The 57,671-nt window shown below is 35.5% G+C and carries 53 protein-coding genes and 1 pseudogene (2 of these 54 only partly in view); 17 read left to right on the top strand and 37 right to left on the bottom strand.

Going from position 1 to position 57,671, the window contains the following annotated elements:
- Positions 1–237: the 5' portion of a manganese efflux pump MntP gene (locus tag BUB48_RS01160; RefSeq protein WP_073023632.1), read on the bottom strand. 348 nt of this gene lie to the left of the window's left edge; the window shows 237 of its 585 coding nt (coding positions 1–237); it begins with the start codon at positions 235–237; its stop codon lies off the left edge, out of view.
- A 387-nt stretch (positions 238–624) separates the two neighbouring features.
- On the opposite strand from BUB48_RS01160, the gene BUB48_RS01155 reads away from it, so the two are divergent.
- Positions 625–1,497 carry a nitroreductase family protein gene (locus tag BUB48_RS01155; RefSeq protein ID WP_073023630.1) on the top strand — a complete coding sequence of 291 codons (873 nt, stop codon included), beginning with the start codon at positions 625–627 and terminating at the stop codon, positions 1,495–1,497.
- Positions 1,498–1,632: 135 nt separating this feature from the next.
- Here the strand turns inward: BUB48_RS01155 and BUB48_RS01150 are convergent, their stop codons facing one another.
- The 3 genes from BUB48_RS01150 to BUB48_RS01140 form a co-directional block, all read right to left on the bottom strand.
- Positions 1,633–2,142 carry a GNAT family N-acetyltransferase gene (locus BUB48_RS01150; protein ID WP_073023628.1) on the bottom strand — a complete coding sequence of 170 codons (510 nt, stop codon included), beginning with the start codon at positions 2,140–2,142 and terminating at the stop codon, positions 1,633–1,635.
- A 137-nt stretch (positions 2,143–2,279) separates the two neighbouring features.
- A complete protein-coding gene (argH, locus tag BUB48_RS01145) occupies positions 2,280–3,656 on the bottom strand; it encodes an argininosuccinate lyase (protein ID WP_073023626.1) in 1,377 nt (458 codons plus the stop codon).
- Entirely contained in the window at positions 3,653–4,894 is a 1,242-nt protein-coding gene (locus BUB48_RS01140; RefSeq protein ID WP_073024032.1) for an argininosuccinate synthase, read from the bottom strand. The genes argH and BUB48_RS01140 overlap by 4 nt, the downstream gene beginning before the upstream one ends.
- A gap of 326 nt (positions 4,895–5,220) precedes the next feature.
- Here BUB48_RS01140 and BUB48_RS01135 point away from each other — a divergent pair, with 326 nt between their 5' ends.
- Positions 5,221–5,637, top strand: a complete 417-nt coding sequence (locus tag BUB48_RS01135; protein WP_073023624.1) for a transcriptional regulator PerR — start codon at positions 5,221–5,223, stop codon at positions 5,635–5,637.
- Positions 5,638–5,710: 73 nt separating this feature from the next.
- Here the strand turns inward: BUB48_RS01135 and BUB48_RS01130 are convergent, their stop codons facing one another.
- The 8 genes from BUB48_RS01130 to BUB48_RS01095 form a co-directional block, all read right to left on the bottom strand.
- Positions 5,711–6,163 carry an FMN-binding protein gene (locus BUB48_RS01130; protein WP_073023622.1) on the bottom strand — a complete coding sequence of 151 codons (453 nt, stop codon included), beginning with the start codon at positions 6,161–6,163 and terminating at the stop codon, positions 5,711–5,713.
- A gap of 114 nt (positions 6,164–6,277) precedes the next feature.
- A complete protein-coding gene (locus BUB48_RS01125) occupies positions 6,278–7,243 on the bottom strand; it encodes an acyl-CoA dehydratase activase (RefSeq protein WP_073023620.1) in 966 nt (321 codons plus the stop codon).
- Between the two features lie 12 nt (positions 7,244–7,255).
- The gene (locus BUB48_RS01120) at positions 7,256–8,350 is read right to left on the bottom strand and encodes a 2-hydroxyacyl-CoA dehydratase (RefSeq protein WP_073023618.1); all 1,095 of its coding nucleotides are present in this window, start codon (positions 8,348–8,350) and stop codon (positions 7,256–7,258) included.
- Positions 8,351–9,340, bottom strand: a complete 990-nt coding sequence (locus BUB48_RS01115; RefSeq protein ID WP_073023617.1) for an acyl-CoA dehydratase activase-related protein — start codon at positions 9,338–9,340, stop codon at positions 8,351–8,353.
- A 209-nt stretch (positions 9,341–9,549) separates the two neighbouring features.
- Positions 9,550–10,104 carry a biotin transporter BioY gene (locus tag BUB48_RS01110; protein WP_073023616.1) on the bottom strand — a complete coding sequence of 185 codons (555 nt, stop codon included), beginning with the start codon at positions 10,102–10,104 and terminating at the stop codon, positions 9,550–9,552.
- Between the two features lie 78 nt (positions 10,105–10,182).
- Entirely contained in the window at positions 10,183–11,610 is a 1,428-nt protein-coding gene (gene pdxR / locus BUB48_RS01105; protein ID WP_073023615.1) for a MocR-like pyridoxine biosynthesis transcription factor PdxR, read from the bottom strand.
- A gap of 139 nt (positions 11,611–11,749) precedes the next feature.
- The gene (locus tag BUB48_RS01100; protein WP_073023614.1) at positions 11,750–12,649 is read right to left on the bottom strand and encodes a DMT family transporter; all 900 of its coding nucleotides are present in this window, start codon (positions 12,647–12,649) and stop codon (positions 11,750–11,752) included.
- A 64-nt stretch (positions 12,650–12,713) separates the two neighbouring features.
- Positions 12,714–13,961, bottom strand: a complete 1,248-nt coding sequence (locus BUB48_RS01095) for a glycosyltransferase family 2 protein (protein ID WP_073023613.1) — start codon at positions 13,959–13,961, stop codon at positions 12,714–12,716.
- Between the two features lie 1,190 nt (positions 13,962–15,151).
- Between BUB48_RS01095 and BUB48_RS01085 the strand changes: the two genes are divergently transcribed.
- The 10 genes from BUB48_RS01085 to BUB48_RS01040 all read left to right on the top strand — a co-directional run bounded on the left by BUB48_RS01085 (position 15,152) and on the right by BUB48_RS01040 (position 21,808).
- Positions 15,152–15,523 carry a hypothetical protein gene (locus tag BUB48_RS01085; RefSeq protein ID WP_073023611.1) on the top strand — a complete coding sequence of 124 codons (372 nt, stop codon included), beginning with the start codon at positions 15,152–15,154 and terminating at the stop codon, positions 15,521–15,523.
- 95 nt (positions 15,524–15,618) lie between these two features.
- Positions 15,619–16,284, top strand: a complete 666-nt coding sequence (locus BUB48_RS01080) for a hypothetical protein (RefSeq protein WP_073023610.1) — start codon at positions 15,619–15,621, stop codon at positions 16,282–16,284.
- A gap of 230 nt (positions 16,285–16,514) precedes the next feature.
- On the top strand, positions 16,515–16,907 hold the full coding sequence (locus BUB48_RS01075; RefSeq protein ID WP_073023608.1) for an SH3 domain-containing protein: 393 nt from the start codon (positions 16,515–16,517) through the stop codon (positions 16,905–16,907).
- Between the two features lie 31 nt (positions 16,908–16,938).
- Positions 16,939–17,946 carry a penicillin-binding transpeptidase domain-containing protein gene (locus BUB48_RS01070; RefSeq protein WP_073023606.1) on the top strand — a complete coding sequence of 336 codons (1,008 nt, stop codon included), beginning with the start codon at positions 16,939–16,941 and terminating at the stop codon, positions 17,944–17,946.
- Positions 17,947–18,054: 108 nt separating this feature from the next.
- Positions 18,055–18,576 (top strand): hypothetical protein, encoded by a 522-nt coding sequence (locus BUB48_RS01065; protein ID WP_073023604.1) that lies wholly within the window; start codon positions 18,055–18,057, stop codon positions 18,574–18,576.
- Positions 18,577–18,635: 59 nt separating this feature from the next.
- Positions 18,636–19,211: a hypothetical protein gene (locus BUB48_RS01060; protein ID WP_073023602.1), complete on the top strand. Its 576-nt coding sequence runs from the start codon at positions 18,636–18,638 to the stop codon at positions 19,209–19,211.
- 310 nt (positions 19,212–19,521) lie between these two features.
- Entirely contained in the window at positions 19,522–20,079 is a 558-nt protein-coding gene (locus tag BUB48_RS01055) for an RNA polymerase sigma factor (RefSeq protein ID WP_073023600.1), read from the top strand.
- Positions 20,072–20,752, top strand: a complete 681-nt coding sequence (locus BUB48_RS01050) for a DUF4367 domain-containing protein (protein WP_073023598.1) — start codon at positions 20,072–20,074, stop codon at positions 20,750–20,752. The genes BUB48_RS01055 and BUB48_RS01050 overlap by 8 nt, the downstream gene beginning before the upstream one ends.
- An 87-nt stretch (positions 20,753–20,839) precedes the next feature.
- Positions 20,840–21,283: a hypothetical protein gene (locus BUB48_RS01045; protein ID WP_073023596.1), complete on the top strand. Its 444-nt coding sequence runs from the start codon at positions 20,840–20,842 to the stop codon at positions 21,281–21,283.
- Positions 21,284–21,421: 138 nt separating this feature from the next.
- Complete coding sequence (locus BUB48_RS01040) at positions 21,422–21,808, top strand: hypothetical protein (protein ID WP_073023594.1); 387 nt, start codon at positions 21,422–21,424, stop codon at positions 21,806–21,808.
- A 798-nt stretch (positions 21,809–22,606) separates the two neighbouring features.
- On the opposite strand, the pseudogene BUB48_RS17455 reads toward BUB48_RS01040, so the two are convergent.
- Positions 22,607–23,019: pseudogene (locus BUB48_RS17455) on the bottom strand (transposase); the annotation flags it as partial.
- 682 nt (positions 23,020–23,701) lie between these two features.
- Here BUB48_RS17455 and BUB48_RS01030 point away from each other — a divergent pair.
- From BUB48_RS01030 to BUB48_RS01020, 3 genes are all read left to right on the top strand, one after another.
- Entirely contained in the window at positions 23,702–24,343 is a 642-nt protein-coding gene (locus BUB48_RS01030) for a hypothetical protein (RefSeq protein ID WP_084524290.1), read from the top strand.
- A gap of 21 nt (positions 24,344–24,364) precedes the next feature.
- Entirely contained in the window at positions 24,365–24,562 is a 198-nt protein-coding gene (locus BUB48_RS01025) for a hypothetical protein (RefSeq protein ID WP_073023590.1), read from the top strand.
- Positions 24,563–25,047: 485 nt separating this feature from the next.
- Positions 25,048–25,365, top strand: coding sequence for a hypothetical protein (locus tag BUB48_RS01020; RefSeq protein WP_073023588.1), 318 nt, complete (start codon positions 25,048–25,050; stop codon positions 25,363–25,365).
- A 205-nt stretch (positions 25,366–25,570) separates the two neighbouring features.
- Here BUB48_RS01020 and BUB48_RS01015 read toward each other — a convergent pair whose 3' ends face one another.
- The 7 genes from BUB48_RS01015 to tig form a co-directional block, all read right to left on the bottom strand.
- The gene (locus tag BUB48_RS01015) at positions 25,571–26,287 is read right to left on the bottom strand and encodes a CPBP family intramembrane glutamic endopeptidase (protein ID WP_073023586.1); all 717 of its coding nucleotides are present in this window, start codon (positions 26,285–26,287) and stop codon (positions 25,571–25,573) included.
- Positions 26,288–26,318: 31 nt separating this feature from the next.
- Positions 26,319–26,909, bottom strand: a complete 591-nt coding sequence (gene yihA, locus BUB48_RS01010) for a ribosome biogenesis GTP-binding protein YihA/YsxC (RefSeq protein ID WP_242944134.1) — start codon at positions 26,907–26,909, stop codon at positions 26,319–26,321.
- The gene (gene lon / locus BUB48_RS01005) at positions 26,899–29,232 is read right to left on the bottom strand and encodes an endopeptidase La (protein WP_073023582.1); all 2,334 of its coding nucleotides are present in this window, start codon (positions 29,230–29,232) and stop codon (positions 26,899–26,901) included. The genes yihA and lon overlap by 11 nt, the downstream gene beginning before the upstream one ends.
- 210 nt (positions 29,233–29,442) lie before the next feature.
- Complete coding sequence (gene lonB, locus BUB48_RS01000) at positions 29,443–31,155, bottom strand: ATP-dependent protease LonB (RefSeq protein ID WP_073023580.1); 1,713 nt, start codon at positions 31,153–31,155, stop codon at positions 29,443–29,445.
- Between the two features lie 147 nt (positions 31,156–31,302).
- On the bottom strand, positions 31,303–32,601 hold the full coding sequence (gene clpX / locus BUB48_RS00995) for an ATP-dependent protease ATP-binding subunit ClpX (protein ID WP_073023578.1): 1,299 nt from the start codon (positions 32,599–32,601) through the stop codon (positions 31,303–31,305).
- A 13-nt stretch (positions 32,602–32,614) separates the two neighbouring features.
- Positions 32,615–33,199, bottom strand: coding sequence for an ATP-dependent Clp endopeptidase proteolytic subunit ClpP (gene clpP / locus BUB48_RS00990; protein WP_073023576.1), 585 nt, complete (start codon positions 33,197–33,199; stop codon positions 32,615–32,617).
- A gap of 29 nt (positions 33,200–33,228) precedes the next feature.
- Positions 33,229–34,515 (bottom strand): trigger factor, encoded by a 1,287-nt coding sequence (gene tig / locus BUB48_RS00985; RefSeq protein WP_073023574.1) that lies wholly within the window; start codon positions 34,513–34,515, stop codon positions 33,229–33,231.
- 364 nt (positions 34,516–34,879) lie between these two features.
- Here tig and BUB48_RS00980 point away from each other — a divergent pair, with 364 nt between their 5' ends.
- Entirely contained in the window at positions 34,880–35,941 is a 1,062-nt protein-coding gene (locus BUB48_RS00980; protein ID WP_073023572.1) for a rhomboid family protein, read from the top strand.
- Positions 35,942–35,962: 21 nt separating this feature from the next.
- Here the strand turns inward: BUB48_RS00980 and BUB48_RS00975 are convergent, their stop codons facing one another.
- The 7 genes from BUB48_RS00975 to BUB48_RS00945 all read right to left on the bottom strand — a co-directional run bounded on the left by BUB48_RS00975 (position 35,963) and on the right by BUB48_RS00945 (position 44,499).
- Entirely contained in the window at positions 35,963–36,889 is a 927-nt protein-coding gene (locus tag BUB48_RS00975) for a S66 peptidase family protein (protein ID WP_084524289.1), read from the bottom strand.
- Positions 36,890–36,895: 6 nt separating this feature from the next.
- Entirely contained in the window at positions 36,896–37,435 is a 540-nt protein-coding gene (locus BUB48_RS00970; protein WP_073023568.1) for a MarR family winged helix-turn-helix transcriptional regulator, read from the bottom strand.
- Between the two features lie 181 nt (positions 37,436–37,616).
- Positions 37,617–38,108, bottom strand: a complete 492-nt coding sequence (locus BUB48_RS00965; RefSeq protein WP_073023566.1) for a YhcN/YlaJ family sporulation lipoprotein — start codon at positions 38,106–38,108, stop codon at positions 37,617–37,619.
- Positions 38,109–38,195: 87 nt separating this feature from the next.
- Positions 38,196–39,452 carry a tyrosine--tRNA ligase gene (gene tyrS / locus BUB48_RS00960; protein ID WP_073023565.1) on the bottom strand — a complete coding sequence of 419 codons (1,257 nt, stop codon included), beginning with the start codon at positions 39,450–39,452 and terminating at the stop codon, positions 38,196–38,198.
- A 39-nt stretch (positions 39,453–39,491) separates the two neighbouring features.
- Positions 39,492–39,716: a putative signal transducing protein gene (locus BUB48_RS00955; protein WP_084524288.1), complete on the bottom strand. Its 225-nt coding sequence runs from the start codon at positions 39,714–39,716 to the stop codon at positions 39,492–39,494.
- Positions 39,717–39,743: 27 nt separating this feature from the next.
- The gene (locus BUB48_RS00950) at positions 39,744–41,396 is read right to left on the bottom strand and encodes a nucleoside kinase (RefSeq protein ID WP_073024028.1); all 1,653 of its coding nucleotides are present in this window, start codon (positions 41,394–41,396) and stop codon (positions 39,744–39,746) included.
- A 646-nt stretch (positions 41,397–42,042) separates the two neighbouring features.
- On the bottom strand, positions 42,043–44,499 hold the full coding sequence (locus BUB48_RS00945; protein ID WP_073023562.1) for an N-acetylmuramoyl-L-alanine amidase family protein: 2,457 nt from the start codon (positions 44,497–44,499) through the stop codon (positions 42,043–42,045).
- 671 nt (positions 44,500–45,170) lie between these two features.
- Here BUB48_RS00945 and BUB48_RS00940 point away from each other — a divergent pair.
- Positions 45,171–46,487, top strand: a complete 1,317-nt coding sequence (locus BUB48_RS00940) for a hypothetical protein (RefSeq protein ID WP_073023560.1) — start codon at positions 45,171–45,173, stop codon at positions 46,485–46,487.
- Between the two features lie 103 nt (positions 46,488–46,590).
- Here the strand turns inward: BUB48_RS00940 and BUB48_RS00935 are convergent, their stop codons facing one another.
- From BUB48_RS00935 to gatA, 10 genes are all read right to left on the bottom strand, one after another.
- A complete protein-coding gene (locus BUB48_RS00935) occupies positions 46,591–47,184 on the bottom strand; it encodes a hypothetical protein (RefSeq protein WP_073023558.1) in 594 nt (197 codons plus the stop codon).
- Between the two features lie 344 nt (positions 47,185–47,528).
- On the bottom strand, positions 47,529–49,160 hold the full coding sequence (locus BUB48_RS00930) for a hypothetical protein (protein ID WP_073023556.1): 1,632 nt from the start codon (positions 49,158–49,160) through the stop codon (positions 47,529–47,531).
- A 112-nt stretch (positions 49,161–49,272) separates the two neighbouring features.
- Positions 49,273–50,229: an ABC transporter ATP-binding protein gene (locus BUB48_RS00925; RefSeq protein WP_073023554.1), complete on the bottom strand. Its 957-nt coding sequence runs from the start codon at positions 50,227–50,229 to the stop codon at positions 49,273–49,275.
- Positions 50,229–51,251, bottom strand: a complete 1,023-nt coding sequence (locus BUB48_RS00920) for an ABC transporter ATP-binding protein (protein ID WP_073023552.1) — start codon at positions 51,249–51,251, stop codon at positions 50,229–50,231. The genes BUB48_RS00925 and BUB48_RS00920 overlap by 1 nt, the downstream gene beginning before the upstream one ends.
- 13 nt (positions 51,252–51,264) lie before the next feature.
- Positions 51,265–52,179, bottom strand: coding sequence for an ABC transporter permease (locus tag BUB48_RS00915; protein WP_073023550.1), 915 nt, complete (start codon positions 52,177–52,179; stop codon positions 51,265–51,267).
- Positions 52,180–52,193: 14 nt separating this feature from the next.
- Positions 52,194–53,111 (bottom strand): ABC transporter permease, encoded by a 918-nt coding sequence (locus tag BUB48_RS00910; RefSeq protein ID WP_073023548.1) that lies wholly within the window; start codon positions 53,109–53,111, stop codon positions 52,194–52,196.
- 147 nt (positions 53,112–53,258) lie between these two features.
- Positions 53,259–53,399 carry a hypothetical protein gene (locus BUB48_RS18280; protein ID WP_207648300.1) on the bottom strand — a complete coding sequence of 47 codons (141 nt, stop codon included), beginning with the start codon at positions 53,397–53,399 and terminating at the stop codon, positions 53,259–53,261.
- Positions 53,400–53,525: 126 nt separating this feature from the next.
- Positions 53,526–54,932, bottom strand: a complete 1,407-nt coding sequence (locus BUB48_RS00905; RefSeq protein ID WP_207648299.1) for a peptide ABC transporter substrate-binding protein — start codon at positions 54,930–54,932, stop codon at positions 53,526–53,528.
- A 422-nt stretch (positions 54,933–55,354) separates the two neighbouring features.
- Entirely contained in the window at positions 55,355–56,785 is a 1,431-nt protein-coding gene (gene gatB, locus BUB48_RS00900; protein WP_073023546.1) for an Asp-tRNA(Asn)/Glu-tRNA(Gln) amidotransferase subunit GatB, read from the bottom strand.
- Positions 56,786–56,798: 13 nt separating this feature from the next.
- On the bottom strand, positions 56,799–57,671 hold the 3' portion of the coding sequence (gatA, locus tag BUB48_RS00895) for an Asp-tRNA(Asn)/Glu-tRNA(Gln) amidotransferase subunit GatA (protein WP_073024026.1). The gene runs 585 nt beyond the window's last position; only the last 873 of its 1,458 coding nucleotides appear in the window; the start codon falls outside the window, past its right edge; it ends in the stop codon at positions 56,799–56,801.

Genomic DNA, 57,671 nt, shown 5'->3' with positions numbered 1-57,671 from the left:
AAACCCTAGAAGTATAAATGCTATCCAGTGATCATATTTTTCAATATATTCCTTGAATCCTATTCCTAGAGCCCAACCTATCAAAGGCATTATAGCCTGAAATACACCCATGAACAAAGCTACCTTTGCCCCGTTTTGTGGCTTAAGATTCTTAATGGATATACCACTGCTCAGAGATACAGCAAAAGCATCCATCGACAGTCCGATTGCAATCATTACAATTGTTATAATTCCCATTATTATCCCCTTCCATATTTCTATCAGCATAAGAGACAACATATACGATAAGAGTTTATATTTATCGTACAGGAAAGTATATTTATTTCCAACATAACAAAAACTTATGTGCAGCAACAACTGCACATAAGTCTCATTGTTTAAGGTATGCCAGATGTTTCCATCAGTATGTTGACATTACCCCGCAATCTTTGCGGCAACTACTCCCTTATGCGACATATTATTTTATTTATTGTCCTTTGATATATTTTAAACAAAATACTGCACATAGTCAACAGGCTTTGCTATATATTCATTTTAGAGCTATTTGTTCAATGATTGTTGATATTTAACCCACGTTGGATTAATATATAATGTAATAGTTTTAATTTCCAAGGAGGCTTTTTTATGAATTTCAAAGATTTTTTGGTTAATCTTCAATCAATAAGAGATTACGAAGATTCAAATGTTGAGAACTTTATCCTGGGTGATATTAGAGCATATCTGAACGAAATAAATACTGCCGTAGGCAGAGAAAAGGGATTTTCACTGTTTCTATTTGAAAATGGTCAAGAAGTATTCAATAAACTGGAAGGCGTAGGCGGATATAGCGGAGTAATGATCAAAAGTCCACATTACATAGGATTGAAACTGTACAACGATAATCAAGAAACTGAATTTTTAGGCGCATATTTCATGCAGTCAGTAGTAAAAAAGCTATTTGAAATGGAATTGGGAAGTTGCTGGGTAAACATAAGAAATGTATCTCATGCCATAAAATCAGAATTATTGAATGATGAAAAAGGAAACATAAATTATATACTTGCTTTTGGCAAAGCAGATGAAAAAGCATTAAAGCAAAAATCCCCATCCTTATATGTCCAAAACACTTCTACAAGCCCCTATGGTTACAAAATAATCGAAGATAAGGGCGTCGATAATGCAAGGCTTGCAGTTAGTGAAATAGTATATATAAATGAATGGGGAAATGAAGTATCCTTCGATGAACTTGAAAGCAGAGGTATTGGAGATATATTCTTTTTTGTAAGAAATGCTCCCTCCTATAAGAATATGCAGCCTTGCCGCTTTATCTTGAGGGACGGTGAGGCATATTTGGCTATAGTCAACCCAGAAAACATAGAAAATTATGTAGATGCAGGCATTATGATGTATACAACAGAAGGTTTGGCCAAAGATTTAGGCATCCCTGCGAAATGGTGCTTCATTGGAGATAAGGATGAAAGCAAAGAGTATAAAATTGTAGCCAGAATAGAACTATAAGAAAGGCTTTTAACGGAAAGTACAAATTAAGGAAATTTATATTTCCCTAAACATTATAAAAAAAGCGGGATTATACCCGCTTTTTCTTTCTGAGATACTCCAAAAATAATAGCCCCAACGGTGTATCTCTCCATCCTAATATCCTGTGTAATCCTTTTTATAGATAATCATTCTGAAAGTGTCAGAGTTCTCTTCTTCAGGAATATAATACTTGTCTTCTCTCATTCCACAGGCCCAGCAGCAGTATTCTGCCCTCACATTTCCTTGTTTTATAACCATCTTAACGGAATCTAGATTCAAATCCTCAAAACAGTGTTTCACTGCAACCCTAAGGGCATCCTTTCCATAACCCTTCCCAATATATATCTTTTGTCCTATAAGCATATCGATATTTGCAGTATTGTCATCAGCTATCTCAATTGTCAATTTTCCTATGGTTACATGGTCTTCCGTGTTGATAGTATAAGCTTTAATGTTTTTATCATGACTGCATATAATTTTTTTTAATGACTTCACTTCTTCGGATAAGCATTTATGATAATATTGAGTTATGAGAGGGTCACATGCCCACGTATGCATCATTTTCAAATCTTCTTCCACCATCTGCGTCAGGGTTGATTTCTGACCTTTTATAGTAGTAATCACAACAATAAGCCTCCATATCATAATAATTATTGGAATAAATACAGCATAGAACAGTCATGAAAGTATCCTCAATGTTAATATACTCTAAATGATACTCAATTTCAACCAACTCAATTGCTGTATGTTCCATTAAATTATTACAATAGGCCTAAATATCTTTTCCCCTTTTCAATATCCTCCAAAACCCTTTCCGGAGATGGTCCTCCTATAGTGCTTCTTCTTATTACACAGTTCTCCATTTTTATATACTGGTAAACATCTGCTTCAAAGCTGGAGTTAAATGTCTTGAATTCTTTCAGACTTAAATCCTCCAGTGTTTTTTTATTCTTAATACAATAGTTTACCATATTGCCCACAACCTCATGGGCATCTCTGAAAGCAACACCTTTTCCTACCAGATAATCTGCTGCATCAGTGGCATTTAGAAAACCTTCCTTTAACTTTTCAGCTATCCTTTCCTTGTTGTAAACTATTGTATCAAACATGGGAATAAACACATTTATACAGCCTTTAACAGTATCCGCAGCATCAAAGGCTGCTTCCTTATCCTCCTGCATATCTTTATTATATGCCATGGGTAGAGCTTTCAAAATGGTCAGAATAGTCATCAAATCACCATATACTCTCCCTGTCTTTCCTCTTATGAGTTCTGCCACATCAGGGTTTTTCTTCTGAGGCATAATACTGCTGCCTGTCGCCATGGAATCATCCATTTCAATATATCCAAACTCATGACTGTTCCAAAGCACAAGCTCTTCACAAAATCTGCTCAGATGCATCATGATTATAGAGCAACAACTTATGAACTCTATAGCAAAATCTCTATCAGATACTGCATCCATTGAATTTTCACTTATGCTTTCAAAGTTCAGCTCCCTTGCTACCATCTCCCTGTCCAAGTCATATGTTGTACCTGCCAAGGCCCCGCTTCCCAAGGGCATTATATCTGTCCGCTTATAACAATCGCAGAATCTTTCCATGTCACGACAGAACATATGAAAGTATGCCATAATATGATGACCTAAAGTTATTGGCTGGGCTTTCTGCATATGAGTATAACCTGCAATAATTATATCCAGATTTTCTTCAGCCTTTTTCAGCAACAACCCGCACAGCTTTCTAATCAAGTGAATAATTTCATCCATTTCATCTTTGAGATACATCCTGAAGTCCAACGCCACCTGATCATTTCTGCTTCTTCCTGTATGAAGCTTCTTGCCTGCATCCCCAATCTTCTGTATAAGAAGGCTTTCGATATTCATGTGAATATCCTCAGCCTCCTCTTTAAACTCAATCTTCCCTGATTCTATATCCTCCAGTATTTCCAATAAACCATCAATGATCAACCTGGCATCTTCCCGAGGGATTATGCCTTTGTCTCCAAGCATTCTTGCGTGGGCAACGCTCCCCCTTATATCCTGTTTGTACATTCTCCAGTCAAACCTGATGGAGTTTTGAAAAGCATCTACCAATTGGCTTGTGTTTTTCTCAAATCTTCCACCCCATAACTTCATATTACCTTCTTGCTCTGTATTTGGAGCATTTCCTCCATATTTTTCTTCTTCATCAATGCTTTTACTGTTATGGGCAAACCAAAAAGATTTATGAATCCCTCTGCATCCTTCTGATTGTAAACATCATCCTCCCCAAAAGTTGCAAAATCTCTGTTGTATAAGGAATAAGGTGATTTTGAACCCACATTGGTGCAGGAACCTTTATATAACTTCAGCTTAACTACTCCTGTAACACATTCCTGAGTAAAATCTACAAAGGCATCCAATGCTTCTCTTAGTGGAGTAAACCATAATCCATCATAAACCAGTTGAGCATACTTCTGTGCCACTATTTCTTTAAACTGCATTGTGTTTCTATCCAATGTCAAGTATTCCAATTCTTTGTGGGCCGTATAAAGCAAAGTCCCTCCGGGAGTCTCATAAACTCCTCTGGATTTCATTCCAACAAGCCTGTTTTCAACTATGTCAGAAATTCCGATACCATTTTCTCCACCGATCTTATTTAGCTTTTCCAATAAGGATACAGGATCATAGTATATACCGTTTAATGACACAGGAACTCCTTTCTCAAAGCCGATTTCTATATATACAGGCCTGTCAGGGGCCTTTTCAGGTGGTATAGTCATCATATACATATCTGTAGAATGCTCATTCCATGTATCTTCCAGATCTCCTCCCTCATGGCTCAAATGCCAGATGTTCTTATCCATACTGTAAGGCTTATCTTTTGTAACCGGTACAGGTATTCCTCTTTTCTCAGCATATTCTATTGCATCTTCTCTGGATTTTATATCCCAAATTCTCCAGGGAGCTATTATTTTCATTTCAGGTCTCATGGATTTAATTGAAAGCTCAAAACGAACCTGATCATTACCTTTACCGGTACATCCATGAGCTATATAATTCGCCTCTTCCTTTTCAGCTACATCAACAAGTTTTTTTGCTATAAGAGGTCTTGCAAAAGATGTACCTAAGAGATATTTCCCTTCATAAACCGCTCCTGCCTTTAACGTAGGAAAAATATATTTTTCTATAAACTCTTTTTTCGCATCTTCAAAATAAACCTTTGATGCACCGCTTTTTATAGCCTTTTCTTTCACAACTTTAGGATCATCCCCTTGACCTACATCCACACAACAGGCTATAACATCCAAATCATAATTCTCCTTTAACCATGGTATGATAACAGAAGTATCCAGTCCTCCAGAATAAGCCAGCACCACTTTTTCTTTCAACAATTTCATAATATCTACACCTCACCTAAAATATTAATAATAATTATAATAATCTAAGTATAATTATGCAATATTAAATTATAAATTTGAAGAAAATTTTATATATATACATTTTATCTAATGTCTAATCCAATCAATCCTCATTTTTATGTGATTATATTCATGTTTACTCAATTTGGCTTATTAATAAATATAGCATATATATTAATTCTAATATTCCATTCGATACTAATTTTCGTATACTTATAAATTAACAATACTTATCTCTTGACAAATTCTATTATTTATAATATTCTGTTGAATATACAATATTTTTCCGGAGGCATATTATGGTTGTGATTACAAAAATATTGAAAGAGCATGGTTTTAAAGTTACACCTCAAAGATTGGCTGTATATAATGTACTAAAAAACACCAAGGAGCATCCTGGTGCAGAAGCAATATACAATCAGCTCCTTCCGATGTACCCTACCATGAGTTTGGCTACAGTATACAAGTCTCTGGAAGTTTTTAAATCCATTGGGCTCATTCAGGAGCTGGATCTTGGAGAAGGAAGTTCCAGATACGATGCCAACACTAAGCAGCATCCTCATATTCACTGCTTAAAATGCGGAAGGGTAGACGATGTTGATGACGTCATGATAGATGACTTACTAGACAAGGTTAAGTCAAAAACCGGTTATAACCTGGTAAAGCAGCAGCTTTATTTTTATGGTTATTGCCCAAAATGCCAACAAGCACATTAGAACCAAAAACCAGTCGGATTTTCTCGAATCCAACTGGTTTTTTGAATCCATTTTTATTTATACAAAGCAATTTCTATTGAAGTAATGATTGATCTACGGCAATCCTAATTGCCTTTAAAAACTTATTGATTACATAAGATGATCTCTCCATGTCTTCCGAACTCATGATTTCCTGAGTTCTTATTATCTTATCAATAATTTCTGCAGTTTGCTTTTCCAATTCTTTGTTCTCTGCTAAATATTCTTGTGGAAACTCCAAAATCCTTATTTCGGTTATTTTATTCTTTTTAATGGTGACTTCTACTTGAATATTTCCCTTATCCGTCTTTTCGTTGCCTATGTACTTTCCATCCTTATATTGAAGATATATGAAGCTATTGGATGAAGCCGTAGGTTCTTCCCTATTTTTAAATAAGTATGTTATTCCAACAATAGCTAGTATAAGTACAACAAGAATCAATGCATAAATCATAAGTCTTTTTCTTGTCAATAATATGATTTTATGTTTAATAAAAACCCCTCCCATCTAACTCTATCTCTTATATAAAGTTATTATGGAAGGGCATATTATATGCATTATTTTAAATTAAAATATAAACCTCGGTATTGTTTAAAATGTTCCTTAACGGAAACACATATTTTATGCTATGGAATTAGTCCATTTGCCACAGCGATCTCCCCACATGGCCATTGCTTTTCCATTCATCTCAACCTTTATTACTTCGCAGGAGTTATCACAGCCACCACATATAAAACTGGTTGGAGTGAAATCCAGATCTGTACATTCAAAACCTCTAAAGTTTGTGGTTCTGCCGGTCCTTTCAATATACTCCTTAGCCAGAATTGCAGCTCCTATGGCTCCCATAACGCCATGATTCTTTGGAACAATAACTTCATGGTTTAATTCTCTTTCAAAGGCTGCTACTATACCTTTATTGGCAGCAACTCCCCCCTGAAAAACATAAGGTGGTTCCAGTTTCTTTCCTCTGCCAAGATTATTTATGTAGTTTCTTACTAAAGCCTCGCATAAGCCGTTGATTATCTCAGCCTTTGAAAAACCATACTGCTGCTTGGCTATCATATCCGACTCTGCAAATACTGTACAGCGCCCTGCAATACGCACATTTTTCTTGGCTGTAAGGGCCAGATCTCCAAATTCCTCAATGGGGATGCCTAATCTTTCTGCCTGATGCTCCAAGAAAGAACCTGTTCCCGCAGCACATACTGTATTCATGGCAAAATCCGTTACCATTCCGTCCTTCAGAAAAATAATCTTGGAGTCCTGTCCTCCTATTTCGAATATGGTTCTTGTTCCCGGTACAAGAGTAATGGTAGCTGTAGCATGGGCTGTTATCTCATTCTTTATGACATCTGCTCCTACCATAATGCCTGTCAGTTGTCTTCCGCTTCCTGTAGTTCCTACCCCAAGAACTTCAATATCACCTTTGAATTCTTCTTTCAAATTTCTTAACCCTTTTCTTGCAGCTTCTATAGGCTGTCCATTTGTTCTCAGATATTGGGTCGAAAGTATATTTCCCTCTACATCTAAAGCAACTATATCGGTACTGACTGAACCTACATCAATACCTATAAATACCTTATCCATATGCTTCCTCCATTATGCAGTTTTTGTCCTTTTATTATTTCTTATAAGGTCTATGAAGGCTTCCAACCTGGTTAACGTATTAGCAGTTCCTGTTTGTTCATCAATGGACAATGTTAATACAGGTATATTATGTTCCTTGCCTATGGTTGGTATTATGCTTTGGCTAACCAGCTCAGGCAAGCAGGCAAAAGGCATCAAATGTATCACTCCGTCGAAACCTCTTTCAGCGTAATCAACTATATGTCCTACAGTCTGTTTAGCATGTCCTCCTATAATTTCCTCTATATATTTTTCACCCTTTTTCAAAATGTACAACTCATGTTCTTTGCGGGCAGCCCCAGGCATAATATTATAATCTATCCATTCAGAAAGATATTGGGACCGCTCCACTTCTGCACCTAAGTTTCCTAGTGTTTCTTCAATCCTTAGGTTAATGGACTGTTCCATTACCACATAAATTTCGCCTACAATGCCTATTCTTATCTTTTCTTCTTCAGGAACCTCTACCAGCTTTATCTCATCAAGGAGCTTATGGCTTTTCATTTCTGTCATTTCAACATCCTTTATGGTCTTCACGTCATGGTCAAACCATTCTTTGATGGTTTTCCATGCTTTTGTGCACTCACCTTTATGGACTTCATAAGCCCTCATCTTTTCAATTCGCTTTTCAATCCTGTCAAGGGCTTTGGCCATAGCATACACTACATTTATAGCCTTCCATACAGTTATCCAGGATTTACCGTTTTTTACCTTCAACACCCTTTTAATTGTTCCCATTTTATCTCTTTTATAAGCATCAAATACTATAATATCTACATCATATCCTAAATTTTTTAATATTTTTTTATGGGTTTCTCCATAAAAACCTGCTCTGCATGGACCATGGCCACCAGACGTAACTATGGTTTCAGCTCCCATTTCCACAGCTTCTATGTAGCTCCCCAAAACAACTTTAAGAGGAAAACAAGCAAATTCCGGGCTATACTTGACACCAAGGTCAATGGTTCTTTGAGTTGGTTCAGGAGGCTCAATGACTTCATGACCTAAAAGCTCAAGAAGCTTCTTATATATTACTGTGGTTCCCATATAGGGAAAAGCTACTTTCATTTACTCTGCCTCCTTTAAGGACTTTACCTTTTTTCTTTGAATCATATCAACAAAGGCTTCTATACGAGTCAAAAGATGGTTCTCTCCTGTATGCTCGTCTACTCTTATGGTCATAAAAGGCTTACCGTATTCAATAGAATCTATCTCCATCAGTTTGCCAATCAATGAATCAGGGCCACAGCCAAAGGCTGTAACATGGATTACACCATCAATATTCTTATCCTTAAGAAATTTATATCCAGCAGCGAGGAGTTTATTTGAAAAGGTCCAAAAGAGCCTTTTCTTCATAAAATCCAACTCCCTGTCCAACATTTCCTCATCCATCATCTCAAAGGTTAGCACTCTAACCCCCATATCCTTCAACTTGTCTACTATCCCCATGCTTACAAATTCGTCATAGACATCATAGACATAGCCCATCAAACCTATTGTAATTGTGCAATCTTCCTGCTTTTCCGGTTCTTTGCCCGTCATTACATAATCCATTGCTTCTGCAATCGTATGACCTTCTTTAGATTTATTCCTGAATTTCTTCCAGACTTCCCTTCCTTCTTTCAATGCTTCCTTAATCTGTTTATGTGATACTCCCAAAGCTTCTCCTAGTTCAAGGTATAATGCATCATCAGATATATCATCGGACAAGGATGAAATCTTCGGATACAGAACTTTTCCCTGAGCGCCTGGAAGGCTATGTCTTACCATATCAGGAAGGCCCATGAATTTCGGGCAAAAAAATTCACCTTTCCTAATGCTCATCATCCTGGGTATAAACACATAATCCACACCTGAATCCAAAAGTTCCAGAACATGACCATTTAATATCTTTATAGGTACACATATTTCGGGCACCGAAGCCTTTATTCCCTTATCTATAAGCTCTTTAGTGGTGTTTCCCGAAGTGACTACCTCACATCCCAATTCTTCAAAAAATGTTTTCCATAGAGGATAGTAATAATAAAACAAAAGTGCTCTTGGGATACCTACTTTCAAAGTGCTAAACCCCCTTAAATACATTGCCAATGCATATCAGCTATCAACATTTAATTCTATACTTCAGCTAAAAAAACTACAAATATTAATTAGGGGGTATTTCAGGCAAAAAATAACAGTGTTTTCTCATTAAACTAAAAGGTGTTTTAAAAGCTTTAGATATTGAGCTGTAGCTTAATTAATCTAATAATATTCAATTTCAAAATGCACTAATTACTGATTATCGCCCTTATTTGTCCTCCAACCCTGACACCCAATAATGAACAAACTACGGCTGAAAGCAAATCTGTGGGCACAAAAATCAATGCGCCTGTCCAAATTGCCTTTGATATTGTAATTGATTTGCCAATATAAAAATTGAGCATTAGATACATATAGGATACACCTATGGTGTAAACCACCAGCAAGCCCAAGACCATTGCACCAAAAATTCCTGCAAATCTTATATCCTTCATCCCTTCTACCGCTTTACCTATAATATATGCCGCAGCGATAAAACCTAAAAGATATCCAAAAGTAGGAGATACTACGTAACCTATGCCTCCTCCTTTAGCAAAAACAGGAAGACCAATCAACCCAAGTATAATATAGACGGCCATGCTTATAGCACCTAGCTTTGCTCCTAGCAGCATTCCTGATAAAGCAACAAACATCCATTGCAATGTAAAAGGCACTATTGGTGATGGTATGGTAATCTTAGAACCAATTGTGATCAATGCCACAAAAAGAGACACCATGGTTATTTCTTTTGTTGTAAGTTTCATGTTAATCATCCTTTCTATTGTTAACCTTAAATATTTGTTTGGTTTACAATATAAGGATAAGATTTAATTTTTATGTTGTCAATACTTATTTTTGAGTTTCTCCACCTCCATACCGATGATGGATAATCCTTTCCATATTTCATCAATATTAGTAGCAGCAAAGCTCATCCTCATATAGCACTGGCCTTTCTCATCATTGAAATAAAAGGTTCCCGGTGAAAATATAACCTTTTTATCCCTGCAATTTTCATAAAGTTCCTGAGAACTTATTCCATCAGGCAGGTTGACCCATAGATTTAAACCTCCTCCTGGCTCAAAAAAGCTGGCTCCTCTTATGGTCTTCTTTATTGCTCTGACCATCTCCAAATACCTTACACTAAATTCTTTTCTCAAAAACTTTATATGCTTTTCCAATATGCCCTTCTGTATATACTTGCACAATATTCTCTGCATGAGTCCAGAAGTTGAAATATCTGAAGCTATCTTGGCATCGGCGGCTTTCCTCCTTATATCTTCCGGTATTACCATGTAAGCTAAACGAAAACCTGGCATGAATATTTTTGAAAAGCTTTTGAGATAAATCACCCGATCATTATTATCATAGGCTTTTATGGGAAGTAATTTTTGATCTGTATAGTTCAAATCTCCTGAATAATCATCCTCCAAAATTCTAAAATCATATTTTTTAGCCAGAAGAAGCATGTATCTTTTCTTTCTATCAGAATATATGCTTCCAGTGGGATTATGGAAATTAGGCATAGCATAAAATAAAACCGGCTTATATATTCTTACCAGTTTCTCCAATTCCTTTATACCCGGTCCGTCTTTCTGAAGAGGTACTTCCACCAGCTTGGCTCCCCTGGATTTAAAAGCAGCTATGGCTCCGCTATAGGTAGGCTGTTCAACAAATACACAATCGCCGCTTTTTACCAGAGCCTTTGCCATGATGTCTATTCCCTGCTGAGCTCCTGATACCACATATATATCTTCAGATTTGCAATTTATTCCGTAATTTGCTGCATAATCAACCAATGCATCTCTTAACGGTCTATAGCCTACGCTTTTCTGATACATGAAAGCCCTTGCACCATCTTCCTCTAAAACTTCGTTCATCACCTGTCGAAAATCCTTCACCGAAAACAGCTTAGGATCAGGAGCCGATATGGAGAAATCAATATATTCATCATCGTACTCATTCTCCATGTCCAATTCACCGGGTTCGAAATACATAGGCTGTTCCCTATTTAAAAGAAAATCTTCTCCCTTGGATATAACAAATGTCCCGCTTCCTTGTCTTTTATATACATATCTGTCCTTTTCCAGCATATTATATGCTGTAACCACTGTTACAGAGTTTACTCCCAATGCCTTGGATAAGGCCCTTATGGAAGGCAATTTGCTTTCTCCTTTTAATGCTCCGCTGGCTATTAAATCCCTAATTTGCTCATATATCTGAAAATATACAGGTTCCTGCACATTTTTATCTATTTTCAAATCTAAAATCATGCTTCCACCCTCTCAGTAGGATACTATATTAATCTCATCCCGACTTTAATTCCATTATAACTGTATCGATACAATTTTATCATAAATGAAAAATCTTTTATATAATTTCTGTATGCTGAATTGCAACAAAAAAACAGCATTATTCTTCAATGCTGTTTTCAAAGTCCTTTATTTCTTTTGGTTTTATTGGTCTCTGCAACACCATAATACCCATGATAACCATAATACCGCCAATAATCTGTGGCATAGTCATTCTTTCTCCAAGAATAAATGTACTGGCCAACACAGTGACTATGGGCTCTATACTGCTCACAATTGCCGCATTAGAAGTCCCTATTCTCTTTATGCCTTCAAACAAGAACAGTATGGCTACAACTGTAGAAAAAAACGCCATAATAAATCCATAAATGAAAACTATGTAATTTATTCTTACAAAGGAACTGGTTATAAATCCAAAAATAATCGTAACAATAGCACAGGATGATACAACATATGTTGTTGCAACAATCGGATCTACACCGGTTACTATCCTTCCGCTTGCTATAATATATCCTGCATATAAAAACGCAGCCAAAACAGCCAAAAGTACTCCTTTTATATGAATATTGCCAATGCTAAAACCTACTATTAGTACAAGTCCTAGCAGCGACAATGACAAAGCAATGGCTTTGTTGGTGTTTATCTCTTCTTTGAAGATAAAGAAGGATAAAACGCATACAATTATGGGATTTGAATAAAAGAGCAAAGCTACAAAAGGAGCAGAAATATAATCCAATGCAGAAAAATAGCCAGCTGTAGCCGATATATACCCAAAAACTCCTAACGCAAACAATTGAATTATTTTTAATTTTCCAAGCTTATATTGCTTATGCCTTAAAAGAACAATAATCCATAAAATTGCTGCTGCAGATAAAAACCTCACAGATATCAACGTAACCCCATTGCCTCCATTTCTATAGGCCAGTGAGGCGAATACAGGTAAAAAACCAAAGCAGGCAGCAGATATGCCTGTTAATATAACCCCTGTCTTTTTATCCATTTTAAACCCCTGAAAAAAATATTTACCTATGCCATAGTTTTTATCTATATAATAATATTTTTAATCACTCAATTTCATGAATTGATAAAGTCCTAGTATGGAGAGTATGACTCCATTCCTTATTATTCTTCATTATTATTCCCTGTATGGATATTGGAATCCAAGTGAGACAGTACAAGGCATATGTGGGATAGTACAAGAACAGCTTATAATTGAACTTGCCATCTAAATGCAATCCTATGGGTATCAGCAAAAATTGCAACACTCCAAATGCTTTGAAGAAATTAGGGAAAAATCTGCTGGTAATTATAAGCATCTCATTATCAAATACAAAAGTGTTTAGTGCAGGTATTAGCAACGTCATTCCAACCATTATTATCATATAAGGTTGAAGAGTATAAATAGCACAATCAAATAAGGCAAAATTCTTTTCTTTTATTGACTTCACAAGAAGCTTGATAAAATACCTGGAACATACATCTGCAAAGCCCTGCATCCATCTTCTCCTTTGTCTCCAGGATTGGGCCATGGTGAGAGGTTTTTCGTCATAAACCACAGCATTATGAGCCCATCCAACTCGTATACCGTTAAGCATAAGCTTCATTGTAAATTCTAGATCTTCTACCAGACAGGTAGCTTCCCAGCCTATTCTTTTCAATATATCTACATCTACACAGAATCCCGTACCTCCTATTTGGCAGCTTAGACCTAAATATTCCCTTGCACACTGAAACAACCTGTTAGATGACCAGAATGCAATGGAATAGCTGGTGGTAATCCAGGAATCTTCAGGATTTTTACTGTCTATGTAACCCTGAAGAACCTTATGCCCATCACATAGCTTGTTATTCATTTCTTTTAGAAAATCCCTTGATACCAGATTATCAGCATCGAACACCACCACAGCATCGTAATCCGCATCTTTTCTATATAATACTTCTCTGAAAGCCCATTGAAGAGCGTAACCTTTTCCTTTTTTTTCTTCATTATACCTTACCAATACATTGGCTCCGCCTTCTTCAGCTATTTTGGCGGTGTTATCACTACAATTATCAGCTATGACAAATACATCATAGTACTCCTTGGGATAATTTAAATGCCCTAGGTTTTCTACTATATTTCCTATTACATTTTCCTCATTGTGAGCAGGTATAAATATGGCAAACTTCTTTAAAGGCAAGTAATTTTTTGAAGGTTTCTTGCTGAACTTCTCCGCAATACCATATATAGAAGTTGAAAAGTAATAGAATCCATATAATAGAGCTAAAATCTGCACTATGACTAACATAAAATGCAGTATGTCTTTAATCATTTGTAAGCAAGCCTCCTATTTTGTCTTTTTAACCAGCTAATATCATAGCACTTTGCTAAGAAGTATTAAACTTCGGAATAAAATGCTATTATATAGTTCCGGTTTATTTGACGTATTTATGGCTGTTTTTTCTTCTTTTTTGTAGCCGCTCTGGTCCTCTCTCAGTAATTATCACTTTATCTTCCTTTTCACTCTCAATATATTATTCCACTTTTTTGGATATTTAATATCTGGATACAATCAACTTATAAGAAAAATATGGCAAACTGCATTAAAACTAATATATTTTATTGAAAAAATGTCCCGAAATACCCTTTCCATTTCGTTATATATTATGAACAGGAATCAAAACACTACATTTTTTATTATTAACAGTGATTATATTGCTATTGTTCATTATAGTAATTAGACGTACTTATTATCTATAAGTTCTTGATTTGGAGGTAAAGTTATGAAAAAAAGCTTAATTTTACAATGATAGGCATTTTGATTTTTACTTTCATTTTAATAGCTAACCCAGTCAGCAACCATGAAATAATGCCTCTGAGTATATCCCAGATATTAGAATTAGCACAAATTATGAAAGATTACATTAGCTCGGATAATAAAGAAGTTGTTGCCAAAGCTAACGATATAAAATATACAAGGATGAAGTTGAAATTTATAGGAAACTTTATAACATAGACGGAGCAATTAAAGATTCAGATAATTATATTGAAGTCATCAAAAGAAGAGCTAAAATAAAAATATTATATGAAATTGGCAAAGATGAGGGATTAGGTATTTCCGTTGAGAAAGCTAAAGCTCTGTATTTAAAAGAAAAAGAAATATTTGATAAAAACTGGATAAAGAAGGAAAAACTTTCATTAAAGAATATATTAAAGCATTAGGCTTAACAGAAGACCAATACTGGGCAGATTTTCGCCCTGATCAGATTCAACTGTACTACACTATTGAAATTTAAAAATAACTTTATCAAAGAAGGTGTAGATAGAAGTGTTTTTTCGTCTTATACCATGGACTATAAAAATGCCAGAAAGCTGCAACAAAAATTTTTATAAAAATATTAAAACAAGTGTCCCAAAACGCCCCCTTCATTTCGTTATATAGGTGAAAGTCAAATGGGGTGATTCCATTGATTTAGAATTATTTGAATATATATGAGTAATAAACTTGAGGAGGTATTACCTATGAGAAAAAGTTTAATATTACTTATGCTTACAATGACGATTTCATTTTTATCGAGCGCTGCTATCTTTGCTGATGAAACAGAATCAACTTCCGCTATACAAGAAATTGTGCCTAATATAGCAATTTCATCAGATATAATTTCCCCCGATTATATGTTTGACACTGTTATAGATAGAATAGTCACTAAATATAAAGTTTGGAAGATATCAGGTGAGCGTGACATTATATCAAGCAAAACATATTACAAAGAGCTTAGATTTCAAAATAACTATGAACTTGATTATATTGAAACCTACGCTATGGATGAAGCAGAAACAGAGTTTTATAGAATAGAGAACTGGTATGAAGTTTATCATTATATAACTTGGTAACTGAAACAGTTAATGTTCATAAAATAAAATAATGACGGGATAACACAATGTTATAGCGTAAATATTGTGTTATTCTATTATTTCTGGAGGAACATATGAAAAAAATACATTCTTACATTTTTATCTCTTTTTCATTTATTATTATAATTTCGTCTATTATCTTTTCCGTATATAGTATAATGACTCATATTGCTAATTACACCTTTAAAAATGAATATTATATTAGTACCTTAATTTACCAGAACTATAAAAACATTAAGCATATATCAATTGGCAAACAGAAAGCGTACAAAAACTCCATTTACACTGTCTATAGCTTTAAAGATAGAAGGCTACAAAATCCCATCTTGAATCAATATAATACTGGAATCTGTAGCATTATATCTAATAAAAAGGTTCAAAGCATAGGAAATAATGCTTTCACAACATATGAAAGTAAAGATGATGAAGAGTATGTTATTAGAGCAAAGAATGCTTTCACTCAGATTGGCTTTTATGATAGCAACACAGATCGTTGTGTTATAGGCGGACGTGTTTTTGATAAAAGGATTAAAAAGATTGAAATTCAATTCATAAATGGAGAAGTAAAGCAACCTCCAATAAATGAAGAAGGCTATTTTATATTAATATATGATCAAGATAAATTTTTAAAAGAAAAAGGTAGCTTCTATATATATACAGATGTTATCAGCAGTATCACTTCATATGACATAAATGATAAACCATTAAGAGCCATCAAATATAAACACAATATAAAGTAGTTCTTACCCTGATAGAAAAAAATTGTTAAGAAAAAAGGCTGCTCATATTAGAAAAGGTACTCACAACAAACAGCTATAGAGCAAAATTATATAGCTCAACAAAACAAGTGTCCCATAACACCCACTCCATTTCGTTATATAGGTAAAAGGCAAATGGAGGTGATTCCATTGGTATAGCGAAAATTACACATAAGAAAATTATATAAAATATATAAAGGGAGGTTTTTCAAATGAAAAAAGTAATTAGCATTTTACTATCAGTTATAATTGTTATGTCATCGTTTGGGATTGCATTTGCAGAGGAGATAGCTCCAACAGCTATAGTTCTTAATGAAAATGGCATAGAAGCTGCTTCTATAGTAGAACCTGGAGAATTGCAATTTCTGGGATTAGGCTATATCACAGGCAATGGAGTTCGTTTGAGAAGTGGTCCTGGTACTAATTATCCATCTTTAGGTTCCTTGTATAAGTATGATGATGTTGCAGTTTATAATGATACGACAAGAAATACACCTTTCCTTTATGTTTACGTAGAATCCGGACAAAATGAGGGAAAGGAAGGTTGGGTTCATGAAAACTATATATCTATAACAAATCCAGCTAGAATTTTAGACGATAAATAATTAATAACAGTTAAGAGAGGGTAGGTCATATATGCTTATTAAAAGAAACAAAATATTTATATGGTGTAGTATAAGCATTGCCATTATTTCCGCAGTTATCGGCTTTACATATGCTACATCCATCACTAATGCAGATACAGAATCTAGTATAATAAATTACGATTTAGAAAGTAAAAGTAAATATCAAGCTATTGTTGATAATGAAGTTGAACTTATACCAAAAGACTCTATTGAGTCCATACTCTTTATGGATATAAATACTGGTGAAATCTTAGCTGGTTATGGTGACGTTTATAAGGAGTTTGAGCCGGGTTCAATATTTAAAATATTAACATTTGCAATGTCTCTAAAAGAAAACTCCGTTAAACCTAAAGATATGTATGATTGTAAAGGGCGTCTAAATGTTGACGGGAAAATATTTTATTGCTGGAACTTTAAAGGACATGGAAAACAGACCTTATTACAGGGAATCGAATCTAAATGTAATATTGCAGCAATAGAAGCAGCATTAAAAATTGGAAAAGAAAAATTCTACGAAAACTTGGAGCTATTTGGGCTAAGAAACCATGATTCTGGTATAGAATTAAATAATCTAAATCTTGCTGCTGCCTCTATAGGTAAAGGATTTACTATTACACCATTACAGACAGCTTCTTCTATATCTGCTTTATTGAATGAAGGAACATTGTACAAACCCTTTGTTGATGAAAGCTTAAAGAATATAGTAAAGATTAAAATTAATAATAATAAACAACTTGCCTTAAAGCAAGTTGCATCAAAAGATGTAACCAATGCCATTGTGTCTGCTCTGAAGGATATATCTATTGACGGTAAAATAAGCGGAATTGGTGGGGTTAGTGATATGACATCAGATAAAAAATATATTACCTCATATGTTGCAACTAACATAGAAGATGATCCTAAAATAGTTGGTGTCATTGTTATGAATGTAGAATTTAAAGATAAAGACTTAGCAGAAGAAACCATGAGAAATATTATGCTAAAATGCCTTGAAGATAATCCTAATGACTCCAATTAAGCATTCACTGTAATTAGCCCTTTATGATAACCAGACAAACACGGTATTAAAGCTATAATTACCATGTTTGTCTGGTATATATTTATGATATGAATGGAGAATGGATCTGTGAATTATGATGTTAAAAATTACGACTTTAAGGATATGCTTACAGTAGCAGCCATGACAGCAATAATATTATTATTGATATTGTTTTTCAGTCCCAAGTATTCAGGATGGCAAACCACTGTTCATGATATAATAGCCTGTATTAATGAAAATAAGTCAGAGATAGATTACAAGCAATATCTATCAGTAGAAATAAGAGAAAGCCAAGTAATTTTTAATAAAACTCACATGAACCAGAAAGTAATTGATAATGACTTCTGTAATTTATTATACAATGTCTATTTAAAAAACATTACAACAGAAGATGTTCAAGTAGGTTTCAAATTCTACATACCTAATGAAATGACATCCTCTATTATCTGGGGTGATACAACTGCAGGGGATTTAGATTCCTCTAAGGAAGTATTGAAACCGGGACAAGGATATAATGTAACTTTAGGTACACTGATGAAGCATCCCAATAAGCTGAGCATTGAAGAAAATGAAATTTTTGAAAAGCTGAAAGATACCCTTTACATGTAATTAATAATAAATGGCAACTGCTTTCTTTGTTACAATAACTTAATGAAAGGGGAATAAGATTGAAAAAAGAGTTTGCTTCTCTTACGAAGGTAATAATATTGATTTTACTAATGACATCTCTATCTTTGCTCATATTGGCTTGTTCTGAAGTTAAAACATCAATGACTGAAAATGATAAAATCATTCAAACAGTAATTCAAAATGAAAAAAACTTGGTATTAGTGCAGCTCAAGAATTTAGAGGTTGATAAGTATAAAGAAGAAGTCAAGGAAATACTCCACCCAAACTTCAGCCAATCATATATAGAAAAAATAGATAATATAAAAAACAACAATGGATTATTTGCATTATCAATAGAAAAACCCATCAAATATCAGATATCCAAAGTCTATACAGGCTTAGAGGATAGCAGCAAAAGCGTTTTTCTTAAGCTACCCATTGATAATAGCTACAACAGCTTATATAAGATGTACATTTTCAAAAAGGAAGAAAATGAGTGGAAATTGTTTCAACTAAGAGAATACTACGTTATTACAGATGGGCCCAAAAAGGAAAACTATAAAAATATAATAAACACATTTACTAATTATGAAAACTCACCCATCGAATATGAAGATATAATGATAATGGAATAAAGTTAAGAGGGCATAGAAAATAATATAATATATCCTCCTTATCTATAAGGCTTAAACATAATGGGCAAAATAAGAAGTATCCTTACAGCCTCTTGGACAGGTTCGGTTGGTTAACCATACCTGTCCCTTCTATTTATTATATAGCCTTTTCAATATATGTCATTCTCACTTCAACATTCTTGTCATAAAATTATATTATTTTACATTTTGAACATTTAATATCTGAATACAAACAATTTAGAAGAAAAATGTGGTAGAATTGTATTAAAGTTTACATATTTAATAAATATTGAGGCTGAAGGGGTTTCTTATGCTTTATATATATCTGTCTATCATTGAAAGCTCTGAGGATAAATCTAAGTTTGAGCAGATTTATATGAATTACAGGCAAACAATGTATTATGTAGCAAACAGCATATTAAAGGATGAGCATTTGGCAGAGGATGCTGTTCATCAGGCATTTTTAAGAATTATAGAAAATTTAGATAAAATAAATGATATCAAGTGTCCCAAAACCAAAGGCTTCGTCGTTATAATAGTTGAAAGGATGGCGATAGATATATACAGGAAAAGAAAAAGGCAATATGCCATCCCATTTGATGAAGTCATATCAGGTATAGGTGAGATGGCTGCAGAAGGAGACAAAAGCCTTGAAGAGATTGGCAATAGTTCAATTGCTGAGGCTATTGCAATGCTCCCTATAAACTATTCTACTGTGATAAAGCTCAAATATAGCCACGGATATACGGACAAAGAAATTGCAAAGATACTGTCCATATCAGAGGAAAATGTGCGAAAACGCATAACCAGAGGTAAGAAAAAGCTTGCTAATATTCTGGAAGAAATGAGGATAGATATGCATGAATAATATTGAAATAACAGATGTCATGCTTTATGAATTGGTACCAAAAGCAGAGAAACTTCAGCTTGAACAGATACCCCCTGAGGAAGAAATCGGACATACCTTCTCTAAAAGCTTTGACCGCAGGATGAAGAACCTTATAGCAATGGAGAAGAGCAATTTTCTTGTAAGGGGACTTATCTATAAAACAAGGCGCATTGCAATCATAATACTCCTCATATGCCTTGTAACCTTAACAACCATAGCCAGCGTGGAAGCATTGAGAACGAAGTTCTTCAACGTCATCATAGAAATATATCAAAAACTGACCTCCTTCTCATTCCAGCATGATAAACAGCCGGAGGATATAACTATGGTACCGGCAGAGCCGGAATATATACCCGAAGGCTTTAAGAAAACAAGCGTTGAGGATTACTTCACTGATATTCATATTATTTATAGCAATAAGGAAGGACAAGAAATAATATTTAAACAGATATATATTACAAACGATAAAATAATCATAGATACAGAGGGAACCACCATGGAAAAGATGTGGATAAAAGGCTATGAAGCCTATTATGTATCAAACAAAGGAAGAAATGGCATCATGTGGTTTAAAGACGAATATCTTTTTAATCTTTCATCTGACGCCATAGAAAAAGATGAACTAATAAAAATGGCGGAAAGTGTAAAATAATAAATCAAAAAATTTTTTTAACAAGTGTCCCAAAACCCCTCCTTCATTTCGTTATATAAGTAGAAGACAAATGAAGGAGGTATTTATATGTACTTAAAAAAATTAATAACAGTAATCCTGTGTACAGCTTTGCTCTTATGTTCTTCCGGCATTGCCTATGCAGATGCAGGTCGCAATGATCACCCTCATCAGGGCAATATCATCATAACGCCTCAAATGGTTTATATTTATGAGTCTCAAAGCAAATTAAATATTACTTCAACAGGACAGGCTCAGGTTAAATGCTATGTAGAGGGATACAGCGGCATAGTCACAAAAGTATCTATTGAAGCAGAATTGCAGCAATATAAAAATGGAGATTGGGTAGTCATAAACAGCTGGTATCAGTCAAGCAGCAGCTATAGGCTTACACTCTCCAAATCAACGACAGTCCCAAAGGGATATTCATATCGAGTAGTTGCAGATGTCACTGCCTATAGCGGCAGCGACTCAGAAACCCAAACCGTAATAAGCAGCGAAGTAGATTATTAATGCTGCCGAAGGCTGCTTTTATGGAGAGGGGTGAGTCCATTGGTTTAGATATAAAAATTAAATAAATCAAGATATAACAAAGATTGATATAATTAATATTAATACAAAGAACAATGTTTAATAAGGAGGTAAATTATCATGAAATCAGTGAAAAAAATAGTTTATCTTTTATTAATATTCACTTTTGTATTTGTTTCTACTATAGATGCTTATGCATTAATTGACCACAATAATACTAGCATCTTAAATGATTTTGATAAGCTTCTTGAAGAACTTCACGAAACAGAAAAGTATTTTGATGCTCAAAGATCAAAAGATATATCAGCTAGTAATGCTTATGCCAACTCTAGCCATCCGTGTCATGGAACTTCTGACCATAGGAACTGCGATGTAGCAACATATACAAAAAGTTGCGGCTGTAAAGTTATAACTAATTATTGCTGCTGTGGTAAGAAAATGAATACTGATTATTATTTATGTAGCAAACATCAATTCCCCTATAATGATGAAAAAAAACAATATTAGCCTATTTGAAACATTGAGTGAATATAAATTTTTAACTAATACAAATAATGATTTGATGTACATCCCCCACACATGTCATGATGGTACAAGCCATAGAAGATGCTATAAATCCCCTGATGATGTAAAAGATTGTGGCTGTGAAAATGGATTCTATTTTTGTTGCTGTGGAAGAGTAATGGGTGCCTATATAACATATTGTGATAAACATGGATATTAATAATAACATTATTTTAAAAACTCTTAAATATCTTATATGACAAAAATCATTTCTCTCTATGCCTTGTAGACTTTTTTGGCTCACTGACTATACTATATGACTTGTTTTCATGCCCTTAAGTAATTTTGCTTATTACAAAATCAACTTAAAATTATAAAAACACTAATTCGAAATAATTAAACACATGGGACAGGGCATTGCTTGAATTTGCCTTGTCCCTTTCCCTCTCAACATGCTTATATGGTTTTTAATTTGTCCAATATTTACTGTGTTTTTAATGATGAATATGATACATGGTTAATTTAATCCTAATGCATTTATAATATAATACTTACATGTTGTTATGATTATTTATTGTCACTGTAGTAAATAGTAGTCTTTCAAGTCGATAGTGTCTTGTCAAGTTGTGTAAATTGATTTCTACTTTATTATTTTCTTCCATTATTTATGTAATAAAGCAACCGATGTCAATGTAAACTCTTTTTTTGGTATTAGCTTTGCCATAGATTCTAAACTGAAATAACGCCATCTTACTTTCCATTCGTCATCATGTTCTATAAGCATTGCTCCTACAAGTCGAATAACTGTTTGGCGATTTGGGAATATGCATACAACTCAAGAGCTTCTACCAACTCGTCCACTTTTCTGGTACTTACTCCATGAATGTAAGCCTCTTAGACAACATTTTACAAAGCTTTTCTGACATTTTTCTTGGCTCCAAAAGACTCGAAAAATAACTTTCATGCCTTAAATTGGGAATGCTTAACTGTAATGCACCAACACGAGTATCCCATTCTCTTTGGCCATATCCATTTCGATAATTATTACGATTTCCGTTTCGTTCATATTTTTCAGTACCAATTATAGAGGTAACTTCTGCATCCATTAAGGCATTAATAAGTAATGTTAATGCTTCTTTCAAAAAATCCTTATCTCTTTCAACAACATACTTGCTAAGTTGTTCTAAAGGTGCCATTCTATTATTAGTAACCATGGTATGACCTCCTTACTTTATTGATTTGGTTTTCTTAATAAAGTAGAAATCATATCATGGTTACTTTTGTCAAGTATATTCCATGAAATTTACACCACTACTTAAGACTATAACAAAATTCACATATCGAATATGAAGATATAATAATAATGGAATGAAGTTAAAAAGGCATGGAAAGTGAAATAATGAATACTCCTTATGGATAATGGCTTAAACATAATGGGCAAAATGAGAAATATCCTTAAAGCCTTTGGAACAGGTCTGGTTGGTTAACGGTATCTGTCTCTTCTATTTATTATACAGCATTTTCAATATCTGTCATTCCCACCTCATCATTCTTATCATAAAATTATATTATTTTACATTTTGAACATTTAATATTTGAATACAAGCAATTTAGGAGAAAAATGTGGTAAAATTGTATTAAGTTTATATATTTAATAAATAGCGTAAAATAAGTGTCCCAAAATACTTTCTTCATTTCGTTATATAAGTAGAATACAAATGAATTAAACATTGCTGCCTATAGTGGCAGCGACTGGGAAACCCAAACCGTAATTAGCAGCGAAGTATATTATTAAGCTGAAGAAGACTACTTTTATGGAAGGGGGTGAGTCCGTTGGTTTTCTGATATGATAAAAGCTATGAAACTTATGAAAATAATATATAGGAGGATGAAAAAATGAAAAAATTTATTTTTATAATTACTCTTATAATTGCCTTTACTTTTATGTTCAGTATAGCTCCAACTTATGCTTCTAACAAAGTTTTAAATCCTCAGACAATAAATATTAATAATCTTTCCACTGATACAGTAATAAGTGATGTAATGACATATGATGAAATTGTAAAACAACTGGCAATTGATAAAAATATTTCTATTGCTGAAGCTCAAAAAATCATAGGAAGTCCTATAACAACTATTATGTCAAAAGACGGATATCCAATAAAGATAATGGCCGATACTTATAGAACCATTACAAATCAATTTACAGTAACTTCAGAATATAAACCTTCAATGAGATTTTATTGCAGAACAAGCGAAGGAGGTTCCTTTCACGGAATTATAGAAATACTGAACGTTGATATGAGCAGAAGTTATCAAGGCCGTAGCTATGCTTTTGGCGGAAGTGTTTATACAAATCTTGAAAATGCAAATACAATCTATTATTCAATTGATGGCGATTTCTATGAGCACGGAACTACAACTGTTAGCGGCGGCGTTAAGATTGGCATAGGTGACTCGGCAACCATAAACTTTGAGCTTAGTAATGCAAGCAACTGGTATGCTATAGCAGATGTTGCCAAACGATTTACATGGTAATAGAAAATGGGGCTTTAAAATATGAAAAAACTGATTATAGATATTATTAGTGCTGTTGCAATCTCTTTAATACCTTATATGATCATAGGTCCTTTCTCTTTACGCCGAGCAGACATTCTTATGTTCGCTGATTATATTATACGATTTGTTGCATACTCTTTAGCAATATTGATTATTGCAAAATCACTAAAAGAATATAAAAATACTGATGCCAAATAATTAAACACATGGGACAGGGTATTGCTTAAATTTGCCTTGTCCCTTTCCTCTAAATATGCTTATATGACCTTTAGTATATTTTTATATATAACACGGGTTAATTGACAATAAATCAATATTGAATCTGCAAAGTTAATATAAATAATAAGCATATAGTTTCATAGATATGTTTGACTAGGTATATATAGCAAAAAAAAGAATGGAAGATATATCTGTGAATTATGAAATAAAAATTCTAATTTTACGGATTTACTTATAGTAGCAACTATCAAAATCTAAAAAAAGGGGAATAAAATTGAAAAAAGAATTTGCTTTACATATTACGAAAATACATCTATTGAATATGAGGAAAAAGCAATTATAAAATAATGGTATCATTAACCAAATTGAAGCAGGAATGGGAGTATAAATATTGAATATATGGGAGTAATAACCGAACTAAGAGATTATGTCGGCTTTATAATGATTTATAATAGGTGATCCATATGAACAAATATATTATGTATTTATTGCTTCTGCTAATTATGGGAATACAGATTATATATATGACAAAGGCTAACTTAGCATCAATAATTCAATTGCTTATGATTGCTATAGCCATTTCCATAACAGATTCACTATATAGACCAAATAAAAAACTCCGGAATATAACCCTTATAATAATTAACACAGCCATACTTTCCATTTCTCACAGAATTGTATGGAAAGAAATAAGCATATCCCTCATAATCGTATATGCAGTCTTCTCTGTTATATTTTGTCTTATTGCCCGTTCTGAAAAAAGAAAGGAAGTGAACCAATAGTGGAGGAAAAGGTATTCCATAATAATGCCCAGGATATAGATTGGACAGGTATCTTTTGCTTTAAGCTACCTGTCCTTTTATCTATCCTTTCTTCTATTTCACCCTCATCGACTATTGCCTAGTAAATTTAACAATCGTTGGATCTACTTCGTCAAAAGTGAAATTGAATATTTGAATCTACAAAGATGGGGATATCTTGGCCTCGTTATAATCCTGCAAATATAAGCAATATTATGGTGCTGAGATTGAATGCCATATGTGCCGTCACTGCAGCGAAATATCCTTTCTTCTCATACATTCGTATGCAAAACAATGCCAATCCAAAAAAAGTGGGTATTCCGCTCAAATTATAATGCGCTATGGTAAATATAGCCGCTGATAAAGCTGCTGCAAATCCTCTAGGCATTCTGGGCAGAAAAACCTTATCATATAAAAAATATCTAAAGACATACTCTTCTACAAAAGGTGCAAATATTACAATAACAAAAAACAAAATAAACCTTATCAAAAAACCGGATTCATAAAAATCAGTAACTACTTCCTGAGGTTGAACCTCACCATTTATAAAGTGACTCAGGATGCTGATATATATGGCATTTACTACTGTAAGGAGCGTCTTTACAATCAATGTCATAACTGTTACATTCAGTATGCTGCTTGCATCAAACTTCCAAACATTAATATCTCTCATATAGCTCTCATCTTCATCTCTGATGAGATGATAGAAATACAGAAGCAGTGATACTGCAATAAACGGTATGAAGTTCTCTGTAAAAATGGCTCCAAACCAGTATAGAGCAGTAAGGCTTATGATTGCAAAGGGATTCTTATCCTTGAGAAAAACTCTGTATAGCTGAAGATAAATGGGTGTGTTTACTATCAAAAATACAAAAATATATACTAAATAACGGGTTACATCCAAGAGTCCCCCTCCTTAATAATTGAAAAATACACTATGATTGTTGTATGGACCTCACTATTTCTTCCCAGAGTTCCTCTTTTCCACTATGGGTTTCTGAAGAATAGGGTATTATTATATCTCTTTCATCAGTTCCTAGAGTCTCTTTAATTATCTTTATATTTTTAAATACAGCATTATTACTTATTTTATCTCTCTTTGTCGCTACGATTACTGCTCTTCCTCTGTAATGCTTTATGAAATCATACATCATCTTATCATCTGATGTAGGCTTATGCCGTATGTCTACCAAAAGCACAACAGATTTCAGGTTTTCCCTTTTTATAAGGTATTCTTCTATCATGGAAGCCCATTTAAGCTTTTCAGCTTTTGAAACTGCCGCATATCCGTAGCCGGGAAGATCAACTAAAACCAATTCTTCGTTAATCATAAAAAAGTTGATGGTTCTGGTCTTTCCCGGATTTGAACTGACTTTTACAAGCTTTTTGCGATTTAAAAGGGAGTTAATCAAGGATGATTTACCCACATTGGACCTGCCGGCGAAAGCTATCTCCGGCAGGTTCCCTTCCGGGTATTGGCTGCTTGATACAGCACTGATGAGAAATCTACAATCCTTAATTATCATTTTCCTCACCTCTGTACAGAGCCTGATCCAGCACTTCATCCATATTGTCAACCAATATGAATTCCAAGGCTTTCTTTACATTAGCGGGGATTTCCTCCAAATCCTTCTCATTTTCTCTTGGAATAATGACCTTCTTTATTCCTGCTCTGTTAGCTGCCAAAGCCTTTTCTTTTAAGCCACCTATAGCTAGGACTCTGCCCCTCAATGTGATTTCTCCTGTCATGGCCACATCCTTCCTAGCAGGTATGTTGGTCAAGGCAGATACCAAAGCTGTAGCCATGGTTATTCCGGCAGAAGGTCCATCCTTGGGTATTGCACCTTCCGGCACATGGACATGTATATCAAGATTTTTGCTAAAGTCCTTATCTATGCCAAGTTTATCTGTCCTAGAGCGAATATAGCTAAGACCTGCTTTTGCAGATTCTTTCATCACATCTCCCAAATGTCCTGTAAGCTCCAGCTTTCCTGTGCCGGGCATGGTGGTGACTTCGATAAACAGCGTATCACCACCTACAGGCGTCCATGCAAGTCCTGTCACAACTCCAACTTCATTTTTCAAGTTGGCCACATCGTATCTGTATCTTGGTATTCCCAGGAACTTTTTAAGATTTGCCGGGGTGATTCTTACTGTCTTCTTATTCTTTTCAACTATCTCTGTAGCAGCTTTTCTTATAATCTTTGCCAGTTCTCTCTCCAGGTTTCTTACACCGGATTCTCTGGTATATTTGTTTATTACATCTCTTATGGCTGCTTCAGACATTGATATATTTTCAGGCTTCAATGAATGTTCCTTAATCTGCTTGGGCAAAAGGTATTTGCTTGCTATATTCAGCTTTTCTTCCTCTGTATAACCGGATAACTGTATTATCTCCATCCTGTCCAACAACGGCGCCGGTATGGTTTCTGTGGTGTTTGCCGTCGTTATAAACATTACCTTTGATAAATCAAAGGGCAGTTCAAGATAGTGATCCCTGAAATCCTTATTCTGCTCTGCATCTAATACCTCCAATAAAGCAGAAGCCGGATCTCCTCTGAAATCACTGCTCATCTTGTCTATCTCATCCAACAAGAATAGAGGATTTTTAGTACCTGCTTGTTTCATATAGTATATAATTCTTCCAGGTATAGCTCCTATATAGGTTCTTCTGTGTCCTCTGATTTCTGCTTCATCTCGCACACCACCAAGAGACATCCTTACAAACTTTCTTCCCATGGCTCGGGCAATGGATTTGGCTATTGAAGTCTTCCCAACCCCCGGAGGTCCTACAAGGCATAGTATGGGCCCTTTCATATTGTTTGAAAGTCGCCTTATAGCCAGGTATTCCAATACCCTTTCCTTCACTTTTTTCATTCCATAATGATCTTCATCAAGAACTTTTCTTGCATTTTTTATGTCAAGATTATCTTCTGTCTCATTATTCCAAGGCAAGTCAAAAATCCAGTCCAGATAAGTACGAATTACTCCAGACTCCGGTGAACCCGGTGACATCTTGCTAAGCCTGTCTATTTCCTTTTCAACCTTGTTGACTACCTCTTCGGGCAGCTCCATCTTTGACATTTTATCCTTGTATTCTTCTATCTCTTCTTCAAAACCGTCTTTATCTCCCAATTCCTTCTGGATGGCCTTTAATTGTTCCCTCAAATAATATTCCTTCTGTGTCTTGTCTATCTGCTTCCTTACTCTGTTATTGATTTTTCTCTCCAGTTCAAGAATATCAAGTTCCTTTACTATTACAGCATAAAGGCTCTCCAGCCTGTCTCTCACATCAAACTTCGCAAGTATGTTTTGCTTTTCTTCTATTTTTATAGTCATATTAGATGCTATGATATCAGCAAGCCTATCGGCATCTTCCACTGTAGAAATTGTTACGAGTATTTCTGGTGGAATTTTGGGATTCAGCTTAACATATTCTTCAAAAGCGTCAGTAACGCTTCTCTTCAATGCCTGAATTTCCGGATCTTCTTCATCTATGTCATTGCTATACTCAACTACATCTGCAAGGAAAAATGGGTCATCGGATACTATGGACTGTATTTCTGCTCTGGATATCCCTTCCACCAAAACTCTGATGGTATCTCCAGGAAGTTTCAAAAGTTGTTTTACCTTTGATATAGTTCCTACCCTGTAAAAATCATCTTCTTCAGGCAAATCCGTATTTGCATCCGTCTGTGTTACAAGGAATATAAGCTGATCATTTATCATGGCTTCTTCCAATGCCTTTATAGATTTTTCTCTGCCTACATCAAAGTGAAGAACCATATATGGGAATATGCTCAGCCCTCTTAGAGGAAGGAGAGGCAGTCTTTTAACGTTGCTCGACATTACGATCACTCCTGTATAATGATTATGTTGTAATAATTTTCTTCCCCCATGTCTAGTATATTATATATTTATAAATTGTTTAAAGCAACCATTTTTTGAGCCATAAGCAAATATGATTCAAAAGAAGGAGACCCCACACTACCTCGAAAAGCAATGGGGCCTCACACTCTCCCAAGGACCATTTCTCTTTCTCCAATGTACCCTGATAATTCACTGTATCGAAGTAATATTGGCATTGTTTTGCATTGGTTTTACGCCATTAGCTGCTAACAAACCGGTATCCGGTATGGCAGTAAGAGGCTTGATCCTTTGCTTGCCGTTCTTTAGGGCTACTTCTATTACTTGCTTTATATCCTCTACAGGTATTATCTCTATTCCTATATTATTCAATATATCTTGGTAATTGTCCTTGGGTATTATAACTTTTTTTCCACCTGCAGCCTTTGCAGCTTCCACCTTTGCCACTATGCCTCCTACAGGCATTACCTTTCCTCTTATTGATATCTCACCGGTCATTGCTATGTTATTGTCCACAGGGGTATCAGTTATGGCTGAATATACTGCCACTGCAATAGCTATACCTGCTGAAGGTCCGTCTACAGGCACTCCTCCGGGGAAATTCAGATGAATATCATAATCTGATGGATTCACATCCAAGTATTTTTTCATAACTGTCAGCACATTCTCCACAGAGGATTTTGCCATGCTTTTTCTTTTTATCTTTTTACCGTCATTGGAGCCTACTTCTTCTTCATCCACTATCCCTGTAACCGTAAGTTTGCCCTTGCCTTTATCGGCAGGGGAAACTGATGCTTCTATCTCCAGTATAGTTCCCATGTTTGGACCATATACAGCCAATCCATTTACATATCCCACCTGAGGTTCCTGACAAATCTTTTTTTCCGGACGTGGATCATATTGACCGCTATTGATAACCCATTCTATATCTGATACAAGAATCTTGTTTCTTCCCTCATTTATGTTTATGCCTACTGCGGTTTGTATGATATTTACAGCTTCTCTACCGTTAGTTGCGTATTTTGCTATGACATCAAGTACACCATCTTCCATATCAAAGGATATTTTTTTCAAAGCATTCTCACATACTTTTTTTACTTCATCAGGGCTCAATGCCTTAAAGTAAATTTCAAGACATCTGGATCTTAGTGCCGGTGGTATTGACTCAGGACCTCTGGTTGTGGCACCTATTAGCCTGAAGTCCGCAGGCAATCCGTTTTGAAATATATCATGTATATGAAAGGGTATGTTAGGGTCTTCGGAATTGTAATATGCGCTTTCCAGAAACACTTTTCTATCTTCTAAAACCTTCAGCAGCTTATTCATTTGAATAGGATGGAGTTCTCCTATCTCATCTATGAAAAGAACTCCTCCATGGGCTTTCGTTACAGCACCAGGCTTTGGCTGCGGTATACCTGCCTGCCCCATGGCTCCTGCTCCCTGATATATGGGATCGTGCACAGAGCCAATCAATGGATCTGCTATTCCCCTTTCATCAAACCTAACAGTTGTAGCATCTATTTCTACAAACTTGGCATCCATTCTGAACGGGCTGTTTCTTGTTCTTTTGGCTTCTTCAAGAACAAGTCTGGCTGCTGCTGTTTTTCCTACGCCAGGAGGACCATATATTATCACATGCTGTGGATTTGGACTGCATAAGGCAGCCTTCAAGGATTTTATACCATTTTCCTGACCCACAATGTCATCAAAGCTCGAGGGTCTGGTAAGTTCTGAAAGAGGCTTGGTGAGCTTAATTTCCCTCATCTTTTGCAATTTTTCCAACTCTTTTTTTGATTCTTTCTCCACTACAATTTTGCTTCCCTGCTGTCCTTTGAGCATGTTTAAAAAATATAAACCCATTACCACGAGAAAGAATAACTGTACAAAAAATAAAACTTGAGACATATTTTTGCCTCCCTCACAATTGATTAGCTGTCATTAATATTATTGGATTCTATGTTTCTTTTTATCCTGTAGATTTTGCACTGCTAAAAATTTCATTCAAAAAAACCACCGAGTTTTAATACCTCGATGGTTTTATACTTTCATTATTTATGAAGCTGTTTCTCTTTTGGGTTTGCCGCTTCTTTTATTTTGCTTTTTTGGAGTCTTTTTGGTTCCAGGTTCCAGATATACTATTTGAGGCTGTTCGTGTTCCAGGACTGTTTTTTTGGATATAATGCATTTATCGACATCTTCCCTTGAAGGTATATCATACATAACATCCCGCATGATGTCTTCCAATATAGCCCTGAGTCCTCTGGCTCCTGTTTTTCTTTCCAGTGCAAGTTTTGCTATTTCCTCTAATGCTTCGTCCTCAAATTCCAAATCTACATTATCCATCTCAAATAGCTTTTTGTACTGTTTTACCAAAGCATTCTTCGGTTCCTTCAATATCTGTATCAATGCTTCCTTATCAAGGGAGTTCAATGTAACTATTATTGGAAGCCTGCCTACGAACTCCGGTATAAGACCAAACTTCAACAAATCTTCCGGTAGAACGTTCTTAAGTACCTCTCCCACATCTTTATTTTCTTTTGCTTGAATATCAGCCACAAAGCCCATGGATTTCTTACCTGTTCTGTTCATAATTATCTTGTCTAATCCATCAAAGGCTCCACCACAAATAAACAAAATGTTTGTAGTATCTATCTGTATAAACTCCTGGTGAGGATGTTTTCTGCCACCTTGGGGTGGTACACTGGCCACAGTACCTTCTAATATCTTTAATAGGGCCTGTTGAACGCCTTCACCGGATACATCCCTTGTAATGGAAGGATTCTCAGACTTTCTGGCAATTTTATCTATTTCATCAATATACACAATACCCTTTTCGGCTCTTTCAATATCGTAATCTGCATTCTGAATGAGCTTAAGCAATATATTTTCTACATCTTCGCCCACATATCCGGCTTCTGTAAGAGAAGTGGCATCAGCAATGGCAAAAGGCACATTAAGCATTTTGGCCAAAGTCTGAGCTAATAGAGTCTTGCCGGAACCTGTAGGTCCAATCAGTACAATATTGCTTTTTTGTAATTCTACATCATCATATTTATTATCGGAGTTTATCCTCTTATAATGATTATATACTGCTACAGCCAATGATTTTTTTGCTTCATCCTGGCCAATTACATACTTATCCAGGAACTCCTTTATATCTTTTGGTTTTGGCACATCCTTAACCTCAAGATCAACTTCATCCTCAAATTCCTCATCTATAATTTCCTGGCAAAGCTCTATACATTCATCACAAATATAAACTCCCGGTCCTGCAATAAGTCTTCTGACCTGATCCTGATTCTTGCCGCAAAAGGAGCATTTGAGTTGCTTCTTATCCTCAAATTTGGCCATATATACACCTCTCTTACTTTCTCTTTATTAGAATATCGTCAATTATACCGTAAGCCTTAGCCTCCTCTGATGACATGAAGTAATCTCTCTCCACATCTCTCTCAATTTTTTCCAAGGGCTGTCCGGTTTTTTCACTTAATATCCTGTTCAAGGTCTTTTTCGTTCTTATAAGTCTTTCAGCATGAATGATAACATCAGTAGCTTGACCTCTTGCTCCACCTAGTGGCTGATGTATCATTATTTCACTGTTTGGCAATGCAAATCTTTTACCTTTAGCCCCTGCTGCTAAAAGGAATGCTCCCATGCTTGCGGCCATACCTATGCATATTGTTGAAACATCAGGCTTTATAAACTGCATTGTATCAAATATTGCCATACCTGCAGTTATTGATCCGCCAGGGCTGTTAATATAAAGATTAATATCCTTATCAGGATCTTCTGCTTCCAAAAATAATAATTGTGCTACAACCAAAGATGCGGTTACATCGTTTATCTCATCTCCTAAAAAAACTATCCTGTCCTTTAACAGCCTTGAATAGATATCATAGGATCGTTCTCCTCTATTGGTCTGTTCTACTACTATAGGAACCAAACTCATGAAAAACCCTCCTTAACCAATGTTCGTTGCTATTTAGCAACACTGTTTTTCACTAAGAAGTCGATGGTTTTCTGTACTTCCAATCCTTCTTTGATATATTCAATATCCCTTTCTTTTAATGATTTTCTAAATTTCTCAGCATCCTGATTGTACATCTTGGCAGTCTTATTAATCTCCTCTTCCAGCTCTTCATCTGTAACTGCTATATTTTCTGCTTTAGTAACTGCTTCTAATACAAGTTGAGTCTTAACTCTGTCCCTTGCAGTTTCCTTATAGGTTTCTTTCAATTCATCATAATTGATGTTCATATATTTTATATAGGTATCCAAATCTAAACCTTGATACCTTAGTTGATAATCAAAATCATCAAGCATTGCTTCAACCTGGTTGTCGATCATAACTTCAGGAATATCTACCTGAGCGTTTTCAACAACCTTTTTAATCACATTATTTTCATATTCATGCTTTGCTAGTCTTTCAGCTTCTTCAGTCTTTTTCTTTCTTATGTCTTCTTTCAGTTCTTCCAAAGTATCAAACTCACTTGTATCTTTTGCGAATTCGTCATCTAAAGGCAATAATTCCTTTTCTTTGATTTCTTTTACAGTAACCTTGAAAACAGCTGGTTTACCTGCCAATTCCTCGGCTCTGTAATCCTCAGGGAAGGTCACGTTTACATCAACTTCATTTCCTATTGTTGCCCCTACTAATTGATCTTCAAACCCTGGTATGAACTGCCCTGAACCTATCTCAAGCTTATAGTTCTCTGCTGTGCCACCTTCAAACTGCTCACCATCTACAAAACCTTTAAAGTCTATAGTTGTTATATCTCCCATCTTAACAGGTCTGTCAGTAACATCAATTATTCTTGCATTCTTGTTTCTTAGAATTTCCAGTTCCTTGGCTACATCCTCATCTGTAACATTATACTCTTTTTTCTCAACTTCTATTCCCTTGTATTCTCCCAATTGAACTTCCGGCTTTACAGTCACTTCTGCTTTAAATACTATTCCTTTTCCGCTTTCGATATCGATTATATCAATTGATGGTCTATCCACCGGATGAAGATCATGCTCCTTTATTGCTTCATTATAAGCTTCAGGACATACTTCATTTATTGCATCCTCGTAGAATACTCCTTCACCATAATATTTTTCAATAAGCTTTCTTGGTGCTTTTCCCTTTCTAAAACCCGGTAGATTAAACTTTTTAGCATTTTTTATATATGCCTTTGCTATTCCTTCTTCCAATTTCTCAGCTGAAACTGTAATTTCAAGCGTAGCCACATTGTTTTCTAATTTCTCTAATTTAGAGCTCATCGGTATCCTCCTTATATATTAAGTTATATTTATGGCACAATAATCCTACTTTAACCACTTTATTATAACACAATGGAAGTTCATATCAAGCATTTTTGCTATTTTTCTGTTCCGTTTCTTCTATTGTCCTTAACTTTATACAATTTATTATTACCTATTTATTCTAATTAACATACCCGAAACTTTATTTTTACTGCAATACAAGTTCTACATGTATATATTACTATAACAAAATCCTTATTTCCACCATATCTTAAGTACCAAAAAAGAACTGGGTTTTATCATTATTGCTGAATTTCTATTGATTATTATAATAGTATGATATAAAGTAAATCATAACAGAAAAGTATTGGAGGAAACATTTATGGAAGATATGGAATATAGTGAGGAAAATAGAAATTATGCAATATATGAAAAACCTCCCAAGGCAATCTTTACTACCTGGCTTATCGTTATAAATGTAGCAGTATATATAATAGTATCTGTTTATTCCATAATAAAAAATATTAATTTTAATGAAGCATTACATATATTTGGAGCCAAAGTAAATCTAGATATAATGTCAGGTCAATATTGGCGTTTTATCACTCCCATATTCCTGCATGCAAGCATCATGCACTTACTTGTCAACTGCTATTCCTTGTATTGGGTAGGAAACATTACAGAAATATTGTATGGTAATGGTAAATTTTTAATAATATATCTATTGTCAGGTGTATTCGGCAATGTAGTAAGCTTCATGTTTTCTCCCAATGCCGGTGTAGGTGCTTCTGGCTCTATATTTGGTCTTCTAGGAGCTCTCTTGTATTTCGCTGTTGAATATCCCAGGCTCTTTAGGGACTACTTTGGACGTAATATAATAATCACAATACTTATAAACATTGTCTATGGCTTTAGCCAATCAGGCATAGACAACTTTGCCCATCTGGGCGGCCTATTAGGTGGGTTCCTTGCAGCAGGTATTGTAAAATTAAGAGGTACATCCTCACATAGGTCGAAGAGATCTGTTTTCATCATTCTTACATTTGTTATTCTAATTTCCTCACTGGTTTATGGATTCAATAATTCTCAAAATCTATCCGTACTTAAAATTGAAGAATTGGATAGACTTATGTCTAAAGGCTCATATAAAGAAGCTGATGCATTAGGCAAAGAAATTTTAAGTCTTGCCCCAAAAGATGATTATATAAGATTGAGGACTCTGTGGTCTTTAGTAATAGCCACTGCTTCTCAAAACAAATATGATGAAGCCTTTGACTATAGTGAAGAAATAATAAAACTTGATGAAGCCAGAGGCCATTATTTAAAGGGCTTACTTTATATAGATACAGGTAATATCGATGAAGGAAAAGAAGAGCTGATAAAAGCAAAAAGCCTTGACCCTGATTTGGTCGAGGCTGTTGATAAGTTGCTAGATCAGCTATAAATTAAATCTCAATATGTTTATCTATACTACTGCCGATTCGGTAATTGAAAATTTCATATTTTCACAGTCAATAAAGCCTTGTGCACCTATAGGTATGGTTATATTAGGTGAGCAGTGACCGATCTTATAACCTGATAGTATAGGCTTGCCGCATGGAACTACAATGTCTTCAATGATTTCATCAATTGTAAGGCTTTCTTCATTTTCCTCCGGCACGCAATCTGCCCAATCTCCTATAACTATACCGGCAGCATCCCTGAACTTTCCTCCAAGCTTAAGCTGGAGAAGCATTCTGTCAATATTATAGGGTCTTTCTCCCACATCTTCTATGAAAAGTATCTTGTCCTTTGTATCTATCTCATAGGGCGTACCCATGGTATCTGCCAGGATGGAAAGGTTGCCTCCAACTATTTTCCCTTTGGCACATCCACCATTGTATGCCCTTATGGGAATATCCGGAGGATTGATTATATCACCCAAGGGTTCTGGATTCATCAATGCTCTCATCATGTAATCCTCGCTAAGTTTGTCCAATCTTTTTTTTGCAAAACTTGCTACCATAGGTCCGTGGAATGTTATCAAACCGGTTCTTTGATAAAATGTGGTATGCAAAGCCGTTATGTCACTATAACCTATAAAAATTTTAGGGTTATTTTTTATCAAATCATAGTCTATCATATCAAGAAGTCTCATGGTACCATACCCGCCTCTGATGCAAAATATGGCATCTACTTCTTCATCCCGAAACATCATATTTATATCATTGGCTCTCAATTCATCATCGCCAGAAAGATATCCTCTTGATGCAAATATGGATTCTCCCCATTTGACATTATATCCAGAAGATTTTACCCACTCTATGCAAGCCTTAGCTTTACTTTCTAGAACTGGGCTTGCCGGGGCTATCAAGCCTATAGTATCCCCTTTCTTCAATGCTTTTGGCTTCATAATTTCTCACTCCTCATACACGCATTTCATTATATCAATGCAATTACATGTCGGATGCTCCGCTTTCTCCAATGCCATAGATAGGGGGCAGGGTCCTGTAATATGTTTTATTGTCCTGCATACTTTAGCAATGGTATCAAAGGCAGCATCTAACTCTTTTTTATCCATATCCAGCAAAGCACTATAGGCATCTGAATGCTTATAATACAATCTCTTGGTGTTATCCAGTACATCAATACCTTTCTGTGTTATTTTCACCTTTACTACCCGTTTATCAATATGATCTATTGCCTTTTCTACATAACCTTCTTTCTCCATTCTGTTTACCAGTTCAGTTACTGTAGACATATGCCAAAGACCCTTTTCCGCAATCTTCGACATAGTACATTCTCCGTTTTCTCTAAGTATTATAAGAAGCTTTGACTGAGGATATGTTAGACCTCCAAGCTGAACTATCTTTTCCCAATCATCCACTAAGCATTTATTCATAGCAAGATATACATAGTTCAACTTATGAATACTTATTACCGCTTCCTCTTTATCCATTGCAACCCCTCCAAACAAATACTTTGAATACTTATATCATACATCAATTGTTTGTTAAATATCAAGCGCGTTTATATAAAACTTATAATTTTATGCATGTTTTTTGTAATAAAAATATATAAAGCTTAAGGCATAGTAAACATAATTTTTATACCTTAAGCTTATATTTTTTACTAAACTGTTAATGCTTTTCGGGTGTTACTCTATTAACAATCTCATTAAGCTCATCTCTAAAACTCTCAACAGGCTTTCCATTTCTTACATCATTTGATATCCTTGTGATATTTTCAACAAAATCTGCATCAGCACTAACATACACCTTGTCTATATCAGGATCAGCATTTCTTGCTGCATCGGCTACCTCTTCTTTGATGCTTTCTATCTTTGAAGTGTTATCTATTCCTCTGTTTGTATCTAAATTAACACCAATATATGCTATATCTCCGTTGGTTACTGCGATTGCATTTTTGATACCGGGAACTCTTTGCACGGCTTGTGCAATATTATCCGATTCTGTTGCCGGTGTTCCAAGTTGGGGGCTATAACTTCCACTTCTATTTTTAGTATTATCTTTCGTTGTATCCGGCACTCTTCGTGTAATACATCCAGAAAAAGCTACAACTATGCCAATTATGATAAGCATTATAGCGAGCTTATTTCTTGAATGCTTCATATATTCACCCCTTTTTGTATTATATCTATAATATTTTTTGTTCAGGAGAAAAATATATGAATGCAATATTTTGATTAAATGTCAATATCATTTTCTGATTCTCAGCACAAGCTCGTCTCCTACTATTATGTAAAATTTGTCAAAAAATATCGAACTTATATCTTCATCACTATTCAATACATATGTAAGACAATCTCCATCACAGCTTAAGGCTCTAGCTCCCCCTGTCCTTACTATGTCTTCGGCTTGGGGCAATGTTAAATCTGTAGAAGCGGCCAAAAACTCTCCTATGCTCATCTTGCTTCCATGTATCATCCTGATTTCTTTAGTAGGAGCATTTTTCACTATACCCTTTATATACTCGATATATGCTAGGCTGCTTTTTTCTTGTCCAAATAGCTTAGTTGCAATTACCTTGGCAAGTATCTCTTTTATTGTTTGCATATTAATGTAGTTATTATTTATAGCATTCTCCAACTCCAACACAGTTTTTGGAGTTATTTCTGTGAGAAGCTTGTACCATTGCAACACATTTTTATCATCTAGCTTTGCGATCCTGTTAAATATCTCTATTGGGTCTTCATCTATGGAGAACAGATCTCCCTGCGGAAGAGCATAGGTTGTCATAATGACTTCCGGTTTCATCTCTTTGGCTTCCATCATTCGCCTACACAGTTTCAAGTTGTCCAGTTGGTCCTCTCTTCCTAATTCCAAATCCGGTTTGATATGCAACGAATCAATTCCCATTATAAATGAATATATGAGCTCAGCGTATGTAATACCCTCGTCATCCATCAGTTTCTTTCTGAAATCTTCACGCTTAAGAGTTTGAGAAACCTCCAGCTTCAGCATTATCTCAATAATATCAGGAAGCTTTATTTCATTAAGCCAGGAACTGTTATAAAATATGTCTGTCTTTGCAAAATCAATAAATCCATATAAATCCTTCTTAAGCCCTTTTACATTAGCTTCTATTTTCTTTTTATTGAGCTTTCTCTGCTTAATGCTCATATCTGAAGGATCCCCTATTAGAGCCGTAAAGTCTCCAATTAGAAATACGATCTTATGACCCATCCTTTGCAGCTTGCTGAGAAGAACTATAGGAACCATATGGTCTATCATAATGTCAGTATCCATAGGATCCATTCCAAACTTTATCACTAAGCTTCTATTGTCTTTCTTAGCTTGACTAAACTCTTCAATTATATGATCCTCCGGATAAACGTGAGAACAAGCCATCTTAATTATATCTATTTGCTCTTCAACACCAATGTCATTTAGATTTCTCTTGAAATCAGAACATTCCTTTTCCAGTGTAGAGATAAAACTCATAACATCAACCATTTACTATCCCCCGTTTAACAGCATATTAGCATACAAATCTTACTCTTCATTAAGATTTATGCTTTCCAGTATTTCTTTAGCCTCCTTATAATCCTCAGGTTTTACATAGATGTCCACGCCCATAGCAGTACCCATTACAACTTTCATGTATCCCTTTGCTCCCTTATACTTTCTGATGGAAACAATACCGCAATCCTTCAATAATCCTTCTACAATATCCGCTTCCACATCATTAAACACCTGTACAAGGTGGACAAGTTTCATAATAATTTCCCTCCTAAACCTTACTTCTCACACATTAAAGCAGCTGTTGCCTATGAACTCTCTGAGGATGGAATTGCTAGGCACAGGTTTCGAGTCTGCAGGCAGCAAGTAATCAAGAAATTTCATCAGCCTTTTTGCTTCAACATATTCAACCATGGTCTTATCGATTTTCTCTAGTAAAGGCATAGCAGTTTTTTTCAATATACTGAGCTCATAAATCAAAGATGAGTTAAACATTATATCTGCCGCTTCCTGATATGGGTATATATATTTATCCTCTCCGCTTCTCACCGAATCCCATCTCCTTATGGTTGTCAGCGCATCTGTGGATCGGAATTGATAGTCCCTTACCATTCTTCTTATCAATCTAAGGTCCGATGTAGGTATCCTGTTGTGATTATCCACATTAAGGTGTGTAAGAGGGCTTATATAGATTTTATATTTCTTATTGTCGTCAATATGCTGAGTAAGCCTTTCATTTAGCCCATGTATGCCCTCTACAAGCAGTATATGATCTTCAGATATTTTCAGCTTTCTACCTCTCCATTCTCTCTTTCCTGTATGGAAATTGAAATAAGGGAGTTCAACTTCTTCTCCAGCTATAAGTTTGTTAATAATTTCATTAAACAAATCAATATCTATTGCTTCTATTGTTTCAAAATCATATTCTCCCTCAGGAGTTTTCGGTGTATCCTCTCTGTTTTTGAAAAAGTCATCTATAGATATGGCCACTGTCTTAAGGCCGTTTACCCTAAGTTGTATGGATAGCCTTTGCGTAAAGGTTGTTTTTCCTGATGAAGATGGACCTGATATTAATATGAGCTTTTTCTTCTCTTGAGAGGAAAATATATTATCTGCAATTTGGGCTAGTTTTTTCTCGTGAAGGGCTTCTGCTATCCATATCAGCTCATTAACCTTTCCCTTTAGTATATAGTCATTTAACTGACTGATATTCTCTATTTCCATTATCTTTCCCCATTCTTCAAACTCTCGATATATGCTGAAAAGCTTCGGCTGGTCAAAGAACTCAGGAATTTCCCTTGGATTATCCCTTGTAGGGAAGCGCAATACTATACCGGGCGGATAATAAAGCAATTCAAAAATATCCAGGTATCCTGTTGAAGGTACCAAATATCCATAAAAATAATCGTAGTATCCCATGCAACTATATATATTAATGGAGTCTTTTTGTCTATGTTTCAACAGCTCTAATTTATCATATTGACCCGTTTGAGAAAACAGCTTCTCTGCCTCTGATTTTGAGTATTTTTTCTTTGCAAAAGGCAAGTCCTTGTTTGCTATTTCCCTCATCTTTTCTTCAATACGTCTTACCACATCTTTAGTTAGCGGACCTGAGCCATGTATCTCACAATACAGTCCTTTGCTAAGAGAATGTTCCACTGCTACTTTACAGCCCTTTATAACTTCCTTTGCAGCTATAATGAATAAAAAGCTTAAACTCCTTGTATATATTCTATTCCCATAGGAAGAAGTAATGTCCACAAACTTAACTTCTGAATCTTCTTCCAAAGCATATGCCAATTCTCTCAGATTATTATTTACTATGGCTCCCATGATTCTGTATTTATATTCATGTTGTACATCTTTTGCAATATCCAGTAATGTGGTGAATTTAGGGTATTGATAGGCAAGGCCATTATCCAGAGTAACATTAATCATTTCTCCCACAGTTTTCAACCCCTTTTTAATATCATCCATATTCTATTTTATCATATATGTATAAGATTTTCAGATTATTATTTTAAACTATAATATTCTTCCTATTCAGTTAAAAGAAAGAGCTTCCATGAAAGCATTTGGAAACTGAAAAATATTCCTTTCCGTTGGAAGTATCCACACTAAACCTGCAAGAATTCACAATAAAAATACACAATTGATGAATGTAGAAAAACATTAGAAGTTGTAAATTTGTTGTAACAAATTGGCCTATACTATACCATTGTTCATGATTATTGTATATAATTACATTACAAGGATTATTGGTAAATTAGTGCTAATACTCTTTATTCCTCCCCCTCATTCATAAATTTTGCAGCACTTACAGTAATGTAAGTGCTGCTTTATTTTTTTGTATCATATAAAAGTATAATATTCATTACTAGAAATCAGTTACTATCTTGCGTTTATTATGCAAAAAGTTTTATTTTATTTAGCAGTTTACAATAACAATAAAGAATCCCTGTGGAAATATTTTTTGACAATACAAGGAAACCTTTCTTGAAATGCTATTAACGGAAAGCATAAACTAAAATTTATGCTTTCCGTTAATAGCATTATAAAAAACTTCGGGCTATTGCCCGAAGTTTTAATTGCTTTCATTAGCTTTAACATTTTCTGCTACCTCGACATTTTCCCCAGTAGCATCACTTTTTTGCTGAACCGGTATGTTTCCTGAATATATTGCAGCAATATCTATTCCCAGGTCGATATTTTGCATTTCCTTAAAGTATCTCACTATGGAAGCTGCCAAAGCATTAGCCGCATTTTCTCTATAGGATTCCTTTTTTATCTGTGCCAATTCTTCCTTATTAGAAATAAAACCTAGTTCTGCCAGAATAGCAGGCATTTTAGTCTTATTTAGCACATAAAGATTAGGTCTTGCAACTGTCCCTCTGGATGTTCTTTTCAATGTTTTTATAAGCTCATCCTGGAATATGGCTGCCATATTCTTGTTGCTTATAGGATAGACTTCATCGGGTGTATTAGGATAGTATAATGTTTCTATACCACGTGCACTGCTTGTAGCTGAGTTAAAGTGTATGCTCATGAAAAAGTCTGCATAACTCTCATTGGCCAAATCAGTTCTTTGCTGCAAGGTTGTATAAGTATCATCCGTTCTTGTCATTATTGTTCTGAAACCCATACTGTCCAACTTCTTTTTCAGTCTCTTTGCAACATCAAGATTCAAATTCTTTTCAAAAGTCACTCCATCAATACCTATTGTACCTGGGTCTTTGCCTCCATGTCCCGGATCTATCACCACAAGAATGTCTTTAGGAGCCTTAGGTGTATATTTTAGTTTTATCTTTACGAGTTTTGAATCATCAATGGATACTTGCTCATATTCTACATTACCCTTAAGCTTGAACTCTGCCTTTGTAATAATCTTACCCGTTGTGCTTTCCTTTGAAAGCTGTATATATTCAATCAAATTATCGTTTATTCCAAATTTATCATTGTCAATTTCAATATCGTCTTTGATTTCCACCGTTAATATTCTGTTTTCTTCATTAAAGCTCAATTTATATTCTGCTTCCTTATTGTTATTCAAGTATACTAAAGAAGAATTATAGTACTTGTCATAACCAATAAAGGAATATGGCATATCCGAAATATAAATCTTTGCTACATTTCCATCGGTTTTTATATCATAATATACATCCGCCTTGACATCTACCACAATTCTTGTTGTCCCTACATCAAATTGTCCTGTACGGACGGCAGTTACCAACGGCGAGCCTGTTTCGATATTTTGCTCTGCACCTTCCATCACGGCTCCCTGGACATCTATAACAATTCTTTTTGGATCTTCCAACTTAGTTACCCTGGTATCTATCGCTTTGCTTCCCTTAAGGGTCACAACATGACTGAAGCCTTCTTTTGATACAGTTACAGGCTGAATAACATTCGCATATACTATAGACACATTTTTCTTATCTCCAGATTGCACAACCTTTGCCTTTTGCTGATCTTTTAAGTCCACTACTATTCTTGCAACATTTGGATTGGTGCTGAATTGTCCTATTCTTACTCTTATAATTTCATCTCTATTAATATCTTTGGTTTCAAATTCAGTAGCAGCAATGGCATTATCAATATCTATCACCATCCTGTCAGGATTAGATAGCATAAAGTAGCTGTAACTCACAGGATTATCCGCAATGATGTCTAACTGTGGGAAGCCTCCGCTGTCATCAAATCTTATATCTTGAATTCTGGCTGTTGCTTTCTGGCTTATTTTTAAAACATTGGTGTTTTTATCATAATTAAAGGCATAATCCATGTATTTTTCAAGGAATGTGAGAGGTACATAGGCTCTTCCGTTTACCATTATGGTCTTATAGTCCATAGGTACTTCTTTACTGTTTACTACCGCCTTATTCTTATCTATTGTTACAGCCATAGCCTGCCCATTTTTCCTCAAAGACATGGTTTGAGTATCTATGTTCCAGACAACATTATAACCAAGGCCTTCACCTACAGGTCTTAAAGGTATCATAACATGGTTGTCCTTTATCAATGGTGCAAACTCTTTGTCTGCCTTCTTGCCTAATACATATATTTCTCCAGCCATTGTCTGAGTTTCATCATTTTTAACAGTTTCTCCTATAATTACTATTTTTTTACTACTGTCATACCTAGCTGTCACCCCAAAGGCTGTCTTTATGTAATCTATGGGCACATAAGCTCTACCATTGCTTAAAAATGGCGCTTTATCTATTTTCACAGTCTTACCGTTTATAACTGTTTTGGTACTTCCTATGGTAAGCCTTATGCTTTGGCTGCCTTTTTTTATGTCCATGATTTTTGTGTTTGGATTATATGTAACTGTATACCCTAAAGCTTCTGCAGCAGCCCTCATGGGTACATATACCTTGCCACTCTGCACGAGGGGCGGATCAATGCCAGTAAGAGTCTTACCCATGACTTGCATGGACAAAGAAGGTTCCTTTTGGCTTTGAAGTTTTGCTGCGTAAGCAGTGCCTGTTGTTAATGTCATAATAAGGCATACTGCTATAACAAAAATTGTTGCTTTTTTCATGAAAATCCTCCTTTTCCTTGGCTTTCAACATAGTAATTCGACTTTACTATCTCTTTTCCTTCATAATTTATATTTCAGTTTGGTAACAAATTTGTTGCATTATGTTGCATTTTACATATTGACGCAGTATTTGGTAATTTTGTTGCGTTGTCTAGTATATTTCTCTTGGTTCCTGGCACGTGACCCGAAACACTAGTTTTTTGGGTATTCCTCTAGGGGCTTTTGCAGGGACAGGGATTTGCACGTTGGCTTCCACAGATTAACACGTAGGGAATTTATTAGAACACTAAAAGACACTAAGTTTCATTAAAAACACTAAAAGATATTGTTTAGATACTACAGTATTATAACAAAGGCTTACTTTGAAAGTTTTTATAACAATCAAGGAAGGCTTTCTTGAAATGCTTTTTCCATAGTCATTGTAACTTTCTAAGATACAATAGTTGTAATCCTACAAAAGCTTTCCCAAAAAATAAGCTCAAAAGGAATCCCAAACATCACGTAACTCATAGCAGGACCCTAGAGAATTTCCCTTGGCTACGCAGCTCGCAACAAAACCCTTTAGGGATACCATAATTCCAACGACTAGAGACCAGTGACCAATCTTTAAAGGAATACCCGAGCTGACATAGGCATATATTTCAATATAACCAAACAAGGTGGTGATATGGTTGGAAAGCTTCTATGACAATGAAAGTGTTGCAAAATACTTAGAATACATGGCCTATTTAAATACCGTATCCTTTTCTTTGCTTTCAGGGTGCGGCATAACAAAATCCATCACAGATAAAAGATCAAAATACTCTAATATTACAATTAATATAGGACTATATAAAAAAGCAATACCTGAATATGTAAATAAACCCTCAAATCCTTTTGATTTTAATACATATGTCTGGAAAGATAAAAAGGTGAAGAGAACTATAAGTCCTTTGGTCCAAGCTCTTTCGGTAACTGCAATGAATCTCTCTGCAAGAAAGATTCTTAATGGTACCTTAAGCATAAGAAACAGAGATGAAATGATCTATTTCCTCGCTTATGCATCTGTAGCCCAGCTAAACTTCATGTATGACAATCTCACTAATGATAATTTGCTGTATTCATGCAAGCACAAAACAGATGCATTGGGAAATGATATTTTAGAAATGGACGAAATGAGCCTCAACATGTTATCCCAATATTATGCCTGTGAAGCTGCTGCTTTGACCCAAGATCTCATAAACCGCACAAAATATTACTTAAAGCTTAGCTCTAACTCCAAGAAAGCTTTGGATAGTCTTCTGCCGGACTTATGCCATATAGCAATGAAAGACTCTCTTTATACATCTTCTCGCATTCTATGCCAGTTATGTGACAGCCTCATCAATATCTACGAATATACATCCTTCAGCAAAGCCTTAATATATAATACTGTAAATGTTCTAGGTCAGGAATTGTGTGAAAGGATAACATCTAAAGGAGAAATAATGAGAATTCCTAATGATACTAAAATAAGCTCTTTTTTTACATTACTTTTGTCTTTATCTACACTAAGCCGACTATATCTTCTCTTTGGCTTTCCCAATTATCTATCCTGTTCTAATACATTATTTATGGCTATCAAAGAATACTGGAACGAAGAAGAAGGTATATTCCTGAAAACTGAAAATAACAACATGAAGTACTCTATTAAGGATATAAGTGCCATCTTCTCCTCCCTTAGCAATTTTAGAAAATGCGCAGATAGTTCTGCCATATATGACATAGACAGGATGATTTCATCTTCCTTTAGAAATATGATATTAAAAAGTGGTATATTTATAAATCAAAGCTATCCCATATTGGATGAGGAAATAATAAATCTTCCAAAAACTATCAACACATCAAAAAAAGCCCCTCCGGTGTTTTTGGAGAGGATAGAATATAAAATAGATAAATCCAAATTCAAAATCATTGACGACTATTTCAATGCTGAATACTCTCTTTGGTCATGCAGACTGCTCCTTTGAATACGCTCCCATTTAGCAAAGCTTCTGTCTCCTTAAATGTCATACTAATCCATACTAAGCTTAACTGTCCTTCGCTGCCTGATACCTATAAGAGCTGATAAACCTAGAGCAGTTCAGTGTTGAAATAATGCAACCATTCATTGGGCGACATTATGCTATGATCTGATATAATATACAAGCACTCTATGTCTTCTGGAGGGATATCATGAAAAATCAAAACTTCTGCATCATATCCCTTTTCTTTATCCCTCCTGATTCTCATATTGTCCTCTAAACTTAGAGAATCCATCCAATATTCCTCAGCTAATTTCTTACCTTGCTTCTCTATAAACTTCTTTGCCTCCTCAAAACCTTTGATATGCTGCAAAATGAAAGGTTCAAACAAAATATTTGCTTTATTTTCATTGCAAACCCAGCATTTTTTAGTATCTACTTTTACCTTCAACAAGGCCGTATGAGAATGCCAATTATGACCTTCCTTAAAATTCATGCTTGCAAAAATTGCCTTTTTTCTTATAACCCAGTTTGGTATATTGTCAGTTCTGTATTGATCAAAAAAACTATGGAAATCATAATATTTATCAAAATAGGTTATCTTATCATCATGATGTATTCCTTCAGCCAAGGTTTTTTCCAAATCAATGATGCTGACTATATGATATAAAGCTCCTGTCACAGAAAAATCCTCAAAAGTCAATAAAGAACCTCCTTATCCTATAAATTACCTTAATATCGATACATTAGTTTTGACCAAATGGAGAAAATTATTATAGGAGGTGTTTAACCTGATTCTCATAAATTGTATTGAAAATTGCATACATCAAAAGGATGGTATGTGTACCTTGGATCACGTAGGGAAGATTTCCAATACCACTTCAACTGGTTGTGAGTTTTATGTAGAAAACAAAATAATAAACAGCGATGCTGCAAAAAAACCTTTGACGAAAGACAAATAGACCCATATATGACAGACAAAACAAAAAAGCAACAAGCTTAAATATAAGTTGTCGCTTTTTCGTATTTCCTGGGAAATATTCAATCTTATATTATATAAGGTCCATACAGAAATACTGTAATAAGTATATCATAAGCAGCAAACAGCAAAAATTCAGAAATTATATGGAAATCAGCAATATTTTTCTTCCAAGATCTGACTAATAAATATGCAACTGCACTTATCATTATCATAATAGAATACTTGATAATGACAGGCTTCATGAAATCAGGCATCTTATAATATGCCAATCCTCTATAATAGGAGTTTGTTGTAGCCAACTTAATTATCATGTAAATAGCCATGGCTATCAGATAATTTAATTTAGGCTTACTGGTAAATTTCTTGATTTCGAAAAATTCAACAATAACAACCCATAATATTGCAGGTAAAAATTCAAATGCCTTTATCATCGCCAAAATAATACCGCTTATAAAAGGAGATACGCTTTCTGCCATAGCAGTTAAATAATCCTCCTTTGTGGGCTTTTCTAAAACAGATGCATATTCTTCTCCGCTTTCTGTAAACCATATATCATATTTGAATTCCCCGGCCGGTCTTAAAAACACTAGAGCCTCATCTTCCTCAACCTTAGCTATATTTATTTCTTTTATAAAATCCATTGTCTTTGTAACAGGCAACTGACTTGTAATAACACCATCTTTAAAGCTAACATTGAGAATCCGGAAGCCACTGCCTGCCTCATCATAATAATCCTCGATAAAAACCGCAGTCAATTGATTTTGCTGAATACCCGGGCATCTAACTTCACTGACATATTCATCATTTTGACTTTCCCTTCCCATGGGTTTTAAAGGTTTAAACTTCATTTCAATTTGATCATTTGCATTCAAGGGTAATGTTGCATATAAGGTTTTTGCAGTCTGCCCAGCATTATTCCATACATTGTTCTCATAAAAAATATATGCATAATCATTATCAAGTCCAATTTCCAGATTTCCTACGCTTTCATTTGAAATCTGCGCATTTTCGACCTTCTGTGCTTTCAGCAACCACTGATTATCGAAAAAGTGTAGATATACAACTTCTTTTAGCATGGGGGAGATTTGTCTAATTGCAACAGTATGAAATATGCCAGAATCGTCTATAGCCGTCGAAACATAAAGAGGTTTTTCAATGGCATATGTATTTCCAAGTTGAACCAAACCTTGTTGGTCTATTCTATAGTACATTAAACCCATGTCACAAGCCACTGCAATAAAATTCTGCCCATCATACTCAATAACATTGAAATCCATTACGTTTTCCGAGATCAAGCTTTTTTCTTCATAGCTTCCGTCAGCCTGTTCCTTTGACATGTATAGCTCAAAATTCTCAGTCCAGAATATATACGGTCCTATGCCTTGATATTTAACCAACTTATTCAACTGAGACCTAGGTATCAATATATCATGTGCTTCACTTATAACTGCCTTATGTTTATCAATAGCAGTCCTAGTAAATCTATCTTCCTTAGCGATAAGTATCCAAATAGCATCTTCATTTATAGCTACGCTTGCTTGCTTCTTATATGGGCTCTTATCAATATACATGCTCCTTGCCCATTTTTCCGAAGTTGAAGAAGTTATCACCTTTAAGTTTTGATATGTATGGAAAGAAAATATAATTATAAAAACTATTATGGTATAAGCAACAGGCATATATCTTCTTTTTTTCATACGACTCCCCCTTGGTTCTCATAATATTTATGTATTTTTTTATGTATTGAAGTAGGGAATGGCATAGCCATTCCCTACCAAAATCTTAGTTCATAGTTCATCGTTCTAATATTTATACATTATGGCATGCTACAAAATGATCTTTATCTATCTCTCTGAATTCAGGGATTTCCTGTGAACATCTTTCTGTAGCATATCTGCACCTTGCCTTAAATCTGCATCCAGGTGGAGGATTAATTGGGCTAGGTACATCGCCTTCCAGTAGTATTCTCTTTCTGGCTTTTTCGACATCCGGGTCTGCAATGGGGATAGCAGACATAAGAGCCTGAGTATAAGGATGAGTAGGTCTCTTATAAAGCTCTGTACTTGATGCCAACTCAACCATTGTGCCTAAATACATAACTCCAACTCTGTCGGAAATATGCTTGACCATGCTTAAATCATGGGCTATAAAGAGATAAGTCAACTTCTTTTCCCTTTGTAGATTTATAAGAAGGTTAACAACCTGAGCCTGAATGGAAACATCGAGAGCTGAAATTGGCTCATCGCAAACTATGAACTGAGGCTCTACAGCCAATGCACGGGCAATACCTATTCTCTGCCTTTGTCCTCCTGAGAATTCATGAGGGAATCTGTTGGCATGCTCTCTATTAAGTCCAACAGTGTGCAATAGTTCATATATTCTTTCCATTCGCTCTTTACCTGTGTATAGGTTATGAATATCTATACCTTCTCCAATGATATCACCAACTGTCATTCTTGGGTCCAAAGATGCATAGGGGTCCTGGAATATCATCTGAGCTTTTTTTGTAAAATCTTTAGCTCCCTTTTTATCTAATTTATGAACATTTATACCATCAAAGATTACTTCTCCGCCTGTAGCTTCATATAGCCTTATTATAGTTCTTCCTGCTGTTGACTTACCACAGCCGGATTCTCCAACAAGACCGAGAGTTTCTCCTTCTCTTATAAAGAAGTTAAGTCCATCAACTGCTTTTAGAATTGCATTGTTGCCTACATTAAAGTATTTTTTCAGGTCTTTTACTTCGATTAACTTCTTGTTCTCCATTATTTCACCCCTCTTCCTTTAATAGGTCTTTCAACCTTAGGTGCATCTGGATGTCCTAACCAGCAAGCTGCAAAATGGTCTTTGTTATATTCCATATCACATGGCTGCTCTTCATAACAAATTTCCATTGAATATTTACATCTAGCAGCAAAGGCACATCCTTTTGGTGGGGCGAAAAGATCAGGCGGTGTACCAGTGATAGGTACTAATTGTTCCTTATTTTCTGCGTCAAGTCTTGGCACTGATTTTAGAAGTCCCCATGTATAGGGATGCTGCGGGTCGTAGAATATATCTTCTACAGAACCGCTTTCAACAACTTTTCCTGCGTACATGACTATTATTCTCTCAGCCATGTCCGCTACAACGCCAAGATCGTGGGTTATCAATATAATGGAAGTATCCAATTTGGACTTTAATTCTTTCATCAAATCCAAAATCTGAGCCTGTATAGTAACATCAAGAGCAGTGGTCGGTTCATCCGCAATTAGAAGTTTAGGATTGCAAGCCAATGCTATTGCTATCATAGCTCTTTGCCTCATGCCACCGCTGAATTCATGAGGATATTGACCTGCTCTTTTATCAGGATTAGGAATACCAACTAGTTTTAACATTTCAACGGCTCTTGTCATAGCCTCTTTTTTGCTTAAATGCTGATGCTTTATCAAGCCTTCAGCTATCTGTTTACCAACTACCATAGTTGGATTTAAGGATGTCATAGGGTCTTGGAATATCATTCCCATTTCTGAGCCTCTTATGGCTTCCATCTTTTTATCGGAAAATTTGGTAATATCAACACCATTAAAAATAATATTTCCACTCTTAATCCTTCCCGGAGGCATTGGTATAAGCTTCATAATGGATTGGGCAGTTACACTTTTGCCGCAACCGGATTCTCCAACTATAGCTATTGCTTCGGCTTTATTCAAATAAAAAGATACTCCTCTTACAGCTTTAACTTCACCTGCATATGTGTCAAAGGATACATGCAGGTCTTTAACTTCAAGTATTTTCTCTCTTTCCATACTCTTACACCTCCTACTTTCTCAGTCTTGGATCAAGAGCGTCTCTCAATCCGTCACCAAATAAATTCAATGACAACATAGTGATACTAATGAAGAATGCTGGTATAAACAACCTAAAGGGATATACTCTCAAAACTGCTGCACCTGTTGATGCCAGCTGTCCCCAGCTTGGTGTAGGAGGTTTAACGCCTAAGCCTATAAAGCTAAGGAATGCTTCTGTAAATATTGCGCTTGGTATTCTCATGGTCAAGCTGACTATTATAACGCCTAAAGTATTAGGAATCAAATGCTTCAATATCAATCTTGAAGAATTAGCTCCCAATGTTCTTGCAGCAAGAACAAATTCCTGTTCCTTCAACTGTAGTATCTGGCCTCTTACGAGTCTGGCCATACTAAGCCATCCTGTTATGGCGAAAGAAATAATTATTGCACCAACACCAGCATTTACTATAACCATGATAAGAATTATGAATATCATACTTGGTATGGCTATCATAACATCTATGAATCTCATTATAATCATATCAACTTTGCCGCCATAGAAACCTGACACACCGCCAACCAATACTCCTATCAATGTATCCAGAAGGGCTGCCATCAAACCTATGAATAAGGATACGCGGGCTCCTACCCATATACGGGCCCAAATATCTCTTCCTAAATCATCGGTACCAAACCAGTGTTCTCTATTTGGAGCTTGATTTGTAATGCTCAAGTTATTATCACTATGATGATATGGAACCATCATAGGTCCAATAATAGACATTATTGTCATTATAATTATTATAATAAGTCCTAACATCGCAATCTTATTTTTCTTGAGCCTTCTCCAGGCATCCTGCCAGTAGGTCATGCTGGGACGAACAATAGATTGGCTTTTTTCTTCATTTATCCCGACATGTCTGAACTTTTCTTTGCTTATTTCCATATCATTGTCCTCCCTTACTTGCCTACTCTGATTCTAGGATCAACTAAACCATAGGCTATATCGACAAGGAAGTTCATCAAAACCAAGAACGCCCCGAAGAATATAGTCAATCCCATAACCATAGTATAGTCTAGATTTTGTATGCTCACAACATAGTGCCTTCCAAGACCTGGAATGGCAAATATCTGTTCTATAACAAAGGTACCTGTCAATAGCGAAGCTACCAATGGACCTAATACGGTAACAACAGGAAGAATAGCATTTCTTATCTGGTGCTTTATGGTTACCTGTGCAGGAGACAGACCCTTTGCCTTTGCTGTTTTGATATAATCCTGTCCTACTACCTCAAGCATGCTGGTTCTCATCAATCTGGCAATCAGAGCCAATGTTCCCAATCCCAGAGCAAAGGTAGGCATAATTGTATGCGCAAAGCTCTTCCATTGAGCGACTGGCAATAGCTTCCATTTTATTCCGAATAGATATTGTATTAAAGAACCCACAACGAAGCTGGGCACCGAAACACCTATTACCGCAATAACCATGCAGGCATAATCCCAGAATTTATTATGATTAAGGGCAGCAACAATACCAAGTATGAGTCCGAGGATGACAGAAAAAACTAAGGAACGAAGTCCCAAATCTGCTGAAGCAGGGAAAGCATCAGCTATTATGTTGTTGACTTCTCTATTCTTGTATCTTAATGAATAACCCATATCACCCTTTAACAAATTGCCCATATATGTGGCATATTGAACAGGCAACGGTTTGTCCAAACCATAATATTTCATCATGTTGGCCTTTATTTCCGGGGTTATCTTTTCGCTTGTGAACGGATCGCCGGGTAATAATCTTATTAGAAAAAACGTCAAGGTTGCCAGAATCCATATAGTAATAAGCGATATTACAAATCTCTTTCCAATGTATCTAACCAAAATTTAGGCACCTCCAAATCTAAATTTAATTTGTGACTTTTTTGTGAAATAATTGTGATTATTTTAAAAATTTTTTGTCTTAAACATGGGACAAAGGTATATGTTAACATATACCTTTGTCTTGCATATTTATATTTCTTTATTTGATTATTCTTCTCTTACAATGTCAGCCATTGTGAAGTCTGGGTCAGCACCTATGAAGTTTCTTACTAATCCAGTTAAGCCGTCAACATGAACCCATGCTCTTCTTCTGAAGTATACAGGAACTATAGGACCATTCTCGAGCAAGTACTTTTCTGCTTCGAACATCTTTTCTGCTCTTGCCTGTACATCTCCTGTAGTCTTGCAGAAGTTGATCAGATCTGTATAATATTGATCTTCCCAACCTGTGTTGTTGTGTCCTCCGCCGATTACCTACAAATCAAGATAAGTCATTGGGTCATCGTAGTCTGGACCCCAACCTGCGAATACAAGGTCATATTCACCTTTATTCATAAGTTCAAGTCTCTGCTTGAATGGAACCTGTTTTACTTCTAGCTTAATTCCAAGGTTCTTAGCTATCATATCCTGAATAGCTTCTGCTGATATTCTTGCGCTGTCTGAATCGTCAGTTAAGTATTCAATAGCAGGAACCTTATCGATTGTTGTGCCTATTTCTGCCAATGCCTTATCCAAATATTCCTTTGCCTTTGCAGGATCTGCATTCTTTGGATAGAATTCCAATGGATATTCATTAGCAAACAAATCATTTACACCAGATAGTAATGGTAATACATATCTTGTGGCTGGATCAGAACCGTTCTTCAAAACTGCATCAACATAATTCTGTCTGTCTATAGCATAAGCAAAAGCTTTTCTGAAGTTAGCATTTCCTATGAACTTTCCAACTTCAGGATTTCTTCCCTTAACATTGAACTGGAAGTAGAATTCTGAACCGTCATAGTAGAATTTAGCCTGACCATTGTCAACGAATTCCTGTACCCTTGCTGCAGGAAGTCCAACGAAGTCAAGATCTCCAGCTTCATACATACCCATTGCAGTATTGCTGTCTGTAACTATTGCAATTTCCACTCTGTCAATCTTTATAGCATCCTTGTTCCAGTAATTAGGATTTTTTTCAAGTGTAAGGCTTTCTTCATGCTTCCATTCAGTCATTATAAATGGTCCATTGTAAAGGATCTTGTCAGCTTCTGCAGCATAAGCTGTGCCTTGTGCTTCAACGAAGTCTTGTCTTACAGGGAATAAAGATATGAAGTTAGTCAAAGCCAAGAAGTATTTAGTAGGTACTGCTAGCTTGATTTCCAAAGTCTTGTCATCAAGAGCTTTAATTCCAACCTGGTCAGGATCTGTGATCTTATTTTTGTTGTACGCTTCACCGTTTTCAATGTAGTAACCTTGGAATGCATATTCGGAAGCTGTAGCAGGATTTAAGAGCCTCTTAATAGCATACTCGAAATCCTGAGCTTTTACAGGCTGTCCGTCACTCCATTTTGCATCTCTTAGGTGGAAAGTATAGGTAAGGCCATCTTCGGAGATTTCCCAGGATTCAGCCATACCTGGAACTACTTTACCGTCTTGAACTCTTACCAAACCTTCATAGAGATGGTTGCCAAGCATAATAGCATAAGTATCTGTAGCTATCTGCTGGTCAAGTGCCGGAGGTTCAGAACCTATTGCGAACCTCAATACTTTTGGTCCTTGTGATGTAGTCTCATCACCAGTTGATGTTCCTGGTTCTTGAGAAGCCTTTGGTCCGCATGCTGTAAGCACTAAGCTGAGTGCAAGCAGCATAACGAGCACCAATGTAAGTGATCTTTTCATCAATTCATCCCCCTTTTTTTTACTTAGGCGTCATATTACGCCAGAATTTAATAATATTATGCAGCAACAGCATATGCTGTACTACAGCAAACTAAAAAAATTGAGTAAAATTAATAGAAACATTACAAAGTTTTTATTTTTTTTAATTATAATTATATTACACGAATATATTGATTTTTTCAATATATTTTATCCACATGAAATATATAAATCAAAATAATTTACAAATTAAGAATAATGCAGCTAAGTAATACCAATGCTTCAATATATTAAACAATTCCAAAATTTTTTATAAAATTATTATGGTATTAACATAAGATATACATGAAATTCATATAACGGCCATTCAAAAGACAAAATCCCTTGAATGACCGTCAAACTTATGAGCTTACTAATCTATTAATATGATAATCCTATGCAATTTAAGACAGCAAATCCTTGAGAATTTTATTTATGATCTGAGGATTTCCTTTCCCTTTAGATGCTTTCATACATTGTCCTACCAAATATCCAAGAGCATTGGTTTTTCCATTCTTATAATCCTCAACGGACTTCTGGTTCTCGCTTAGAACTTTCTTTACCAACTCAACTATAGCTCCCTCATCGCTTATCTGTCTCAATCCCAATTTGTCCACAAGACTCTCTGGTTCTTCACCTGTCTTAAACATTTCTTCAAAGACCTGTTTGGCTCCTGTACTGCTCAGTACTCCTTCATCAACCAAATCTACTAACTTTCTCAAGAATTCTGGCTTTATCCTCAGGTCTTTTAATTCGAGCTCTTTCTCCTTCATTATTCTAAGGACTTCTCCCATGACCCAGTTGCTTATGGCTTTAGGATTCTTATGTCCTTTAGCACATGTTTCGAAAAAGTCGGATAGCTCCTTTGTTAGAGTGAGAACAGATGCATCATAATCAGGAATGCCATATTCCCTCACAAATCTTTTTCTCTTTTCGTCAGGCAATTCCGGTAAATCCTTCTTTATGCCTTCGATCCATTCTTCTGTCAAAATTATAGGCACCAGATCCGGTTCAGGGAAATATCTGTAGTCATGAGCCTGTTCTTTGGTTCTCATGGATACCGTAATGCCTTTTGCTTCATCCCATCTGCGGGTCTCTTGGACAATGGTACCGCCTTCTGAAAGCACCTTCTTATGTCTTTCTTCCTCATACTCCAAAGCCCTCTGCAGTGCTTTCATCGAGTTCATGTTCTTTATTTCCGTCTTAGTACCGAATTCTTTCTGTCCTACAGGTCTTATGGATATATTGGCATCACATCTTAAGGAACCCTCCTGCATTTTGCAATCGGATATTTCCAGATATTCCAGTATACCTTTGAGTTTTTCAAGATACAGTCTGGCTTCCAATGGACTTCGTATGTCCGGCTCTGACACTATCTCTATCAAAGGAACTCCGCTTCTGTTGAAATCAACCAGGGAATAATCCTCTGATTCTGTACCGTGTATAAGCTTTCCTGCATCCTCTTCAATGTGTATTCTTGTGATTCCTATGTATTTTTCTTTCCCATCTACTTCAATTTTTATTTTCCCATTTTTGCATAATGGTGTATCATATTGGGATATCTGATATGCTTTCGGTAAATCAGGATAGAAGTAATTTTTTCTATCCGTCTTGCTATATAAGGAGATTTCACAACCTAATGCCAAACCAGCCTTGACAGCATATTCCACAACTTTTTTATTCAATACGGGCAAAGCTCCGGGATAGCCCATGCAGACAGGGCAGCAATTGGTATTGACTTCTCCTCCAAATTCATTTTTGCAATTGCAAAATGCTTTGGTTTTTGTACTCAATTCCGCATGTATTTCAAGACCTATAATCGTTTCATAATTCATAACTCACACCACCTTACAGAGTCGGTTTTTTCTTAGTAAAATTAGTATTCTGCTCAAAAGCATGGGCTACTTTTATTATAGAAGCCTCTCCCAAAGATTTGCTCATTATCTGCATACCAACAGGCAATCCTTTAGAAAGTCCGCAGGGCACCGATATGGCAGGTATGCCTGCTATATTTATGGGCACGGTGCATATGTCCGACATGTACATTGCCAGTTGGTCATCTGTCCTTTCTCCTATTTTGAAAGCAGTGGTAGGAGATGTGGGAGAAATCAGCACATCATATTTTTCAAAGGCTTCTTCAAACTCCTGTTTAATAAGCCTTCTTACCTTCAGTGCCTTATTGTAATAGGCGTCATAGTATCCTGAGCTCAGGGTATAAGTACCCAGCATGATCCTGAGCTTAACTTCCTCTCCGAAGCCTTCGCTTCTGCTGTTTACATACAATTCCTCCAGACTGCTGTAATCCTTTGCCCTATAGCCATATCTCACACCATCGTATCTTGCCAGGTTTGATGATGCTTCTGCAGATGCAGCTATGTAATACACCGGAAGGGCATATTTGGAATATGGCAGACTGATTTCCTCCACATGGGCACCAAGTCCTTCCAATACCTTAACTCCATCCAGCACAAGCTTTTTAACTTCCGGATCAATACCTTCTCCGAAGTATTCTTCAGGCAAACCTATTCTCATGCCTTTTATATCCTTATTCAATGCCTCTGTAAAATCTCCAAACTCCACATTAAGTGAGGTAGAATCCTTCTTATCATGTCCATATAAGTGGTTCAGAAGTATGGCACAATCCTCCACATCCTTTGTGAAAGGCCCTATCTGATCAAAGGAAGAACCGAAAGCCACCAATCCATACCTGGATACAGCACC

The sequence above is a fragment of the Lutispora thermophila DSM 19022 genome, assembly GCF_900142105.1.
GTDB classification, from domain to species: Bacteria; Bacillota; Clostridia; order Lutisporales; family Lutisporaceae; genus Lutispora; species Lutispora thermophila.
The sequence above is the reverse complement of the archived record's forward strand: the minus strand, read 5'-3'. Positions and strand labels throughout refer to the sequence as shown.

Bases quoted from the DNA above. Each gene is read 5' to 3' on its own strand.
- BUB48_RS01155 (WP_073023630.1), top strand. From the start codon at position 625: ATGAATTTCAAAGATTTTTTGGTTAATCTTCAATCAATAAGAGATTAC.
- argH (WP_073023626.1), bottom strand. From the start codon at position 3,656: ATGAAGTTATGGGGTGGAAGATTTGAGAAAAACACAAGCCAATTGGTA.
- BUB48_RS01135 (WP_073023624.1), top strand. From the start codon at position 5,221: ATGGTTGTGATTACAAAAATATTGAAAGAGCATGGTTTTAAAGTTACA.
- BUB48_RS01130 (WP_073023622.1), bottom strand. From the start codon at position 6,163: ATGGGAGGGGTTTTTATTAAACATAAAATCATATTATTGACAAGAAAA.
- BUB48_RS01125 (WP_073023620.1), bottom strand. From the start codon at position 7,243: ATGGATAAGGTATTTATAGGTATTGATGTAGGTTCAGTCAGTACCGAT.
- BUB48_RS01120 (WP_073023618.1), bottom strand. From the start codon at position 8,350: ATGAAAGTAGCTTTTCCCTATATGGGAACCACAGTAATATATAAGAAG.
- BUB48_RS01110 (WP_073023616.1), bottom strand. From the start codon at position 10,104: ATGAAACTTACAACAAAAGAAATAACCATGGTGTCTCTTTTTGTGGCA.
- pdxR (WP_073023615.1), bottom strand. From the start codon at position 11,610: ATGATTTTAGATTTGAAAATAGATAAAAATGTGCAGGAACCTGTATAT.
- BUB48_RS01100 (WP_073023614.1), bottom strand. From the start codon at position 12,649: ATGGATAAAAAGACAGGGGTTATATTAACAGGCATATCTGCTGCCTGC.
- BUB48_RS01095 (WP_073023613.1), bottom strand. From the start codon at position 13,961: ATGATTAAAGACATACTGCATTTTATGTTAGTCATAGTGCAGATTTTA.
- BUB48_RS01085 (WP_073023611.1), top strand. From the start codon at position 15,152: ATGAGAAAAAGTTTAATATTACTTATGCTTACAATGACGATTTCATTT.
- BUB48_RS01080 (WP_073023610.1), top strand. From the start codon at position 15,619: ATGAAAAAAATACATTCTTACATTTTTATCTCTTTTTCATTTATTATT.
- BUB48_RS01075 (WP_073023608.1), top strand. From the start codon at position 16,515: ATGAAAAAAGTAATTAGCATTTTACTATCAGTTATAATTGTTATGTCA.
- BUB48_RS01070 (WP_073023606.1), top strand. From the start codon at position 16,939: ATGCTTATTAAAAGAAACAAAATATTTATATGGTGTAGTATAAGCATT.
- BUB48_RS01055 (WP_073023600.1), top strand. From the start codon at position 19,522: ATGCTTTATATATATCTGTCTATCATTGAAAGCTCTGAGGATAAATCT.
- BUB48_RS01050 (WP_073023598.1), top strand. From the start codon at position 20,072: ATGAATAATATTGAAATAACAGATGTCATGCTTTATGAATTGGTACCA.
- BUB48_RS01045 (WP_073023596.1), top strand. From the start codon at position 20,840: ATGTACTTAAAAAAATTAATAACAGTAATCCTGTGTACAGCTTTGCTC.
- BUB48_RS01040 (WP_073023594.1), top strand. From the start codon at position 21,422: ATGAAATCAGTGAAAAAAATAGTTTATCTTTTATTAATATTCACTTTT.
- BUB48_RS01030 (WP_084524290.1), top strand. From the start codon at position 23,702: ATGAAAAAATTTATTTTTATAATTACTCTTATAATTGCCTTTACTTTT.
- BUB48_RS01025 (WP_073023590.1), top strand. From the start codon at position 24,365: ATGAAAAAACTGATTATAGATATTATTAGTGCTGTTGCAATCTCTTTA.
- BUB48_RS01020 (WP_073023588.1), top strand. From the start codon at position 25,048: ATGAACAAATATATTATGTATTTATTGCTTCTGCTAATTATGGGAATA.
- yihA (WP_242944134.1), bottom strand. From the start codon at position 26,909: ATGATAATTAAGGATTGTAGATTTCTCATCAGTGCTGTATCAAGCAGC.
- lon (WP_073023582.1), bottom strand. From the start codon at position 29,232: ATGTCGAGCAACGTTAAAAGACTGCCTCTCCTTCCTCTAAGAGGGCTG.
- lonB (WP_073023580.1), bottom strand. From the start codon at position 31,155: ATGTCTCAAGTTTTATTTTTTGTACAGTTATTCTTTCTCGTGGTAATG.
- clpX (WP_073023578.1), bottom strand. From the start codon at position 32,601: ATGGCCAAATTTGAGGATAAGAAGCAACTCAAATGCTCCTTTTGCGGC.
- clpP (WP_073023576.1), bottom strand. From the start codon at position 33,199: ATGAGTTTGGTTCCTATAGTAGTAGAACAGACCAATAGAGGAGAACGA.
- tig (WP_073023574.1), bottom strand. From the start codon at position 34,515: ATGAGCTCTAAATTAGAGAAATTAGAAAACAATGTGGCTACGCTTGAA.
- BUB48_RS00980 (WP_073023572.1), top strand. From the start codon at position 34,880: ATGGAAGATATGGAATATAGTGAGGAAAATAGAAATTATGCAATATAT.
- BUB48_RS00975 (WP_084524289.1), bottom strand. From the start codon at position 36,889: ATGAAGCCAAAAGCATTGAAGAAAGGGGATACTATAGGCTTGATAGCC.
- BUB48_RS00970 (WP_073023568.1), bottom strand. From the start codon at position 37,435: ATGGATAAAGAGGAAGCGGTAATAAGTATTCATAAGTTGAACTATGTA.
- BUB48_RS00965 (WP_073023566.1), bottom strand. From the start codon at position 38,108: ATGAAGCATTCAAGAAATAAGCTCGCTATAATGCTTATCATAATTGGC.
- tyrS (WP_073023565.1), bottom strand. From the start codon at position 39,452: ATGGTTGATGTTATGAGTTTTATCTCTACACTGGAAAAGGAATGTTCT.
- BUB48_RS00955 (WP_084524288.1), bottom strand. From the start codon at position 39,716: ATGAAACTTGTCCACCTTGTACAGGTGTTTAATGATGTGGAAGCGGAT.
- BUB48_RS00950 (WP_073024028.1), bottom strand. From the start codon at position 41,396: ATGATTAATGTTACTCTGGATAATGGCCTTGCCTATCAATACCCTAAA.
- BUB48_RS00945 (WP_073023562.1), bottom strand. From the start codon at position 44,499: ATGAAAAAAGCAACAATTTTTGTTATAGCAGTATGCCTTATTATGACA.
- BUB48_RS00930 (WP_073023556.1), bottom strand. From the start codon at position 49,160: ATGAAAAAAAGAAGATATATGCCTGTTGCTTATACCATAATAGTTTTT.
- BUB48_RS00925 (WP_073023554.1), bottom strand. From the start codon at position 50,229: ATGGAGAACAAGAAGTTAATCGAAGTAAAAGACCTGAAAAAATACTTT.
- BUB48_RS00920 (WP_073023552.1), bottom strand. From the start codon at position 51,251: ATGGAAAGAGAGAAAATACTTGAAGTTAAAGACCTGCATGTATCCTTT.
- BUB48_RS00915 (WP_073023550.1), bottom strand. From the start codon at position 52,179: ATGGAAATAAGCAAAGAAAAGTTCAGACATGTCGGGATAAATGAAGAA.
- BUB48_RS00905 (WP_207648299.1), bottom strand. From the start codon at position 54,932: ATGAAAAGATCACTTACATTGGTGCTCGTTATGCTGCTTGCACTCAGC.
- gatB (WP_073023546.1), bottom strand. From the start codon at position 56,785: ATGAATTATGAAACGATTATAGGTCTTGAAATACATGCGGAATTGAGT.